This is a genomic window from Herbidospora mongoliensis (assembly GCF_001570545.1).
Lineage (GTDB): Bacteria > Actinomycetota > Actinomycetes > Streptosporangiales > Streptosporangiaceae > Herbidospora > Herbidospora mongoliensis.
The window spans coordinates 1-57671 of sequence record NZ_BBXD01000011.1 but is presented as its reverse complement, the minus strand read 5'-3'; the positions used below and the strand labels follow the sequence as shown (position 1 = coordinate 57671).

Below are 57671 nucleotides of genomic sequence, written 5' to 3'. Positions count from 1 at the left end.
CCGCGTCGAGCAGGGCGGGGAAGAACCGCCAGGCGTCGGCGTCGTAGGCCACCGGGTTCTCCCCGACGCGGGGCATCTCGGTGACGATCCCGGCGAAGCCGAGCGCGTCGAGCTGCGGCAGTACCGCCGCCCACTGCTCCTTGACGGAGATGATGCCGCCGGTCAGCACCAGCAGCGGCCGGGGCTCGGGGGCGTCCAGGCCGACGGTCCAGCCGGGGGCCGGGCCCTCGAGCGGCCTGATCGCCGGGAAGCCCGCCCGCCAGCGGTCGAAGACGGCCCGGCTGCGCGCGGCGGCCTCCTGCCGCGCCGGGCCGTCCGCGTAGGGGAAGCGGGCCATGATGTAGTGCCCGTTCGCCTCCAGCAGGCGGTCTTCTCCGGCCAGCCGGTCGCCCTCGGCGCTCCATGCGCGCACCCAGGAGTCGTCGTCGTGGATGCGGCCGAGGACGGCGGCGGAGTGGTCGGGCGGCAGGCCCTGCGAGCGGGCGTGCGCGATCACGTAGTTCTTCAGTTCGTCCAGGTAGGTCACAGGTTCTCCAGGCTTTCTTTCACCTCGGTCAGCACGTCGGCGGCCTCGGCGCCGTCGATCACCCGGTGGTCGAACGACAGGCTGAGCCGCAGCACCGGGGCGACGGCGGGCGCGCCGTCCCGCACCACGACCCGGTCGACGATCCGGCCCACGCCGAAGGTGGTAGTGGTGCCGCCGACCGAGTGGAAAGAGTCGACGGCCCGGTGCCCGAGCGAGGTCACCGCGAAGGTGCCGGTCAGGTGGGGGCGCAGGGTCAGCGACCCGGCGGCCTTGCGGAACTTCCTGCGGCCCAGCGCCCACGGCGCGCGGTGCAGCCGCCGTACCCCCTCGAAGTCCTTGAGCTTCTCCGGGTCGCCGTGGCGCACCCGCGACAGGTGGGCGTCGATGTCGGCGATGGAGGCCTCGTGCAGGTTCGGCACGACGGTGCCGAGCACCACCCGCCGCCCGCCGAGCGTGCGGTCGAGGGTCACCTTGCCGCTGACGAACGGATAGCGGGCCACCTTCGGGCGGAGCCGTCCCTGGATCGCCGCGTTCGCCTCCGGGTGCTTGGCCAGCACCCGTCCGGCGGCGTGCAGGACGTAGGCGGTGATCGCGTGGCGGTGGACGGCGCGGTGCGCCAGCACGGCGGTCATGTCGACCTCGGTGTCGAGGAAGACGGGGGAGAAGTCCCTGATCACCTCCAGGAAGAACAGCGTGTGGCGGCGCTCCCGATACGGCTCGGTCACCTCGACGGCGGTCATGACGTGGTGGCCAGTTCGTAGACCGCGGCCAGGCTGGGGGCCTCCAGCACCCGGGCGAACGGCAGCGGCCGCCCCGTCTCGCGCTCCAGCAGCGTGCACAGCGTGAGCAGGTGCACCGAGTCCCACGCGTCGACCGTGTCCAGCGACCGGCCGAGGTCCTCCTCGGTGACCGGGAGGGCCAGCTGGTCGCGCAGCAGCGCGACGTACTCCTCGACGGTGATCATGATTCCTGTCCTCCGAATTCGGCGCTGAGGCGGATGTGCGGCACCGGTTCCGGCGGTCGGGTCAGGTCGTGCCGGAACTCGGCCCCCGCCTCGTCGGCGTGGACGGTGGCGAACCCCGCCCCCGGATAGAAGCCGGCCACCTTGCCGTTCTTGGCGGTACGCCGGTAGGAGGCCCGCACCTCGCGGACGGCCGCGCCGCGGGCGTCCGCCAGCACCGCGCCCAGCACGGCGTGTTCGATGCCGCGCCCGAACACCCGGCAGCTCAGCAGGAAGTTGTCCACCCGCAGGACTCCGCCGTCCCGGCTCAGCAGCACCGCGCCGACCAGCCCGTGCTCGCCGAATCTGTCGGCCGAGGCGATGGTGAGCACCTGGGCCCCTGAGTCCCCGGCGAGGTCGCGCACCTCGGCCGGGGACAGCCTGTGGGCGGTCAGGTTGAACTGGTTGGTGCGCAGGGTGATCTGGGAGACCCGGTCGAACTGGGCGGGCGCGGCGGGCGCGAGCGTCACCTCGATGCCGAGTTCGGCCAGGTAGCCATCGAGGGAGTCGAAACTCTCCAGGAAGCTCCGCCGGTCGCCCTCCTCGCGGTAGCGGGACGGCCGGGCCAGGTCTTCGGAGGTGAGCCGCGGCACGTCGAACCAGCCGTCCCGCAGCAGCGCCGCGACGTGCAGCGCCGGTTCGCCGGTGAGGTCGACCACGGCGACGCCGGGCAGTTCGCGGCGCACCAGGCCGCGCTCGAAGGAGCTGTCGTCGGCGAACACGAAGCTGTCGGCGCCCAGGTTGAGGTCGGCCGCCAGTTCGGCGAGGTTGTCGTGCTTGGGCCGCCAGTTGGCCCGCACCTGGACGAAGTCGCCCTCCCGCAGCGTCATCCCGGGATGGTCGCGCAGCACCCCGGCCACCGGCTCCGGATCGTTCTTGCTGACCGCCGCCAGCAGCACCCCTTGGGAGCCGAGCTGCCGGACCACCCGCTGGAACCGGGTGAACGCCTCGCCCCGGTAGCCCTCGGCTACCTCGATGCCCTCCGGCCCGGCCTCGCCGAGCACGCCGCCCCAGACGGTCTCGTCCAGGTCGAGCACGAGCACCTTCTTGGCCGGTCCGGTGGCCTGCCGGGCCAGGTGGGCGACCTCCCTGGCGTAACCGGCGAGCAGGTCGTCGGTCAGGTGGGCCTTGGCGTAGACGCTCTGCCGGGGGTCGCGGGCGCGGACCCCTTCGGCGAGCAGCGGGTCGAGGTCGACGACGGCCACCTCGGGGCGGTCGAACCGGAGCAGCCGCGCGTTGGCCTCCCGCCAGGCCGCGCCGAAAGCGGCCCGTTCGCGCCGGTCGAGGAGCTGCGCGGTCAGTTCGCGGGGCATAGGGAGGGTGTTGAGCACCAGCGTGGCCCCGCGCGCGGTCGCGGCGAAGGTCTCGGTGAGTTTCTCCAGCAGCGCGACCTTCGCGTCGAGCACCCGGATCGCGTCGTCGGCCCGCCAGGGCGCGGGCAGTTCGGCGGCGACGATCTCGGGGTCGAGCACGGCCAGCGCGAACGCCGGTCCCTCGGCCTTGGCGAGCGTCGTGTAGAGGTCGCTGTCGGGGTCGGCCAGGTCGCGGACCCAGGCGTCGAAGTCGGCGAGCGTGATCCCGGCCAGCAGGCCGTGCCTGGCCAGTTCCACCGACAGCGCCGGGCGCAGCGCGGCCAGGGTGCCGTGGCCGGTGACGTACAGAGAGACGAAGGGCGTGGCCGGATGGGCGGCGAGCACTTCAGCGGGGTCGAGCCGGGCCAGGAACCGACCGGCGCGCGGGAGCTCGTCGTCGGGCAGCTCCGCCAGCGATCCCCGCACCGACGGCCACTCCGCGGCCGATGGGAGGCCGGTCACGGCACGCCCCCTTCCAGCGCGAACCCGGCCTTGATCCACTTGCTCGACTCGATCGACACGCCGATCGCGCGCTCGCCGGGGGAGATCCCGGCCAGCGCCCGCTCCAGCTGCAGGAAGACGATGGCGTTGCCGCAGTTGCCCGCGTGGTCGACGACCGAGACCTCCCTGGCCGACGGCAGCGCCAGCCGGTCGGTGATCAGCCGGGTCATCCGGCCGGAGAGCTGCGGCGGCAGGACCAGATCGACGTCGCGGTCGGTCCAGCCGGCGGTGTTCAGCAGCTCGCGCAGCACGTCCTCGGTCATCTCGGGCACATACCGCTCGATCGCCTTGTAGTCCTCGGTCGCGGCCGGGCGGTCGTCGTCGCGGTCGGCCGGGCCGAACCACTCCAGCACCGCACCGGGCTCCCGGCCCAGGCCGACCAGGCGGGTGAACAGCGCCCTCACCTGCGCCGATCCGGGACCGGGGTCGGCCGACACCACGGCCGCGCCCGCCGCGTCGCCGAACAGCACATAGTTGACCAGTTCGGCCGGGGCCGCCCTGGTCAGGTCGCGGGTCACGTCGTAGAAGCGCGCGATCACGTCGCCGCCGAGCACCAGCACCGTGCGGGTCTCCCCGGCCAGCAGCAGCTGCCGGGCCAGGTCGAGCGCCTGGACGGCGCCCGAGCAGCCCGACTGGAGCTGGAAGGTGCGCACCTGGTCGATGCCGAGCCGGTCGGCCACCATGTTCACGGTCGCCGGCATCAGCCGGTCGGGGGTGGCGGTCGCCAGGACCACGGCGTCCACCTCGCCCGCCGTCACCCCCGCCGCCGCCAGGGCCCTGGCCCCGGCGTCGGCGGCCAGGTCGGTGAGGGTCGTGGTGACCTTGCCCGACTCCAGGTCCAGCGCGAGATGGCGGGCGGCGGTGCCGATGAACACCTCCACCCACTGCTCCCACAGCGCGTCCATGCCGAAGCGGCGGGCCAGCGCCGCGTTGTCGACGGGCGGTCCTGGCAGCGCCGAGGCGGCCGAGAGGATGTGCATCAGCCGGCGAGCAGGATGCGCGCCTCTGCCGAGGCCCGCACGCCGGTCATGCGCCAGGTGCGGAATCCGGTGAGGCCCTCGTATCTGCCGCCGGTGCCGGTGGCCGGGTAATAGACCCACTCGCTGGTGCGCACGTCGTTGAAGTCGGCCCAGCCCTCGGCGTGGATGGTGCCGTCGGTCAGGGTGATGTCCTCCGTGTAGTAGGTCATCAGGCCCCCGTCGCCGGGGCGCACATACTCGATCTTGAACGAGCCGTGCGAGGTGCCCAGCAGGTTGCCGTCCTCGTCGTAGATCTCGTCGTCGAAGGTGCCGACCTGTCCGATCTGCGGGTCGGCGACGGTGACGTCGTCGACCACCTTCACCACGATCTCCTTGGGGGAGCGGATCACGATCTGGTCGGACATGAGAGGTCCTCTCGGTTCAGTGGAGCGGGAAACGGGCCGGGGGCTCGCCCGCGATCAGGGGGAGACGGTCGCCCGCGTTCTCCGGCAGGGACGGTCCCGGCGGCGCCGGGAAGAACCGCTCCACCGGGTGACCCGACAGCACGGCCCAGAAGTCGTGCCGGGTCCACGTCCCGGTGTTGACCGGGTCGTTGTCGCGGAAGGTGTAGGGCGCGTACGCGCGGCGGGACGGGTCGGGCTGGGTGAAGCGGCCCCAGTAGCCGTTGTAGAGGTGGTCGTCCAGGACGTGCGCGCTGCGCAGGAGCTGGTAGGCGCCCAGGAAGCGCAGCGGGTTCGCGGCCGCGGCCGGGCCCTCGGCGGTCACCGCGCCGTGCGGGGTGTAGCGGTAGCGGGCCGTGATCTCGCCGTCGGCGCCGATCAGGGCCAGCACCGAGCCCTGGTGGTCGGTCACGATCCAGTGGTGGTCTCCCCCGGCGGTCACCAGGGCGAGCGGCAGGCCGCCGGGGGAGCGGACCAGGTCGGTGGGCGATCCGTCGTCCACGACGCGGAGCAGCCCGAGCTCTGACCAGGTCAGCACGTGGGTGACGGTCCGGCCGTCGAGGGTGGTCTCGGTGATCCGGCGGGGGGCGCGCTGGTCGAGGCCGTCGTAGGAGACGTCCACGACCTGGACGCCGCCGAACACGCCGGTGAGGGTCTGGTGGGTGGGGCTGTAGGCGAACGAGCCGGTCGGGTTGACCTCCTCGACGAAGTCGCCCGCGCCGTCGTAGGTGAACCCGGTGTCGCCGAAGCGGGTCACCTGCCCGGCCGCGTTCAGCGTGAAGGCCACCTGGCCCAGCCGGACCAGGTTGTTGGCGCGGTCGTAGGCGTAGTCCGTCTCACCCGCCCTGACCAGGCGGCCGAGCTCGTCGTAGGCGTAGCCGACGGTCCGGCCGTCGATCTCGGCGCTGCGCAGCAGGCCGCCGTCGTGGGTGTAGCGGGAGGCCAGCCGGGGTTCGCCGTCCGGGCCGCGCACGGTCAGCGCGGTGCGTCGGCCCGACGCGTCGAATTCGATCTCCTGTACGGCCACTCCCAGATCCACCCGGATCAGCCGCCCGGCGGCGTCATGGGTGAGGCGGGCGACGTGCCCGCCCGGGGTGGTGACCGTGGCCGGGCGGCCCCGGTCGTCGTAGGTGTACCGGGTGGTGCCGCCGGGAGTGGTGACCGCGAGCAGTTCGCCGTCGGGGGCGTGGTCGTAACGCAGCTCCTCGGCCGGTTCGCCGTCGGTGGTGCGGACGGCCCGGCTGATCCGGGGGCCCGCGCCGGTCGCGGTCCAGGTGTGGGCGTACGACCAGCCGGGGCCCGAACGGCGGGTGACCCGGCCGAGGCCGTCGTGGGAGAACGAGGCCAGGACGGTGCCGGTCGCCTCGTCGACGACCTCGGTCAGGCGTCCTGAGGGGTCGTGCCGGTAGCCCACCCGGCGGCCGTCGCCGTCGGTCACGCCGACGATCCGGGACAGGCCGTCGTAGGCGTACCGGATCGGGCCCAGCGGCGCGGGCGGGGTGACCGTGGTCAGGTTCCCGGCCGCGTCGTAGCCGAAGGAGGTGGTGTGGCCGTTGCCGTCGGTGACCGTCAGCGGGCGGCCGTGGATGGGATGGTAGGTGCGGATGTCCAGCGGCTCGGCCCGGCCGGGCACCAGGGCGCGGACCAGGCGGCCGTCGCCGTCGCGTTCGAGGATGAGCTCACGGCCCGCCGGGTCCCGCAGCACGGTGCGTTGCGCGGTGCCATTGTCCGGGCCGGTAAGCGGGCTGTATGTCGCGCCGCTCTCCTCACCGGTCGGCAGCCGGAGCACGGTCAGCCTGCCCTCGTCGTAGGCGCGGCCGAAGACGCCGCCGAGGGCGTCGGTCTCCTCTTCGAGGAGGTCCCAGGCCCAGCGCCGTCCGTCGCCGAGGGCGACCAATCGGCCCTTCTCGTCGAAGTCGTGGACGCTCACGCGCCCTGCGGCGTCGGTCACGGTCGTCCGGCCGGGGGAGTAGGCGAAGGTGAGGCGGCCCGTCCCCCAGTGGATCGCGGTCACCGCCCGCCCCTCGTAGGTGAAGGCCAGCACCCCGCCGGCGGGGTCCTCCAGGGCGGTCAGGCGGTCGTCGTCGTCCCAGCGGAACACGGTGATGCCGCCGGCGGCGTCGGTGTGCCGGACCGGGCGACCGGCCAGGTCATACAGGAACGTGGCGGCCTGCGCGCCCAGCGGGTCGACGATCTTCGTGATCAGGCCGCCGGTGTCGCGGTGCAGGGTGACGGTGCGGCCCTGGTCGTCCACGATGACGGGTTCGCCCGCCGGGCCCCGCACCGGCGCGGGACGCAGCCGCCAGCCGGGCCCGAGCCCGGCCTCCTCGCGGACGCCGCCCCGATACTCCCTGACCAGCCGCAGGTGGGCGCGGGTCCCGGCCACGACCAGGTCCAGCCAGCGCACGACCGGCGTGCCGTCGCGCAGATCGACGAGCACCTCGGCGGCGTCGCCGAGGGGGATGCGCCGTACCGAATGGCGGGCGTGGACGTCCCGGAGCGTGGACACAGGCGGCTCACCCTTCCTATCGGCCGGTTCGGCGAGCTCATCTTTGGCCGCGCTTCTAAAGCTGGGCTTAACGCCCCCAAAATCCGGTTCGCGGTATTTTGCGGGGATGTGTCGTGCCCGGTCAGAGGGCACCGGAGTCGCGACGCGGCATTTCCGGGCGGTGATCGAGGGGCATTCCGTTTGCGCCCAAATCAGGGAGACCGCGATGAGTGGGTATGCTTTACCCCTATTCCAGTAGGTTTTTTTGGGAAACCCTGGGGGGCTTTCGCGAAGATGACGGTCACCGCTCGTGCTCATGAGATCAGACACGTGGAGTTCGACCGCCTGACCCATCTTGTCCGGGCCGCGCCCGATCGCCACGGCCTGATCACCGAACTGACCGGCGACCCCGGAGCCGGTAAGTCCTGGCTGCTCGCCGGTCTCACCCGGGAGGCGCGCCGCGACGGCGTCACGGTGCTGTCGGGCCGCTGCTCGGAGGCGGGCGCCGAACAGCCCTTCCATCCGTTCCTGCACGCCCTGGCCACCTGGCGCGGGCCGGGAGGCCGCATCGTGCCCGCCGCCGCGGCGCTCATCGACGTGCTCGGGGTGGCAGGGGAAGGGGAGACCGCCTCGTTCGCCGCCCGCCACCAGCTCTTCGTCACGGTGCGCCGGGGCCTGGCCGACTGCCTGGCGACCGTGTCCGGCGACGTGGTGCTGCTCCTCGACGACTTCCACTGGGCCGACCCGCTCTCCATCGCGCTGCTGGAGATGCTCATCCGCCGTCCCGTCGACGGCCCGCTGGCCACCGTCGTCGCGCACCGTCCCCGCCAGTCGCCGGTGCGGCTGCGCTCGGTGCTCGACCTCGGCGGCGTCGCCTCGGTCGAGCTCGGCCCGCTGAGCCCCGGGCAGTCCGCCCGGCTGCTCGACGGCATCCTCGTCGAACCCTCCGCCTTCCAGGACCTGCACGACCATTCGATGGGCAACCCGCTCTACCTGACGGCGCTCGCCACCAACCCGGATGACGGCGGCCCGTGGGCGCGCGGCAGCGTCGGCGCCCGGCTGCTGGCCGAGACCGAACCGCTGCCGGCGGAGGCACGGCTGGTGCTCGACGCCGCGGCCGTGCTCGGCGACCTCTTCGACGCCGCCGGCGTGGCCGCCGTGGCCGCGGCGGCCACCGTGGCCGACCGCGACGCCGCCTGCCGGGTCCTGGCCGAACTCCGGCGCCGCGACCTGGTCAGGCCCGTCCCCGGGAGCCCCGGCAGGCTCACCTTCCGCCACCCGCTCGTCCGGCGGGCCCTGTACGGAGCCATCGACCCCTGCTGGCGGTCGGCGGCGCACGGCAGGGCCGTCCGGCACCTGTCGGCCACCGGCGCGCCGCCCGCCGAGGTGGCCCGGCACGCCGAACGGTCGAGCGCCGGGACCGGCTCCTCCGACGCCGGGCTCCTGATGGCCGCCGTCCACGACGCGCTGCGCCACGGCCGCCCGGCCGAGGCCGCCCACTGGACCAGCTCGGCGCTGCGGGTGCACCGCGCCCACGGCACCGAACCGGGCCCCGAGCTGTGGCGGCCGGTCGTCCGCGCGCTTGCGGCCGACGCGGACGCCGCCGGTGTGCGCGGCCTGGCCAGGGAGATCCTCGGCGGCCGGACCGGCGCCCGCTCCGTCGCGTTCCTCTCGTCGGTGACCGCCGCGCTCGGCGACGGAGGCGAGGCGCAGGCGCTCGTCCTGGCCGAACTGACCGGGCTGACCGCACGAGGCGACGCCGACCCGGCCGCCCGCGCGCTGCTGCACGTGCAGGCCCAGCTCGCCAAGGTACTGGCCGGCGAGACCCCGGCCCGCGCCGACGTCGAGGCGCTGGCCAGGGACGCCGCGCACGAGGACCGCGTCACCGGGGCGGGCCGGCTGGCCCTGCTCGGCATGTGCATGGTCATCGGCGGCGACATCTGCGGTGCCACCGAGCCGCTCCGCGCCGCCGCCCGCCTCCTCGACGGGCAGGAGGCCCCGGCCGGATCCCGGGAGGCCGCTCACCTGCTCGTCCTGGCCTGGGCCGAGGCCCTCCTCGGGTGGTACGACCAGGGCCGCGCCCACGCCGAACGCGCGCTGTCCGGCGCCCGCGAACGGGGCGAGGCGCACCTGATGGCCCCGCTGCTGGGCACCCTGAGCTACATCCTGTTCCACATGGGCCTGCCCGCCGACGCGCACACCGCCGCGCTGGAGGGGCGGTCCGTCGCGCACCGGATCGGCCGCGACGACCACGTCGGCCTGGCCGACGCGCTGATCGCCGCCTCCTGGGCCAGGCTCGGCCGCCCCACCCTGCCGAGCGCCCACGACGCCGACCGGGCCGCGTCCAGGACCCCGATCAACGCCCTGCTGTTCGCCGAGGCCGCGCTGGCGGGCGGCGAGCCGGGGCGCGCGGTCGCGCTGCTGCTCCCGTACGAACCGGGCGACCCGGTGCCCGAGCAGGTGCCGGAGCCGGTCCCCGTCTACGCGGCCTGGTGCTACGAGCTGCTGGCCGCCGCGAGCCTGCGCGCCGACGACGGGCCGCACGCCCGCGTCCAGCGCTGGGCCGAGGCCGCCGCCGACGCCGCGGTCGCCGTCGGCCTGCCGGAGGCCGGCGGGCACGCCATGCTCGCGAAGGGGCACGTGTTCGCGCACGCCCGCCGATGGGACCGGGCCGCCCGCTGCTACGAGGACGCGCTGGCCGTCCTGGGCGAGGGCACCCCGGGGGCGGCGCGGGCCCGGGATCTCGCCCGCGTGGCCGTCCAGAACGCGGTTCCCGGCCCGCAACCGGGCCTGACCTCACGGGAAAGGGAGGTCGCCGACCTGGCCGGTGAGGGGCTGAAGACCAAGGACATCGCCGAACGCCTGCGCATCAGCCCCCGCACGGTGGACGTCCACCTGAACCGCATCTACGCCAAGCTCGGCGTCAGCTCCCGGGCCGCGCTGGTGCGTTTGCTGAGCGTCGCGGATCCACCTGGACCAGGTCCGCGATAGCTCGGGGCCGGCTTCCGGGCGGCGCAGGTGCGCCTGCTCAGCGTCGCGGAACCGCCCGGATCAGGTCCGCGATGAGGCGGGCCGTGCCCGGCGGGTCGTCGGCGATGAAGAAGTGCCCGCCGGGGAACACCCGCAGGTCGAACGGCCCGGTCGTGTGGTGCCGCCAGGCCGCGACGTCCTCGACCGGCGCCTCCTCGTCCAGCTCGCCGGCGAAGGCCGTCACCGGGCAGGAGATCGGCGCGCCCGGCGTGTCCCGGTAGCCCGCCAGGGCCCGGTGGTCCCCGCGCAGCGCGGGCAGCACCAGCTCCAGCACGTCGGGGTCGGTGAGGCGGTCGGCGTCGGTGCCGCCCAGCGCCCGCACCCGCGCCAGGAGCGCGGCGTCGCCGGACGGCTCGGGAGAGGGCCGCCGCCGCGAGGGCGCCCGGCGGCCTGACAGGATCAGCCCGGCCGGGGCCGCGCCGGTGCGGCCCTCCAGCCGTACGGCCACCTCGTAGGCGAGCGACGCTCCCATGCTGTGCCCGAGGAACACACGTGGCCGCGCCACCGGTTCGCCGAGCGCCTCGGCCAGCCGGTCGGCCAGCTCGTGCAGATCGGTCACCGGCGGCTCGCGGTGGCGGTCCTGCCGCCCCGGATACTGCACCGCCAGCACCTCGACGCCGGGGGCCAGCAGCGCGGACAGCGGGAACCAGTAGGCCGCCGCGCCCCCGGCGTGGGGGAAGCAGACCAGCTCGGCCGTCGCGGCGGGGCCGACGTGATAGCGGCGCAGCCAGGTATCCGTGGTGGTCAACTGGCCGTGGCCAGGTCGATCGGGGCGTCCGAGGTCAGGATCGCGTGGTGCAGTCGGCGCAGCGCCTGGCAGGGCCGCACGCCGAGTTCGGCCTGCAGCACCCGCTGGGCCGTGCGGTAGACCCCCAGCGCGTCGGCTCGCCGCTCGGAGCGGTAGAGCGCCAGCATGAGGTGGCGGTAGAACGACTCCCGGAGCGGATACTGCGTGACCAGCCCGTTCAGCGGGCCGATCACCTCGCGGTGGCGTCCGAGCGCGGTCCGCGCCTCGATCGACAGTTCCAGGCAGTCGAGCCGCTCCTCCTCGGCCCACGCGGCGAACGCCGCCAGCACGGGGCCTTCGGGCGCCTGGTCGAGCACCGGCCCGCGCACCAGCCGCAGCGCCTCCTCGAACTGGGCCAGCGCCTCTTCGTACCGCCCGGTCTGCAGCAGGAGCCTGCCGTGCGCGACGGCGCGCTGGAAGTCGTCGACGTCGTATTCGGCGTCCCGCAGCCGCAGCACGTATCCGGAGGGCCGGGTGACGATCGCCTCGCCGGAACCGAGGAACTTGCGCAACTGGGAGATGTAGACGTGGAGCGCGGCGGAGGCGCGGGGCGGCGGCGACTCGCCCCACAACTCGGTGACGAGCTGGTCTTTGGTCGTGACCCGTTCCGCCCTGACGAGCAGGATGGCCAGGGTCGTCTCCATCTTCGGGGCGCTGAGGAAGTGGTACCCCCGGCCGTCGGAGACGCGGAGCGGCCCCAGCAGTTCGTAACGCATCGGCATGCGCTCCACACTGTGCGGCCGGGTCGCCCCGCACATCAGCGAAACTACGTAGATACCCTAATTTCCTACATTTTTTGTAGGGAAGATCGACCCGGGGTTGACAACCCCAAATACCTACTTGAATAGTAGTAAATATGAGCGCCCCCGGTACCGCCGTACTCAACCGCCTTCCCGGCCTGTCCCGACGCGTCTTCATCGGAAGCGCGGCCCTGACCGCCCTCCTCACCGCCTGCGGTACCGGGACCACGACCACCCAGACCCAGCCCGCGGCCCAGCCGGCGCAGGCGCCCAAGCGCGGCGGCCTGCTCAAGGCCGGGTCGCCCCCGCCGCCCACCGAGGTCGACCCCGTCACCATGTACGACGGCACCGCCATCGCCATCGTGCAACTGGTGGCCGACTACCTCATCTGGCTCGACAAGGACTTCACCCTCGTGCCGCGCCTGGCCGAGAAGTGGGAGACCACCGACGGCGGCAGGACCTGGACGTTCACCATCCGCCAGGGCGTCACGTTCTCCGACGGCACCCCGCTCGACGCCGACACCGTCAAGGCGTCGTTCGACCGCCTGCTCGACCCCGACTCCAAGTCGGCCGCCCTGTCGGCGTTCGACGGCGTGCTCAAGGAGGGCGGCGTCGCCGCCCCCGACGCGGGCACCGTGACGTTCACACTGGAGCGGACCTTCTCCGACTTCCCCTACCTCGTCTCGGCCGGCAACTACAACGCGCTGATCCTCAAGAAGGACTACGCGAGCGGCGGCGGCATCATCGGCACCGGACCCTTCACGCTGACCAAGTACGACGTGTCGACCGGCGCCTCCTTCGCCCGCAACCCGAAGTACTGGCAGGAGGGCCGACCCTTCCTCGACGGCGTGGAGATCAGGTTCTACGCCGACGACCAGGCCGACCTGCTCGCCCTGCAAAGTGGCGAGATCGACGCCCAGATCCTCAGCCGCCCGCAGCTCGTCGGGCCGCTGAAGGGAACCGGCGACATCGTGGTGGACCAGGTTCCCGGCACCGGCCTGACCGCCTTGACGCTCCGCACCGACCAGGCGCCGTTCGACCGCAAGGAGAACCGCCAGGCCGTCGCGTACGCACTGGACCGGCCCGGCGTGAACACCACCATCTACGACGGCGTCGGCGCGCTCGGCAACGACCACCTGTTCGCCGCGCTCTTCCCGGCCGCGCCTGCCGACATCCCCCAGCGGGCCAAGGACCCGGCCAAGGTCACCGAACTGCTCGGCGGCCAGCCGCTCAGCTTCGACCTGACCTTCGACCCGCCCGGCAAGGACCTCGCCCTCACCCTCCAGGCCCAGCTCAAGCAGGCGGGCATCGAGGTGAGGCTCGACCAGCGCACCTCGGCCGACTTCTACGGCGGCGACCAGGAGAAGGACACCCCGTGGCTGTTCACCTCCGCCAACCTGGTCGGCTGGGCGGGCCGCGCGGTGCCCAGCCAGTTCATCGTCCCGATGGTCATCAGCGACGGGATCTGGAACGGCTCCAAATACGCCAACCCGGCCCTCGACGCGGCGGCCCGCGCCTACGACGCGGCCACCACCGACGAGGAGCGCAGGACCCAGGCGGCGATCATCGCCGAGGCGCTGCACGAGGACGTCCCGGTGATCATCTCGGTGTGGTCGGGGACCGTGCGCGCCTACAACGGCAAGAAGGTCGCGGGAATCCAGGCCCACCCGTCCAGTTACGTCGACTTCAGCGAGGTCACGGTCCTGTGAGGGGCTACCTGCCGCGCCGCGCGGCCGGCTCTGCCGACTTCGGTGAGGTCACGGTCCGATGAGGGGCTTCCTGCTGCGCCGGGCCGCCACCGTGCCGCTCACGCTGCTCGGGGTGTCGCTGCTGGTGTTCGCCGCCACCGAGCTGGTGCCCGGCGACGTGGCGCGCACCATCCTCGGGCGTGAGGCGAGCCAGGCGTCGGTCGAGGCGCTGCGGGACCAGCTCGGCCTCGACCGGCCGTGGTTCCAGCGGTACGCCGACTGGCTGGGCGGCTTCCTCACCGGCGACTGGGGACAGTCGTACACGCTCGGGGTCCCCGTCCACGACCTGGTGGTCGGCCGTCTCGGGCACTCGCTGCTGCTGGCCGGGGTCGCGTTCGCGGTGCTCGCGCCGGTCGCGGTGAGCCTGGGGCTCTGGGCCGGAGTGCGGCACGACCGGGCCGCCGACCGGGTGATCAGCGTCGGCGGGCTGGCCTTCGGCGCGGTGCCCGAGTTCGTCACCGGGGTGATCCTGCTGGTGGTGTTCGCGGTGAACCTGCGCTGGTTCCCCTCCGGCGCGCAGGCCCCCGAGGGGGCGGGGCCGCTGACCGTCCTGTGGCATCTGGCGCTTCCCGCGCTGTCGCTGGTGCTGCTGTGCACCGGTTACGTCGCCCGGCACGTGCGGGCCGGCGCCGTCGCCTCGGTGGAGAGCGCCTACGCGCGGGCCGCCGAGCTGCGCGGGCTCACACGCGGCCAGGTGGTGCGGCGGCACGTGCTGCGCAACTCCACGGTGCCGGCGGCGAGCGCGCTGGGCGTGCAGCTCCAGTTCCTGCTCGGCGGGCTGGTGTCGGTGGAGCTGCTGTTCGCCTATCCCGGCATCGGGGCGCTGCTGCTCCAGTCGGCCGTGGACAAGGACCTGCCGGTGCTCCAGGCGGCGGCGCTGGTGCTCGGGGTGCTGTACATGGTGATCGTGCTGGGCGCCGACGTGGCCTACCGGCTGCTCGACCCCAGGGTCCGGCTCGGGGCGGTGGCGTCGTGAGTGCGGCGGGCGCGACCGTCGTCCGGGCAGTCACCCGGACCCGCGGACGGTTCCGGGTCGCGCTGGGCGTCGGCGTGGCGCTCATCGCGGCTTGGACCGTCGTCGCGATCTTCTGGCCGGGGCTCGCGCCCTTCGACCCCGAGGCGCAGGATCCGCTCTCCCGGTTCCTCGCGCCGGGCGGGGCCCACCTGCTGGGCACCGACCAGTTCGGGCGGGACGTCTTCTCGCGGATGCTGGCCGGCGCGCGGCCGGTGCTCCAGGTGGCGCCGTTCGCGACCGTGCTGGGCGTGCTGCTCGGCACGGCCGTCGGGCTGGCCGCCGGGACGCTGGGCGGGATCGTCGACGAGATCGTCATGCGTGTCCTCGACGCCGTCGCGATCTTCCCCGCGGTCATCGCGACCGTGCTGTTCGTGGCGCTGGCGGGCCGGTCGGTGACGGTGATGGTGCTGGTCATCGCGGGCGCGTTCACCCCGATCGTGGCCCGGAGCGTGCGGGCGGCGACCCTGGTCGAACGCGAGAAGGCCTACGTCGAGGCGGCCCGGCTCAGGGGCGGCTCGACGATCCGGGAGATCCTGCCCAACATCGGCCCGACCGTCCTGGTGGAGGCCACCTCCCGGTTCGGCGACGCGATCTTCGCGGCGGCCACCCTGTCGTTCCTCGGCCTCGGCCAGCCGCCCGGTTCGCCCGACTGGGGCGCGTCGGTGTCGGACAACCGGCTCTGGCTGACCAACGCCCCCTGGACGGTGCTCGCCCCCGCCCTGGCCATCGCCTCCCTGGTGATCGGCATCGCGCTGACCGCCGACGCCCTGCGCGGCCGGCGGGAGCAGCGATGATCGCCGTGGAGGGCCTGTCGGTCGCCTACCAGGGCGTGGACGTCGTCCACGACGTGTCGTTCACGGTCGCGGCGGGCCGCACCTACGGGCTGGTGGGGGAGTCGGGCAGCGGCAAGACCACGCTGGGCCGGGCCCTCGGCCGCTTCGGCGGAGACGTCACCGCCGGCCGGATCGACGTCGACGGGACCGACGTGCTCGCCCTGTCACCCAAGGACCTGCGCGCCTGGCGGGCGGCGTCGCTGGCGGTCGTCCACCAGGAGGCGGGCGCGGCGCTCGACCCGACGATGCGGGTCGGCGCGCAACTCGCCGAGGCCCTGCGCATCCAGGGCCGCCCGCGCGGCGACGTGACCGAACTGCTGGACAAGGTCCGGCTGCCGGGCGAGGCGGCCCGCCGCTACCCGCACCAGCTCTCCGGCGGCCAGCAGCAGCGCGTCGTCATCGCCGCCGCGCTGGCCGGCCGCCCGAAACTGCTCATCCTGGACGAACCCACCAGCGGCCTGGACGCCACCGTCGAACGCGAGATCCTCGACCTCATCTGGGAACTGCGCGCCGAGATCGGCGCGGCCGTCGTGCTGATCAGCCACGACCTGGCCCTGGTCGGCCGCCTCTGCGACGACGTCGGCGTCCTCCACGAGGGCCGCCTCGTCGAGGAGGGCCCGGCCGCCCGGGTGCTCTCGCTGCCGCGGCACCCGTACACGAGACTCCTGATCGACAGCGCGCCCCGGATCACCCAGAAGCGCGGGCGCGAGGTCCCGCCACTGCTGGAGGTCAGGGGCCTGACCAGGTCGTACGGGAAAACCAGGGTTTTGGACGACGTCTCGCTCACCATCGGCCGGGGCGAGATCGTCGGCCTGGTGGGGGAGTCGGGCAGCGGCAAGACCACCCTCGCCCGCGCCGTCGCGGGCCTCGGCCACCGGGGCGGCGGAGTCATCACCCTCGACGGCGCCGAACTGCCCACGCGGGTCGGCCGCCGCGACCCCTCCACCCGGCGGCGTATCTCCATGGTGTTCCAGGACCCCGACGCCTCCCTCAACCCGTCCCACACCGTGCGCACGATCCTGGCCCGCGCCCTCGGCGGCTTCGAGGGAGTGGAGGAGCTGGCCACGCTCGCCGCGCTGGAACCCCACCTGCTCGACCGGCGCCCCCATCGGCTGTCGGGCGGGCAGAAGCAGCGCGTCGCCATCGCCCGCGCGTTCGCCGGGCGGCCCGACCTGATCGTCTGCGACGAGCCGGTCTCGGCGCTGGACGTCAGCGTGCAGGCCGGGGTGCTGCGCACGCTCGCCGACCGGCAGGCCCTCACCGGGGTCTCCTACCTGTTCATCTCCCACGACCTGGCCGTGGTCTCCCAGCTCGCCGACCGCGTCGCGGTCATGAGCGGCGGCCGGATCGTCGAAGAAGGGCCCGCCGACCAGATCCTGTGCGAGCCCCGCCACCCGTACACGATCGGTCTCCTGCGGGCGGCCGGTCACGAGCCCTCTCAACGGAGGCGTCATGTCCACTGAAGTAGCCGAGCGGGAGTTCACCTCGCTCGCCGGAATCGCGGCGCAGCTCGGCATCCGGCCCCCGGGGCCGCGCCACATCCAGCGGCGCTGGGTGAGCATCGTCGAGGGCGGTCACGTGAGCGGCCTGACCTGGGGAAAGCCGTCACATGACCTGGTGCTGCTGCACGAGGCCGGCCGCAGCGCCCGGCAGTGGGACCGCCTGCTGCTGTCTCTGGGCCGCCCCGCGCTCGCCGTCGACCTGCCGGGCCACGGCCGCTCCGACCGGCGCGGCAACAACAACTACGTCCCCCGCCGTCTGGCCGGCCCGGTCGCCGAGGCGATCCGCTCTTTCGCCCCCGGCCGCAAGACCGTCGCCGGGGCAGGACTCGGCGCGCTGACCGCCATCGCCCTGTCCATCCGCCATCCCGAGCTGATCGGACGGCTGGTCCTCATCGACACGCTGCCAGGGACGCTCGGCGCGCTGCCGCCGTACAAGACCCACTCCTCACCCGACGAGGCCCGCGCCTGGCTGGAGGAACACCGGCCCGGCACCGACGACGACGTGCGCACCGAACTGCTCCGCGAGGCCGACGGCCACTGGGTGTGGCGGCACCAGCTCCCCGTCCAGCCCGACCTCGACGACGACACGCTGTGGGCGCCGCTGGCGACCGTGCAGGCCCCCGTCGTCCTGGTCCGCGGCCCCCACCTCGACGACGCCGCCGTCGAGAGATTCACCTCCCGCGTGCCCGGCGCCCACGTGACCACCGATCTGCACACGACCCTCGGAGGAACCCAGTGACCGTCGTCGACTTATCGCTCGCCCTGAGCGACGAAGCCCCGCAGGACCTGCTCGACTCCGTCCGCGAAGCCGCCACGCGCATCGGCATCATCCAGGTGGTCAACCACGGCGTCGCGCCGGAACTGATCGACGACTTCCACGACCGCGTCGGCGCGGTCCTCGAACAGCCGCGCGCGGAGAAGGCGAAGCTGGCCAGCCCCACCGGCCACCCCTACCGAGGCTGGCGCCAGTGGCCCGACGACCTCGGCCGCCTGGAGCTGGAGCGCTTCAACATCGGCCAGTTCGACTCGGTGGAGGAGGCCGTCGCCGCGGGCCTCCCGGAGGAGTACGCCCAGCTCTACAAGCACCCCATCGTATGGCCCGAGGGCCTGCGCGAGGTCGCCCGCGCCTACCACGACGCCTCGGTCGGCGTCGCGGAGAAGGTCCTGGCCCTGTACGCCAAGGTCCTCGGCGTGCCGGTGGAGACCTTCCCTCTGACGGGCCGCCCCTACTACACGAGCTTCGTCGTCAACGACTACCCCACCTGGCCGGTCGACCAGGAGGACGACGACAAACTGCTCCTCCTGGAGCACGCCGACGGCTCGGCCCTGACGGTCCTGCACCAGCGCGGCGACTACGCCGGCCTCCAGGGCCAGGCCCCCGACGGCAGCTGGATCCCGATCCCGATCGTGCCCGGCGCGCTCCAGGTCTTCTCCGGCCACATCCTGGCCAAGTGGACCAACGACCACCTGCGTGCCGGCCGCCACCGCGTCGTCGCCGGGGGCACGGTGACGCGGCGCTCGACCGGCGTGTTCTGGCACCCGTCTCTCGACACGGTCATCGAGCCGCTGCCCCCGTTCGTCGGCGACGACGGCACCGACTACGAGCCGTCGCTGCTGTGGGACCGGGCGAAGAACTCGGTCGAGGACTACCTCCAGGTCTTCGGCCGCCCCGACCAGATCGCCGCCTGGCGCGAGGGCCGCCCCTACGTGGCCGAACTGGCGGACGCCTGATGCCCTACGACGGGACCTTCAACTGGGAGCCGAGCCGCCGCTGGGTCCGCGGCGTCAGGGGCGGCACCACGGTCGTCGACAGCAAGGCCCCCGTGCTCGTCTGGGGCCCCGACCATCCCGTTCCCGCTTACGCCTTCCCGATCTCGGATGTTTCCGGGCTGACCGGCGCGTCCGATCTGACCGTCGAAGGGGAGACCTCGGCGGGCGTGGTGTCCACCTATCCGGAACTGCCCGATCACGTGTCGATCGCCTGGTTCCGCTACGAGGGGACGGTCCTCGACCACTGGTACGAGGAAGAGGAGGAGATCTTCGTGCACCCTCGCGACCCGTACAAGCGGGTCGACCCCATCCCCAGCTCACGCCACGTCCGCGTGGAGATCGGCGGCCGTGTGGTCGCCGACACCCGAAACCCCGTTCTCCTGTACGAGACGGGCCTGCCCACCCGCTACTACGTGCCACCCGGCGACGTTGACTTCGCACTGCTGGAGCCGACCGACAGTGGCACGCGGTGCCCGTACAAGGGTGAGGCGTCCTACTGGTCGCTGCGCGAACCCGTCGAGGGCGTGCCTGCCGACGTGGCGTGGGCCTACCACGACCCGATTCCGGCGGCGGCGGGGATCAAGGACCACGTGGCGTTCTACAACGAGTTCGTCGACATCATCGTGGACGGCGTGAAGGAGGACCGGCCGGAAACGGTGTTCAGCAAGCGCTAGACGGTACACGCGAAAAAGGCGACAGCCGTCGGCCGTCGCCTTCTTCGGACGGGTTAGCGGAGTGGGGCGGTAAAGGGGCGGTTCTCGCCGGTGAAGCGGACCAGCGGGTTACCGGAGCGCTCGAAGAAGACCTTCCCCTGCGGGCTGCGGACCTTCAGGAAGTCCAGGTTCCAGTTGTCACCGCCGAAGCCGCCGCCGAACGTGGTCGTCAACGTCAGCCGGGCGAACCGGGCGGGCGGCGCGGGCGTGGTCAGGGGGATGCGGACCGTCTGGGTGTGCCGGTCGATCCACCGCGCCCCCCGGTTGAGGTTGGGCACCACGACGGGAGGCCGTCCGTCGATGTGGATGGTCGCGTTGACGTTGTCGTTGCCGCCGCGCAGGTCGTCGCCGCGCGTCCCCAGTTCCAGGATCAGCTCGTTGACCGCGTCGGGAGCAGGCGCGGGCGGGTTCGTGAAGGCCGGGGGGTTGCGCGGCCGGTAGCGGGTGTCGACGAAGTAGGTGCGCCAGACCTTCTCCGGGTGCTCCAGATAGGTGTACGTGTGCGCCGACGGCTGCGGCACCAAGGTCGTGATCTGGCCGGGGAAGTTCGGGTCCAGCACGAAGATCTTCAGGTCGGTCTGGTGCGGGCCGAGGTCACCGGCGTACCGCCCGAGGTCGTAGCCGACGGCGATGACCTGGTGGTGCGGGCCGAGCGGGTTCCCCGTCGGCTTGAACAGGCCGAGCGGCACCGGCCGTCCGGCGTCGATGTTCTCGCGCAGTTCCTGGAGGCGGCCGCCGTTGAAGCCCTGGAGGCCCCAGTTGAAGAACTCGGCGTTGCGCCACCCGAACGGGTTGAAGGTCAGCTCGGTCCACTTGTCGAGGTTCGGCGTGATGGACTCGATCTGCCGGTCGAAGATGTAGCGGTGCAGCGCCGAGCCGTTCGGCGGCAGGGTGTTCTGGGTGGGGATCGGCCGGTTGTGGAAGAAGTGGTCGAGGGCCGCGTACGACCAGCCGCCGCACAGACCGCCGAACCGCACCTCGGCGATCGGCTGGGTCTGGAACTGGTTGTCGAACGCGAAACCGTGCCTGGCCTCGTCGAACGAGGTCATCCGGCGGCCGACGTCGGCGGGGGAGACACACCGGTGGTCGCCGGTGGCGTGGGCCTGCGCCCACACCTTTCCGTCGGGGCACGGCCCGGCCGCGACGGCCGGCTGCGAGGTGAGGGCGGCCAGGCCGAGGGTGAGGCCGGCGAGTGCGGCGAAGGCCGTCAGGCGGCGCCGATCGGTGCGGGTCATGTCGATTGCTCCCTTGTCGAAGAAGATCAGAACGAGTCGATGACGACGGGCATGGTGAACGACTGGCCGTCGCCGAACACCCCGGAGGCGGTGCTGCGCACGGCCCTGGCGTTCAGCGGGTAGCCGACGGCGGTGTCGCGGCAGTCGAGCCCGGCGCTGTTCTCCACCCGGCAGTCACGCGGGGCCGGGGGCACGAAGCAGCCGCTGCGCAGGCACTCGCCGTTGCCCGGTTCGCCGACGCGCCGGGCCTGGTAGTCGTTGTGGGCGGTGATCACCCTGGCCGGGCGCTCGACCCAGCGGCCGTCCTCGAAGTGCTCGATCTTGACCGAGGAACCGGCGTCGGAGCCGAAGAACCAGTACTCGTGCACGAACGCGGTGAGCGTCGCCCGCCAGTAGCCGTTGCCCGAGCAGCGGACCGCCTGCTTCGGCGTGACGCTCTCGGTGGGCAGCCCGCCCTGGCTGCGGCAGTCCGGCTGGGGCGCCCTCCGGGACGCCGCGGCCGCGTTGTCCGCCCGCGCCTGCGCACGGGTCTCCGGTGTCACACAGACCCGGTCGTCCGGGGTGGCCTCCCGCCAGACGTGCCCCCGGGTGCATGTGTCCGGCCCGAACGGGCCACCACCGGGTTCGCGGCGGGCATCGGCCAGGCTGTTGTCGATCCGGGTCTCCTCCCGGATCCGCGGGGTGACGCAGACCCGGTCGACAGGGGTGGCCTCGCGCCAGACGTACCCCTGGCGGCAGGTGTCCGGCCCGAACTCGCCCTCGGCCTGGGCGGGGGGCGGGACGGCGGCGAGAGCCAGTCCCGCCATCGCCGTCGCGACGGCCGTACGCATCACGGGCATCGTTCCTCCTGGTCAAGCGGCTGGTGAGGCCAGATTCCCGACCGGGGACGATGTGCGGGAGAGGGACGGACAAAGCGCGAACGACCGTCGCACAGGGGGTCCGGCGGATAGGCTGCGAGCCCGGGTTCTCGTGGAGGCTGGGTTGGCACCTGGGAAAAAAGTGGTCGACGCGTCAGACGGGCCGATCGCGGCGTTCGCCGCCGAATTACGGCAGCTCAGAGACGAGGCGGGGCGTCCCTCCTACCGCGACATGGGCAGGACGGGGAACGCGGCGTTCTCCAGCCTTGCCCAGGCCGACACCGGCTACACGTTGCCCACGAGCGAGATGGTCGAGGCCTATGTGAAGGCCTGCGGGGGCGGTCCTGAGCTCGTACAGGAGATGGAACGCCGACGGCGCAGGGCCAAAGCCGAAGACCTGGCCAGGCGACGTGAGCAGGTCCGGCCGCTGGCCGCCAGGGGACCGCTCGAAGTGGGCGGCTTCCGGCTGTGGGCCCGCCTCGGAACGGGCGCGATGGGCCAGGTCTACCTGGGCGAACGCGCCGACGGAGAGGTCGCCGCCGTCAAGGTGATCCGGCCCGACCTGGCCGACGACCCCCTGTTCCGGCGCCGCTTCGCCCACGAGGTCCGCGCGCTCTCGGCCGTCGACAGCCTCCACGTCGCCTCGTTCGTCGACGCCGATCCGGACCCCGCCGAAGGACAGCCCTGGCTCGCGGTCGCCTACGTGCCCGGTCCCTCCCTCCGCGACGCGAGCCCGCTGCCCGCACCGGTCGTGACCAGGATCGCGACCGGCCTGGCCGAGGCCCTGGCCGCCGTGCACGCGGCCGGGATCGTGCACCGCGACCTGAAACCGGGCAACATCCTGCTGACCGAAGACGGCCCGAGACTGATCGACTTCGGCATCTCCCGCTCCCTCGACGGCACCCAGCTCACCCTGACCGGCCAGCGCGTCGGCACCCCCGCCTTCATGGCTCCCGAAGAGATCGCCGACGACCGCCACACCGGCCCCGCCGCCGACGTCTTCGCCTTCGGCTCGGTTCTCGTGTACGCGCTCACTGGCCGCCCCCCATTCGGCGAGGGCCCCACCGAACAGGCCGTTCTCCGCCGCGTCGTGGAACAGCCCCCCGATCTGTCGGGCATCACCGACACGCGCCTCCGCGACCTGATCGAACGCTGCCTCGCCAAGAACCCGGACGACCGCCCGACCACCGACGACCTCCTGCGAACCTGCACAGCCCTCATCGGCGGCTCACCTGGAGCGCTCCAAGACGAGACCGCTGTCACCGTCACCCCACCCCGTCGCGAGCGCCCCCACCGAGCCGGTGTGCTGTTTCTGGTCCTGATCCCGGTGATCGTGATCTCCGTGACCGTGGTGTCGATCACCGTGATCCTGCCGCAGATCCGCTCAGAGTCGGCCTTCATCGGGGGAGACCGCCTGACTTCAGCCCCACCCGAAAGCACCCCGGCGGCCGAAGACACTCCGGCGGTGGCGAGCACCCCAACTGGAGGTACCCCGGCAGCCGAAGACACCCCGCCGGTGGCAAGCACTCCCCAGCCCTCCGACCCCGGCTCCCGCCCGGTCGAGACACCTTCGGGTGACCTGCCCGGTGAGGTGAACGAGGAGCGTCAGGTCAGACTGCACGCCACCGAACCCGGCTTCGCCTCAGTGGAAATCGACTACTGGCGCCAGGAACTGGACAACCCCACCAGCACCCCCAACGGCGATCTGTGGATGAAGACCGACCACGTCCACACCGCCAAGTCAGCCGCTCTGGCGAAGGTCGAATCCAGCCCGGACGCCACCCCCACCCGCTGCGCCCGCATCACCGCCTGGACGAACAGAGTCGACTTCGCCGACCTCCAACCAGGCGACCAACTCTGCGCCCGCAGCGCCGAGGGCCGCTACGCGATGCTCCGCATCGAATCCCTCCCCACCTCACCCCAGGGCGACGGTTACTTCGCCTTCTACGGTCGCGTCTGGAAGCAGATGCGTCAGAGCTGAAGAGGTCCTGGAGAATCCAGGACCCCTTTCAGGGTGACGGATGAAAAGGGATCAAATCAGCCGCCGCCGTTACGTAGCCGGAAATACTGTGACGTCCGATTGGGCTGTTCCCGCAGGCGGCCAGAGATGTGCGTGCAAATGTCCCGCGCGGCCGGTACGCGCCCGGGACAACTCTCCGAAACCGTGAACAGCCTTCGAGCAGCCGAGTCCCAGTCACCGTCACACGCTCACTCGGTGCCGAGTCCCCAATCAGCCAGGTGAGGCTCGACGTTGATCCGGGTCACGCCGTCGTCCGGGTGCACGATCGGCCCGGCCGGCTGGAACGCGGCGAAGTCGGTCGTCTCGCGGAAGGCCGGGATCCGGTAGAGGTCACGGGCGTAACGCCACAGGTTCGGATAGTCGGTCAGCCGGCGCTCGCTGATGCCGTTGCGGGGATTGGTCAGCAGGTCGAAACGGACCAGCGCCACGAACAACTGCACGTCAGACGCGGTGACGTCGTCACCGAACAGATAACGCGAGCCAGCCAGGCGGGCGTCGAAACGGTCGAGCGTCGCGATCACAGCGGCCCGCCGCTCCTCGTACTCCTCCTGCGTGGCCGCCCGGCCCACCCCGTGCGCGGCGAGACTGAAGTCGCGGGCGATCTCCTCGTCGAAGGCGATGATCTCGGCGCGCGATGCCTCCGGATAGAGGTCCAGCCCGGTCCCGCCGAACTGGGTGCCGAGATCGATGGGGATCTCCGGATAGTTGTTGCTGACGACCGTGCCGGTCTGCCGGTCCCACAGCGTCGGGACGGAGATGTGGCCGGGGTAACCGGCCTCGGTCGCCTCGTAGGCCTCCGCCAGGAAGCTGAACCCGTTGACGGGATCGGGCCCGCGGTTCTCCCGGAACGCCCACCCCCGGGAGTCACGCGCGTCATCGAGGTAGGACAGAGACACCACCTCCTGCAGCCCGGCCAGGTCACGGATGATCGCCACGCGCTGAGCCCACGGGCAGACGTAAGCGAGATAGAGGTGGTAGCGCCCAGGCTCGGCGAGGTACCCGCTGGAACCGTCGGCGGTGATCCGGTTCTGGAACGGATAGACGGGACGGTCGCTCACGCGGTCGAGACGGCCCGGCCCATAGGGCCCGAAGGTGGCGACGTCGACGGGACCGGCGTAGACAGGTGCGTAAGTAGTCACGGAGTCTCCTCGGAACGACTATTTGCACAAAACCTACCAAATATATAGGCTTTTGGCATGAGGCAAGTGCTCGTCAGCGCCCAAGACGTGGCCGCTGAGCGGCCGTTTCTCATCGACGTGACAGTCCGGCTCGCGAAGCCGGAGTTCGACGGCGACTACCGCGCGGAGTCCGGCGCCGTCACATGGCGAGCCGGGCACATCCCCGGCTCGATCCACGTAGACCTGCTCACCGAGCTGGCAGGCCCACCCCAGCCCTACCACTTCCCCCACCCCGACCCGGAAACAGTCCGCCGAGAACTCACCCGCATCGGCGCGACCCCCACCGACCGCATCGTCTTCACCGACGACGGCTCCATGCAATGGTCGGCCCGCGCCTGGTGGACCCTGCGCGACGCGGGCATGGACGCCCACATCCTCGACGGCGGCCTCCGAACCTGGACCGACGAGGGCCTTCCACTCGCCTACGGCGACCCGAAGCCGCTACCTGCGACGAGCCGACGACTCCCGAGCGGCGAGGGCGGCCTCCCCGAACCAGGAGGCACAGAGCCGTTCCCGCCTGCGGAGAGCCGCGGACTCTGGGCCGACAAACAGGATGTGCTGGACATCAGCCAAGGTCGGCGCCCCGGGACGCTGGTGTGCGCGCTGAGCGCCGGACACTTCAACGCCACGGTGCCCACCCGCTATTCGCGCCGAGGACACATCCCCGGCAGCGTGAACCTCCCCGCCGGAGACATCGAGGACCTGACCACACCGGCCGTCCTCACCGAGCCCGTGGTCGTCTACTGCGGCGGCGGCGTCTCCGCCTGTGTGGTCGCGATCGCGCTGGTCCGCGCGGGTCATCGCGACGTCAGGGTGTACGACGGCTCGCTCGAAGAATGGACCGCCGACCCCACCCTCCCCCTGAACGTGTGACCGAAAGGAACGACCATGCCGCTGCCCACCGCCGAAGACGTCGCGGGGGCGCTGGAGGAGCTGCGCTCCCAGGTGCCGCTCGTGCAGTCCCTCACCAACATCGTGTCGGCCAACTTCCTCACCAACGTCCTGCTGGCCGCCGGCGCGACCAACGCCGTCATCGACAACCCGCACGAAGCGGAGTTCTTCGCCACGATCGCCGGAGCCGTACTGATCAATCTGGGCACCCCCACCGACTTCCAGGCCGAGGCCTTCACCCTCGCCGCGAAGTCGGCCCATGAGTCCGGACGCCCGTGGGTCCTCGACCCGGTCGGCGTAGGCGGCCTGCCGTGGCGGACGAAGCTCGCCGTCGACCTGCTGACCCACCGCCCGACGGCCATCAGAGGCAACGCCGGCGAGATCGCCGCCGTCGCCGGCCAGAGCGGCGCGACCAGGGGCGTGGACAGCGTGGCCGAAGCCGCCGACGCCGTCCCCCTGGCGCTCAAACTGCTCGACATCAGCGAAGCGGTCTCCGCCTCCGGCCCCGTGGACTATGTGTCAGGTCGTACACGAGAAGGAGACATCGGAACCGTCCGGGTGCACGGAGGCAGCGCCCTCCTGCCCAAGGTGACCGCGACCGGCTGCTCCCTGGGCGCACTGTCGGCCGCCTACCTCGCCGTGACCGATCCGTTCACCGGCCTGGTCGCCGCCCACACCCACTTCTCCGTCGCTGCGGAAGTGGCCGCCCGCGCCGCGGCCGGCCCCGGCACCTTCGTGCCCTTGTTCTTGGACGCCCTGGCCTCGACCACCCCCGGCGACCTCCGCGGCAAGGGCCATATCGAGCCGCATGACCAGCTCGTATGAGCATCAAGACCCTGTGGTACCTGACCCCGGCCGACGGCGAGTACCCGTGGAGTCCCGGCGGCCTCCACCCCTTCAACCCCGCCCGCTACCTGGAACTGGCGCGGACCATCGACCGGAGCGGGTTCCACGGGGCACTCGTGGCCACCTGGCCGAACGACCCGTTCGTGTCGGCCGGTTTCGCCGCCGCGCACACCACCTCGATGCGCTTCCTGATCGCGGTCTACGCCCGGATGATCCCGGCCCGGCTGCTCGCCGAGAAGGCGTTGGCCTTCGACGCCTTCAGCGGTGGCCGACTGCTGATCAACTCGGTCAACGGCCGCGACAACATCCTCGTGAAGTACGGCATGGACACCGACCACGACGAGCGCTACGCCCTCGGCAAGGACTACTGGAGCGAGTTCCGCCGCCTCTACGCCGAAGGCGCCGACTCCAACTTCCCCAACACCCCCCTGCGCATGGAACCGACCCATCCGGGTGGCGTGCCGGTGTGGGGCGCGGGCGACTCAGAGGCCGGCCTGGCCTCCTCGGGGGAGGTCCTGGACACCTACCTGACGATGATGCGCCAGCCCACGTTCCTGGCCGAGAAGTTCCAGGCCGCCCGAGACTCGGCCCGTGCCCACGGCCGCACCCTGACCGACTTCGGCGCCCTCGCGGGCGTGGTCGTCCGCCCGACCGAACGGGAGGCCCTCGACCGCTTCCGCTCCCAGTTCGAGGAGACGGGCGTCGACCAGATCACCGACATCCTGGACGGTGCCGTCCGCCGCCGCACCCACGGTGCTCAGGACCTGCGCACCTTCACCGCGCGCGACCCCCTCCGCCAGAAGTGGGTCGACACCATCCTCGACGGACGCCTCCCCGACCCCCGCGACCTGGCCCTGGGCGACGGCCTGTACGCGGGCATCACCGCCTGGTCACCACTGGACATCTTCAGCACGGGCTCATCGGCCGTCTACCTCGTCGGCACCCCCGACGCCATCACCACCCGGGTGGCGGACCTGCGCGAACGTACCGGACTGTCGGCCCTCATCCTGGCCGGCTGGCCCCTGACCGAGGAAGCGGCGCAGGTCGCCGAACACCTGCTGCCCCGCTTCGCTGCCATCACCTGACCTGCCCGACTCCGGCGGCGATGGCGTTCCACAGACCGCTCCCGCCGGCACGACGTCGTCGCGAACGGCACGGATCGCATGTGCGGAACGACCACCGCGCACCGCACCGACCGGCAGGTCCCGATCTTCGGCAGCGGGAATCCGAGCCCATCCTGAGCAAAGCGGCGTCGCGGATGTCCTAAGCGAATTCGCCCTCAGTGAGTGGTCGGCGTGGCGGTGCGGGCAGCAACGTCATGCCACCCAGTAACCAGTCGGCCAGCTCGTCACGCTCCACGATGATCAGCGGTTGCCGGGCCGCCGCGGCCTCCGCCTTCGCCTGCCGGGTCAGTGTGCCCGAGGTGACCAGAATGCCTGTATGCCCCGAGAACGCATTGGCCAGCGCTCCAAGGAAGTTCCGCACCTCGGGCGCGCCCACGGTGCCCCGATACCGCTTGCACTGAACGGCGTAGCGACCATGACCGAACGCGTTGGCCGTGATGTCGACCCCGCCGTCACCGGTGCCGCCGCGCCGGGCGACCTGGCGGAACCCGTCGGAGTGCAGCCGCTCGGCGATCAGGCGCTCGAACTGCGGACCGGTGAGCCGGTCGACCCGCTCCAGCTCCGTATTCGCGGCCAGGAACCGCCGCCGATCGGCCTCGATGATCCGATGCCGTAAGTAGAGCCCCCCGCCGGTCACCGCCAGGAGCACGACGGCGATGGCGATGGCCCACCCCGGGTAGGCACTGACGAACCGCCACAGCGCGACCCCCACCACGACGACGACCACCGCGACCAGGAGCCAGAGCTCCTCGCCACGGCCTTTCCTCTTCCGCCCGTTTCTCCGCCTCGCCACGGAACCCCCTTAGACAGACGCCCTTGAGGGTGAGTGTGGACTCTGCCACCGACAAAAACGCGACCGCCGCGAAACTCTCGATCGCTGGTGATTGATAAGTAACCCCGAGAGTTGACATGTGCCCATTTGCGGTCATCGAACCGTATGCCCAGGGGCAGTCCACGCATATCTCCACAAAGCGCGCCCAGGATGGAGCGGAACGGGCCGTGGCTGAGGAATTCACCCATTCCGAGAATCGCCGGCACTGGTTCGCGACCCGCTCGATTCCATGCGGCTTTCATCGCCATCGTGTAGGTACATCCCGGCGAACCGGCGAGGCCGCGTTCACTCGCCGCATTCCTCAAGGCCGTCGTCGCCCTTGCCTTTGACGTATAGGTCAGGGGTTAACCTCGCGCAGCCCTGCCCCGATCGAGCCACGCGAGGAGCTCTCATGCCCGATACATCCCGTGAAGTCCGACTGGCGACACTGCCCTCCGGATTGCCCAGGCCGCAGGACTTCGCTGTCGTAGAGACGCCCATGCCGGTGCCGAAACCCGGCCAGGTCCTGGTCAGGAACCGCTTCTTCCACGTCTTCGCGGCGCTGCGGACGCTGATCGGCGGAAGCGTGCCAGGCGCGCCCTTCCCCGGCCTCAGCCCCGGCGACACCCTGTTCGGCGCCGCGATCGGCGAGGTCGTCACCGCAGACGGGGACGACGGGCCGCGCCCCGGCGAGTGGGTCTCCCACTGGCTGGGCTGGCGTGAGTACGCGGCGGTGCCGGTGGCCGAATGCACGCCACTGGGCGACACGTTGCAAGATCCCGTCGCGCACCTCGCCCAGGGACGGACCGCCTACGGGGCGCTGACACGGGGCGCGGAGGTTCGTCCGGGCGACACCGTGTACGTCTCCGGCGGCGCGGGCTCGGTGGGTTCGATGGCCGGTCAGATCGCCCGGCTGCTCGGCGCCGGCCGGGTGATCGGCAGCACCGGGTCGCCGGCGAAGGCCGGGCGTATGCGCGCCGAACTCGGCTACGACGAGGTCCTGATCCGCGGCTCGGATCCCATCGCCGACCAACTGGCCAAGGCCGCCCCGGACGGTGTCGACGTCTTCTTCGACAACGTCGGCGGCGAGGAACTGCGGGCGGCCGTCGGCGCGGCGAACAAGTGCGCGCGTTTCGTTCTGGTCGGGGCGCTTTCCGGGCAACTCGCCGAGGAGGGCACAGGCACCACGTCTCCGGTCGAACTGGACTCCTTCCAGCTTCTCATCAGGCAGGTCACGCTGCGCGGCTACAGTCCTCAGGGCGACCCCGGAGTGCGGGGGGAGTGGCTCGACCGGTTCGCCGGATGGTTGGGGTCAGGACAGATCACCTTCCCGTACGACCGCGTCGAGGGCATCCAGAACGCGCCGGTGGCGTTGCACGACATGCTCACCGGCCACCACTTCGGGACGGTCGTGGTGGCACTTTAGGAGGACCGATGCGGATCGGTGACGCGGCGGCGGCGGCCGGAACCACACCCCGCGCCCTGCGGTTCTACGAGCAGAGCGGCCTGCTGTCCCCGCCGCGCCGATCGGTGGCCGGTCAGCGTGAGTACGACCGGCGTGACGTCGCCCGCGTCCGCGTCATCAGGGAACTGCTCTCGCTCGGGCTGACCGTGGCCGACCTGCGTCACTGCGCCGACCGGCTGGACCTGCTCGAAGGGGACGCGCTGCCCCCGTACGGAGAACCGGGCGTGTGCGCCAAGCCAGACGGCATCGCGCGCCGTCGGATCGCCGCCCTTGACGAGGAGATCACCCGACTGGCGAGGCTCCGCGACGGACTGGCGGCCCGGATTGGGAATGATGTCCGGGAGTGATCTTCGAGAGGAGCCGGATATGCGGATCGGTGTTGTTTTTCCCCAGTCGGAAATCGGGGGCGATGTGGGCGCGGTGCGCGCCTACGGAAAGCGGGTGGAGGAACTCGGCTTCGGGCACGTGCTGGCCTACGACCATGTGCTCGGCGCCGATCCAGCCGTCCACCAGAACTGGAGCGGCCCCTACGACGTCAACACGACCTTCCACGAGCCGATGGTCCTGTTCGGCTATCTGGCCGCGCTGACCTCGCTGGAACTGGTGACCGGGATCATCATCCTGCCGCAGCGCCAGACGGCGCTGGTGGCCAAGCAGGCGGCCGAGGTCGACATCCTGACCGGCGGAAAGTTCCGGCTGGGCGTGGGCTTGGGCTGGAACAAGGTCGAGTACGAAGCGCTGGGCCAGGACTTCACGACCAGGGGCCGCCGCATCGACGAACAGGTCCCCTTGCTGCGCCGCCTCTGGACCGAACTTTCGCTCAGCTTCACCGGCGAGTTCGACCAGGTGACCGGCGCGGGTCTGGCCCCGCTGCCGGTGCAGCGCCCGATCCCGATCTGGTTCGGCGCACAGTCGGCTCCTGCCTACCGCCGCGTGGGCCGCCTCGCCGACGGCTGGTTCCCGCAGGTGTCTCCCGGCCCCAAACTGGCCGAGGCCAAGGCCGCTGTGGACGAGGCCGCGACGTCGGCAGGCCGCGATCCGGCCGCGCTCGGCATGGAGGGCCGCCTGTCCTGGCAGGGAGACCCGGAGGCCCTCGCCGACCTGGCCGGGCAGTGGCGCGAACACGGCGCGACCCACATCTCGATCAACACGATGAACGCCGGCCTACGCACCGTCGACGACCACCTCGCCGCCCTGGAGACGGCCGCCGGCGTTCTCCTGCGCCCCGGCATGTGACGGTATGAGCGACACGACGTGGAAGCACGTGGCGGACCTGGTCCGGTGGCTGGACGCGAAGAACGGGACGGCGGACCCGGAGCCTCTGCTTCGGGTCCTCAAGGTCCAGGAGGAGGCGGGCGAGGTCGCGAGCGCGGTGATCGGGATGATCGGCCAGAACCCGCGCAAGGGCAGGACCCACACGGCCGACGACGTCGCCGCCGAACTCTGCGACGTCGCCCTGAGCGCGCTGGTCGCGCTGGCCTCGTACACGACCGATTCTCGGGCGACGTGGGAGGCCCACGTCGCCAAGGTGGCCGCGCGGGCGGGCTCAGCGGCAGACCGATGAGGCGGCGCCCTCGGTCAGCCGCCCGGTGGCCGCCCGTGACAGAGCCGCCGAGAAGGTGCCGTAGTAGTCGTCGCCGACATCGGTCACCGCCCCGGTCACGATGGCCCGCGCGCACCGCCGGAAGACCTCGCTGAACCTGCTGTAGTGCGGGATCGGCGGGCGTAGCCCGGCCTCGCCGATGGCGTCGCGCACGGTGGTGGCCAGGACGCCGAACTCGGCCCGGTAGCTCGTCGCGTCGGGGGAGTCGCCGAGGTTGAGGCAGGCGTCGGCGGTGGTGAAGCCCAGCCCGGCGTAGGTGTCGAGGTCGTACGACTCCGACAGGACGGGGGCGTAACTCCCGCAGGTGAACAACTCGGCTTGGGTCTGCGGCGCGGTCAGATGATCGACCAGGACGCGGGCGGCCGCCGCGCGGGCGTCGTCGAGCCCACTGGAGATCGCCAGAACCGACCCGCCGAGCACACCGCCGGGCACCGGCTCGATCGTGAACGACAGACGGCGGTCCTTGGTACGGAACCGGTCGCCCGCGGCCAGCGCGCCGAAGGACGACGGCCAGTTCCGCATCACCACCGGCCCCTTGGAGAGCCGGAACTCCTCGACGCTGTCGCGCTCCTTGTAACCGGCCGACCTGCGCATACCCGGGGTGTCGTCTCGATAGAGGCGCGCCCACCGGCTGAGACCGGGCTGGAACGCCCGCCGTAACGCGGCCGCGCCCGGCACCTCCTCACCGAAGTTGGCCAGGTTGCCCAGCCCGATGGCCTCCATGAGGTTGACCGAGGCCCCTTCGTAGTCGTCGAGCTGCACGATCACCGTGCCCTCGGCCCGGCTCTCCGGTACGGGCTCCCGGCTCCAGGCCCGCCGGACGAGGTCGGCCGTGTCGCCACGCGAGTAGAGCAGCGGAACATCGGCCGCGAACGGCACACCGTACTGACGACCCTGGTAGACGCCCGCCTCCACAGTGCGGGGCAGGAACGAGCGGCCGGGCGGCAGAGTCACCTCGGCTATCGCCCCGGAGGCGGCGAACTCGGCCAGGTGGGCCACGTCGAGGATCAGGATGTCGAACGGACAGTCGCCGACGGAGGCGGCCATCTCGACCCGCTTGTCGTCGGTGACGGGCGAGATCTGCGTGAACGCGGCCCGGAAGCCGTTGTCGCTCCAGGCCTTGATGATCCGGGCCCGCTGCTGGTCGATGCTCTCGTCCCATCCCGCGGCGACGGTCAGCGTGCCCCCGGCGGCGGCGCACCCGGAGGTCCCGGCGGGCTGCCAGGCCGGCCCGAAGACGAGCCACCCGACCAGCGCCCCCACCAGGGCCCCGGCCAGCAGCCTGACCGTGGCGGCCCGCGGACGGCGGATCATCGTTTCCTCGCCCAGGTCAGCAGCTGTCCGACGTCGAGGTCGCTGACGCAGGTCACCGGGGCGTCCCGGGCCGCGTCCCCGGGTTCGGGGAGGGCCTCCGGACAGGGTGAGGAGCCGACGTTGACGATGGCCAGCCGCGATTCCGTGGCCAGCCCGCGCACCCGCCGCTGGAGATCGGCCACGGAGTCACTCAGATCGGCGGCGGTGCCGGGAGCCGTGTCGGTGATCGCCACGAACACGTCGGCGTCCGCGCGGGCGGACGCCAGCAGTTCGACGGCGGTGTCGAGCTTGAGGTCCCAGTCACGGGGCATCCACTGCTGCACGTACCGGCGGATGTTGTCCGATTGCAGCGCGGCGGTCTCCAGGGTGTACTCCTGCCGGATCTCAGGCTGCCCGTCACCTCCACCGGCGAGACGACGCGGAACGGTGAGCGAGACCTCGTCGGTCGAACGCAGCTCGTCCAGGATCTTCTCGACCGCCTCGATGCCGTCGGCCAGATGACGACGCATCGACCCCGACCCGTCGAGCAAGAGGGCGATGGCGACGCTCTGCTCCGCCTGCGCGGCGGAGGCCAGCGCCGCACGCAACTGGGCGGGCGTCCCCGAAGGAGACGCGGCGGCCGGGGCCGGCGGCCCGAAATGACGCCCCCGCAACCGCTGCTCGGTCACGAGCCACCGCGCGAGCGCCCGGACCGCTTCGGCACGCGCCGCCCCACGCCGGTCGGGCCAGGTCAGCAACACCGCCGGATAGTCGAGCCGCCCCAGCGGCGCAACCACCGGCAGCGGCTCCCATTGCCCCGGCCCCAGCGCCTCCGGGCACCGGTCGCGCAGCCCTTCCTGATACTGACGGCGCAGATGGTCGGGCACGACCAGGGCGGAGCGCCGCAACTCCTCACTGGCCTCGGAGGAGGTGGTGGCGGGCCCGAGCATGGTCCCTTTCCGGTACGCGCACAGCAACTCCAGCGGATCGGTGAACCGGCGGCTGTCGGCCGCACGCAACACCTCCTCGGCCGCCTCGGTGGACCCGAAAACGGCAGACTCCCCGATCATCGGCATGGCGGCGAGCCCCGTACCGGAAATGAGAGGATCAGGCCGCTGAACCTTCCGCCCCTCCGAAGTGAAATGCCGCAGCAGCAGATCCCGGGTCTCCCCGGCCCCCTCGGCGTTGGCCGCGGCGAGAGTGTCCTGAAGGATCCGCCGCTGCGCCTCCGGCACCGCCAGCACCAGCTCATCGGTGGCCACCGACCCGAGCCGCTCCGCCGCCACCCCATGAGCCACACTCGTCCCCGCCAGCACCGCGTCCGCCACCGCGGAACTCTCCGCCACCCACAGATCAGGTCGAGGCCCCAGCAACCGCACCCCGTCGGCGGTACGCCACCCGGCCGCCAGCGCATCCCCGATCCGCGCCACCGGGGGAGCCCCCCGCACCCCCACCCGAACGGAAGGACACCCGGCGATGGCCAGCCCCGCCTCGTGCTCGCGGGCCATCGCCGCGAAGTCGTCCACATCCTCGGGCGGCACCATCGCGGTAAGTTCGAGCGGCGGCGCACAGGGATCGTTGCGCAACGCCAGCCAGCGATCGAAAGTCAGCCCCAGCGACACCACCCCCATCGCGGTGACCACCACGAGCAGCCAGAGCAACCCCGGCCAGGCCTTCCCCCAGAGCCCAACGAACCGGTTCCGCACTCCTGCCCGGCTCATCCCCCAGCCGACGGTCAGCCCGACCAGCAACACGAACCCGGCCGCCGTGGCGACCTGAGCCGCCCAGGGGTCGTCGCCGACGAGTTGCTTGAGTACCGCGTTGCCCCCCGCGACCAGGGTGCCGATAGCCGCGACGACCGCAGCGGCGGCCTCCAGCACCCTGACCGCCCGACCGAGCCGCGTCGGCCGCTCCTCGCCCTCGGCGGGGGGCGTGGACTCGGTCATGGCTCGACATCTCCCTCACGACATTCACGGCCTGGGCATCAGCCCCATCCTGCCCCGTGAGAAGCGTGCGACAAATGGTTATCGATCAACTCGTATCATGCGTTCAGCGCGTGATTGAGCTCGCCGTTCAGCTCGCACGAAGACATGGACGGACGCCGTTCTCACCGGTGAAGGAGCCGACTCGCCGGAAGCCGTGCTTCTCGTAATAGCGAATGGCGCACGAGTTATCGGAGATAGCGCCGCCGAAAAGGATGATTCCCGTCCAACCGAAACGCTGCGCCTGCGATTAGCCTCGATTTGCGGCACGTATTGGGTTCATGCCGCGCTGGAGGGTCGTCCAACACCGGGACGCGTCGGAGGGGCGGCCGATCGCCAGCTCGATTGGGTGGACGGCGAACTGTGCCTATCCTTCTTCCGTGGCACTGCGGTTCGAGACTCGCGCCTCCGACTCGCCGTGGGTCGACACCGTGTGGACCTGCACGAGCGAGCAGGTCGCGGAGATGACCTCGGTGGCGGCTGTCTGCTGGGGTCTGGTGTTCTGGGAGCTCGAAGGCACGGCGTATGCGAGCATCTCCGGCCCCGAGACCAGAACCGGCACCGCGCCGGTGCCGGAAGGCGCGACCTTCGTCGGCATCGAGTTCGCAGTGGGCACCCGCCTCCGGGCCATGCCCACGCCGGCCCTGGTCGACCGCGGCCTCGAACTCCCCGACGCCACACACAGAACCTTCCGCCTGGACGGCCTCCGTTGGGAGACCCCCGGCCCCGACGACGCCGAAGCCCTGGTCGACCGCCTGGTCCGCGCCGGAGCCGTGATCCGCGACCCACTCGTCGCCGAGATCCGCCAAGGCCGCCGTTTAGCGGTCTCGGACCGCACCGCCGAACGCCGTTTCCGCGCGGCGACCGGCCTCACCCAAGGCGCCGTGAGACAGATCGAACGCGTCCGCAGGGCTGCGGCGCTGCTGGCCGCCGACACCCCGGTCGCCGACGTCGTCTCCAAGCTCGAGTACTTCGACGAGCCACACCTGGCCCATGCGCTGCGCCGCTACGTCGGGCGTACGGCGAGACAACTCCGCGAGGGCACCGGCGGCGCGATCGCCCTGGACCTGGATCAGCCGACGACGTCGTAGATCAACTTCAGGACGCCGTTCGGATAGGCCGCGGACTCACGAAGACGCAGCGCCTGCTTGTCCTTGTCCGAGCTGCTGAACAGACTCTTCCCCGCGCCGAGCAGCACAGGGAAGACGAGCAGGTTGTACCGGTCGACCAGCCCCGCGTCCGACAGCCGCCGAGCGAGCTCCGCACTCCCATGGATAAAGATCGCGCCCCCCTCGCCCTTCTTGAGCTCCACGACGTCCTCGGCCGAGCGCAGAATCGTCGTCGGCCCCCAACCTTCGACAAGGGCGTCGTCAGGCAGGGTGCTCGAGACCACGTACTTGGGCAGCTCCTTGTATGCGGCATGGTCCTCCGAGTCCCGCCAGGTCGGTGCGAACATCTCGTAACTGCGCCGCCCGAACATCAGCGCCGTCGTCTCCTCAAGCTCCTCGCCCTTGAGCGAGAACGCCTCAGGCAGAAACTCGATGTCCTTGACCACCCAGCCCCCGCTGCGATGCTCCTCACCCGGTCCACCGCCGGGGGAGTCCACAACGCCGTCGAGCGAAACGAACGCGGTATAGACCAGATCACGCATGTGCTGTTCTCCTCATTATCGGTCGACAAGGCCGCCAGGCAGATCGACGGATGGCAGTGCCACACCGACGCGCCGCAGCGGAGTGCCCATGCTAGAAGGCACCGCTGTGCCCGTCTTGTACGGAAACGACGGCCCGAGAGACGCCCCAATCCGGCGCCGATATCAGCACAGTCGCTCGTCCAGGTAGCCACTCGCGCACTGAAACCGGATGTCACGGCGATGAAGGCTGCTACGTGGATCCGATGCGGTCGGAAGCGGAGAACGCTGTGCCTTCCTCAAGGAGGCCATCGCAGCTCGGCGGTTCCGGGCTGAATGACCCGTGGTGTGACACAGCCGTGAACGCCTGAGGGTGCCGACTGATCCGCTCCACCGTACGCGCTGGCCGGTGCCCACAGCATCGATGTCCAGGGGCTCGGGGCTCCAGACCAGTTTGAACTGCTCGCCGAAACTGAATTCGGCACCTTTTATGCACTTATCAACCGATCTTTATCGGCCCGAAAAGGTGCGCAAGGTAGATATCTGGACAATAGGTAAAAGTCCGACTTTGTGTATTGATGAAAATCGAGGCTACTGTACACCCAGGTAATTCAATTGATGTCGGCGTGTTCCTGGTGACGCATCGAGTCCATAGGGAGTTGTCCATGGAAGAATCTAATTTGGTGCTCCAACTTCAGGAACTGGCTCGGCTGCATGTGGACGGCGCCCTCACCGATGAAGAGTTCGCCTTAGCCAAAGAGCGACTGCTGAGACGTCCCGAAACCGCCGCTCGGCTGGTCAAACGTGCGGCGCCCGTCGATGATGAAAAGCCTTTCACTGATCATTCCCCTGTTTCCTCTCCAGGAGGGTCAAGAACGCCGCCACCTGGTGGTAGTGGGGCCGCCCTCACATCTTTGATCGGCTCGACGGCGGCCTTGATCTCGTTCTTCGCGCTGCCTGTGATCACGCTTCCTTTCGTAGGGGCGGTGACCGCCCCTTCGCTGACCGCGCTGTTGTCGTCCGGTGAGAACGGAATGGGCTACCTGTGGTTGATCCCGTTGGCGGCTGCTGTGGCGGTCGGTCTTGGTCTGTGGCTGTGGCGTGGATCGGTCATCACCCCCAATGCCCGGCGTAGGACCTGCCTCGCAGTGATCGCCGCGGCCGTTCTGGCGATCGCCGTGTACCTGATCTGGCTGGCTCGGATTCAAACGGCCATGGAACAGCGAGGGTCCTCGGATCACATGTTTGACGCCGGCTTCTTGACCGGCCCCGGTTTCTGGTTCGTCGTACTCGGCATGATCGTGGCCGGCATGGCGGCCTTGGTCGAATTCAACCGCCCCGCGACCTCGGCCGATGATGCGAAGGAGCCAGGCGTCGAACTCGGAGAGGAATCGGATGCCTTCCAGCCGCCCAGCAGGTTCAGTGGTGAGCTGATCGCGATTTTCGCGATCGCAACGATTCTCCTCATCATTCTCGTCGTCGCCTTCGTGCGTTCCGCCGATTCTTCCGAAACGCAGACCGAGGAGGGGAATCCCCCGAACTCCACACCCGCTTTCGTTCCGTCGGCAGCGCTCGTCAACCCGGATGGCCGCCGTCTGTACCTCCCGTGAGGGAAACAGGGGGTTCTCGGCTTCATCAACACGGTGACCCGCGAGTCACCAACCCCAATCACTGTCTCCTCGGATGCGGCGACGCTCACGTTGCGACGCGTAATCCGGACATCCTGCGCGGGGTCGCGCTCACATGAGACGCCGACCGTCGAACAACCCACCTGAGGGCGACGGCCATCGAGGGTGGGGACACAAGTGACCCATTTGCAGTCGGAGAGATCGGACGAGAACCATCGGGATTCGCCGCCGCCGCAGAACCCTGGACTCTTTCCCCTGATCTTCCAGATCATCGGCAATGTGGCCAACGGACTGGCGATGGCAGGTCATCGTCGGCGGCTTCGCGATCGCCGCCGTGATCGTGGGCGGCATCTGCGCAGTTCTCGCGCTGACGACGACCATCCGATCCTGGGGCAAGGCGCTTGGCGTGGCCGTGGCGAGCGGCTCAAGCCCTTCACCTTCGATCGAATCGACATCTCAGGTCAGCTACGTCTTTCGCTGAAAGCGACCCTCATCGACGGAAAGCCCGAGAACATCGTGACGGTTCTACCCGCCGTCTGGGGAGACGCGGCCCTCACCAAATAACGCAGCGACTGCTTGCGGGCATCAGGGTGAGAGAAGCATCCACAGCCAGGAACGTCATGGCCCGGGACCGACGAACCGGTCAGAGCGGCAGTCGCAGGACGCGTTCGCCGTCGTGGTCGACCCCGGTGTCCTGGAAGCCCAAGCGCAGATAGAAGCCCATCGGGGAGCCGATCTCGCCGGGATGCACGCTGGTGAGCAACTCAATGGCGCCGGGGCGAGTACTCAGATAGTCGCCCAGCGCGGCTAGAGCGGCTCGGCCGTACCCGCGCCCCTGGTGCCCGGCATCGATGAGCAGACGCCACAAGAAGTACGGGCCTAGGATCTCCGGATCGCCCGGCGGAACGTTGTCACTGATCATGAGAAATCCGACCGGTGCCTCGTCTGCGTAGATCGCCCAGTAACGCGGCATCGCCTCCGGGTAACGCTCAGCGTCGGCGAAGGAGTCGGCGACACTCGCCACGTACTCCTCCTGCACGGAGGTGACTCTCAGAGCTGTCACTTCAGCGCGATTGTCATCAGTGACGGGACGAAGCGTGACATCGGCCATGGCGGGATCATGCCACGAGATAAGCGGCGGACTGCCCGCGATCGGCACACCGAGATAGCCGCGCGAGCGGGCGGAAACACCTCGAAGGACCCCGGCATGCTTCAGACCGGGCACCGGAAGGCCCAAATGGCGAGCGAAGCGAGACTGCCAGGGAGCTCAAGGGGCGGCCTGTCGCAGGAAGCGAAGCGAAACGACGCCAGGAGGCGAACGCGCTCACTCCATCGTCCTTGAGGCGCTCTCCTCGGGCCGGACTACATGCTGATCACCCCAGAACGCCCCTGAACTGTGCAGACGTCCATAACGCGAACGTGTCATTCTTGGTCGACGGTGTACCGACGCGCCCGTGGGTCCCCCACATCGAGGCCCGACATCATCAAGGGGGGCGAAGCCCGCAGATTCCCGAGCGACGCGAGGCCTTGCCGGGGAGCGCGAGGGGGCGGAGCCCGATCGCAAGGAGCGCAGCGCCCCGGAGCGAAGCGACGCCAGGGGTGCGCAAGCACACCAGGGGGAGCGTGAGGGGGCGGCAACCCCCCTGACAGCGGGGGGTTCGGGGGGCCGTCCCCCCGTATAAACGAAGGAGACCCGCGGAAGCGCCCAAAGGCGCGACCACGGGTCGTCCGTCTCCTGGTGGACGATACAGGGATTGAACCTGTGACCTCTTCTGTGTCAGGGAACTTTCGCGAGTCGATCTAAGGTCGCGGTGAGTCTCGGGGAGTCGGAAGGCGTTGGCTCCCGAATTGGCTCCCGTGGCTTCCTCTGGGGCGGGCAGCGGCCAAATGACCTACACATTAACTATTCAGGTGCCACGCGCTCTTTATGATAAACGGCTTCATCTCGGCCGCGTCGATGGTAATTCTCAGTACGGGTCGCAGGGACGACCGTGCATCGGGTTCGGCTTTGAGAAGAAGGGCACCGCCTCGGCCGGGGTGCAGCAGCAGTACACCGGAACTGCCGGGAAGATCACCAACTGCCAGATCGGGGTCTTCCTCGGCTACTCCACCAGCCGCGGCCGCGCCATCGTGGACCGCGAGCTCTACCTGCCACGCCAATCCTGGATCGAGGAGGAGGCAATGCGTCAGAAGGCCAAAGTTCCAGCGCATACCGCCTTCGCCGCAAAGCCCAGCTTCTGCAAACCATGATCGAACGCGCCATAATCGCGGATCTCCCCTTCGGCTGGGTCACCGCCGATGAGCCTGCGGTGACAACGGACCCCTGTGCCGTTCCTGGAAGCCCGGCAACTCGGCTACGTCCTAACCGTCGCCCGCTCCCACCGCCTGACCACCGCCGTCGGTATCTTCCGCACCGAGGTGATGGCCAAGAAGATCCCCGCATCCGGATGGCAAAGCCTGTCCTGCGGCAACGGAGCCAAAGATGAACAACTCTATGACTGGGCCTGGCCGCCACCATCAGCCCTATCCACTATCTGCTCATCCGCCGTCCCATCAGCGGACCTTGGGAACTGGCCTTCTTCCTCTGCCGCACTCCCACCCCTGCGCCACTGAACCGGCTGGTGACGGTGGCCGGCACCCGCTGGAGCATCGAGGAATGTTTCCAGCCGGAAAGAATGAAATCAGCTTCGACCATTGCCAGGTCCGAAGCCATCCTGGCTGGTATCGGCACATCACCCTGGTCATGCTCGCCCTGGCCTACCTCGCCGTCACCCAGCCATGCTCAACAACGAATCCGACGCCGCACCCCGTCTGGCCGACTTGATCGCGGTCTCTTCCAACGAGATCCGCCGACTCCTCGCCTTGCTGACCGGGCCCACCCCGGACCACGACCACATCGGCCGTTGGTCCCGATAGCGACGACGACACCAAACCCAAGCCCGTCGATCCCACTACCAGCGACAACGACTCAAAGATCTATAAGTGTTACTGGAGTACTAGGGTGCTTTGGTGATTTTCGTCCCTTGTGGTGCCGGCGCGTTCGTCGCTTCCATGTTCATTTGTCTGAGTTGAACAGACGGGATAGCCCGTCAGGGTCTATATATGCCGAAGTCGGGCCGACGCCTTCGGGATGGTACCGCCGCGTCCGGATTTCAGCCGAGTGACTGCCGTAATCGCATGAAATGTGCGCCATGTGACGCAAGGGGCGGCATGATGGTCGTGTGGCTCTTCATCGCGATGCGCACGGCGAAGACAGCGATCTGGCTGAATATGAACCGACCTCAGGTATGAAGATCGAATTGAGCCGACATCCAGCTTTAGTAGTGCTGCCCTATGCGGCAGCCGCGGCCCTTTTTGCTCTCCTTTGTCTATGGCTCTACCTTCTGGGGCCCCAAGCTCCTGACGTGGCGCAGGTCGTCGGACTGCCAGTGAGTATTCTGTCCGTGGCCGTTGCCGTGATTCTCCAGCGTCGACCACAGTCGAACGTTCAGGAGGGGAGGGGAGCGCACAGGAAGAACAAACGCCGTCCATTCGTGATTGTCCTCAGTCTCGGCTCGATCGTTATATCTGTCTATCTCGGTGTCTTGCTGTTTCGGGACGGTCTGGACGGAGACATCAGGGCGTCGATCAAAAACGAATGGCCGAGCATGGCCGATGGCTCCACGGGTAACATCAGAATCCCCGCCCCCTTTGACTGGGACAACCTGACTCTGCGATTCGCACTCAAGAATAATTCTGCGGTCGGCAACTGTGTGACTCCGGCCGAACTTGAAATAAATCCCTTCTTTGATCAAGAGGAGGGGGTCCCGGCTCCTGTCGCCGGGAGGATTCGCTCGAATGAGACGATGAACATATCGCTGCGAGGCGCCCTCGGGGAGGCGACTGTCTATTTCATTCTGCATGTGCCCGATCCCGAGTGTGTACTGGATGTCCGTCTCGCCGAGGCCAGGCTGTCGGATTAGTGATCATCGAGATCGGTCCGGCGACAAGGAGGAATCAGATGGCAATCCTGCGGATCATCGGTGTCATGGCAATACTGGTGCCGACTCTGCTGTGTGGTTGTACGGCCGGCGCGTCCGAAGGTGGTCAGGCTCCCTCGGCGACTTCGGCTTCCCCGTTTACAGACATCAAAGCCCGTGGCTCGATAAATGTTGGTGTCGTCCCGGACATGCCGGGATGGAGCCTCTTGGATCAATCGAGGGCAACCTGGGGCGGGTTCGACATTGCGCTGGTCGAATGGATATCCAATCGCCTCGACCTGAAACCGAACTATATCCCCATAACGGTCGGGCAGAGAGAGATGATGTTAGGCGGAGCCGGCACTTCTCCCCGAGTCGACCTCGTCGTCGCCGCTTATTCGATAACCGACGCACGCAGACAGAACGTCGCTTTCGCCGGGCCATACATAAGGACCCGGCAGGGCGTGATGATCAGAAAGGGAGATAAAATCTCGTCTCTCGATGATCTCAAGGACAAAGACGTCTGCACTGTGCGCGGCAGCACGTCCGCGAAGCAGCTCAAGGAATACGGTATTCCCTACTCGGAGGAAGAAGGATTCGGGGTGTGCATCTCCCGGCTCCTCCAGGGCCAGGCAGTGGACGCCGTTTCCACCGACCAATTGATCCTCGCTGGTTTTGCGCGGGAGCATGCTGATGATCTGTATGTTGTTCCAGATCTCACGTTCGGCTCGTTGGAGTTCTATGGAATCGGCATTCCCCGCGGCGACATCGAATCGTGCAGGACTCTCACAAAGGAGCTTAGTGCGTTCATGACGTCCGGAGACTGGGCCGAGGCGTTCAACCAGAGATTTCCAGGCCTGAAGTTCGACAACTACAGGCCTGATCCCTACAACCTGGATTCTTGCGTGTGACCCGCTGACCTCGTGGTCTCGATCGCGCCGGCATTGTTCCAAGAGGCCATCAGCACTACACAGTGCGGGCAGCAGGAGGTAGGCGTGCGCGGGGAGCTGAACCTGCCAGAGCTTAAGGCCCGTTGTCTTGGCTCTGGGGGAGAGGCTCAGCGGAGCCCTCTTCACGCCCGAGTGGCTGGGTCCTGCCCGTTACGTCTTCAAGATCGTCGACCTGCTGCCCGACGCGATCGTCGCGAGCGCCTATCTCAGTCCCCGGGCACTCCTTCCTGGACGCGCCGGAGTTCGCGCACATCCTCGCCGATCCGTCGCCCGGGATGGCGGCGGCCGTCACCCGGCAGATCGCCGCCGCTGTCATGGCGATCGCCGGGATCGAGGACTCGCTGGCGGGTGAGGTTTGCGATTGCTCTCGTAGGTGAGCGGTCCCCGGGGGAGCGTGCGGAACTGCGTGATCGGTTGTTCTGGGAGGCCGGAGCGGCCGTCGGACGGGCGAAGTCGCTCGGGCGCGGCCCCGAGGCGGCCCGGCTGGAGTTGACGGGTCACGCGCCCTGTCCTGCACCGGGCGTTGGAGCCCGTGCCTACCGTGCCGGCGAGCGCCGCCAACGGGCGTCGCCTCGCTCGGCATGGCAAGGTAGTCGGTCAAGTTCCATAGCTTCCGGCACCGATGTCCGGTGCGTGAGGCGAAGCGATCAGATCACCCGAGCGAAGCGAGAGCAATCGAGCGAAGCGAGGTTTCCAGGGAGTGCGAGGGGCGGAGCCCTTCGCAAGGAGCGTAGCGACCCGGAGCGCAAGCGACGAAGGGACGCGAAGCGGCCAGGGGGAGCGTGAGGGGGCGAAGCCCCCTGACAGCGGGGGGTTCGGGGGGTCGTCCCCCCGTACAAACGAAGGAGACCCGCGGAAGCGCCCAAAGGCGCGACCACGGGTCGCCCGTCTCCTGGTGGACGATACAGGGATTGAACCTGTGACCTCTTCCGTGTCAGGGAAATTTCGCGGGTCGATCTAGGTCGTGCTGAGTCGATTCGTAAGCCCTCTCACCTGCATCTATGCCCTGAGGGGGTCGTGGTGGGTCTGGGGAAGCCGGAAGGCGTTGGCTCCCCGAATTGGCTCCCGTGGCTCCCGGGCGAAAGAGGAGTCTCAATGGCCATCAGGACGACACCATGATGGGCCCGATCGATTCCGAGGAGCCCGGCCACGGCCAGTCGGTGCCGGGCAAAGGGCTATAACGGGCAAATCAAGTGATAGGTCTGCGCTCGGTCGTATCTCACGGCCCTATCTCACCCGGCCATTGAGATCCCTGCACCACAAAGACGCGGGACCTGTGACACATTCCGCCGACCGGGCCTGACAGGCCTTCCCGCGCACATAGCCCTGACCTCCGGTGTCGCATCATGCATCTGCTTCGCTGATCCGATGGTTATAGGTCCTGCCGGGAATGAGAAACCAGTCGTCATCGATGAAGCGGCCCGTCATACGTCCGACGATGGTCAGAAAGGCATGGGCTAGTTTTTCCTCGCCTGTTTCTTCATCGCCTTCGCGTGGCAGTCCGAGAGAGAACGGCTCCAATTCGGGGCCGGGATCCAGTTCACCGCTAGGGAACGATGGAATTGCTTCGACTAGATCGCCGTCGCGGAAGAAGTTGAGGTCGTGGAGACCGTGGATTTCCCACAACCAGCCGATCGTCAGGAGACGATTGCCGGTCTTGACCAGAAATCCTGTCGTCCGCGGTTCGAGCGTACTGATCACGATCGACCAGCCGGGGCTGTGCGATCCAATCCAGATGGATTTCTTCTCATCCAGGTAGGTGGATGGGTCGGTCATCGTGGGCACCTCCTCAGCTAGAAGCCGGTCGTGCCGTGATCGCGGTTCGAGACGAAGAAGCCTGGCAAGTTCGTCAAGATTGTCCTGCTCCACCCATAAGCAGCTGAAAGCCTCGCCGAAGCCGCGCGCCACCAGCAGTCCATGCTGATCATGCTCCGGCAGGGAACTCATGAGATCGCTCATGTACCTGTCCTTTAGTTTTATATGCAGGTCGAGGTGCCGGCAGTTGCCGGCACCTCGACGGACTATCGGCTAATTAGGGAACTATCCAGACCCAGAACGGGTCGCCTGTGGTGATGCGGGTCCTGCCGTAGAAGCTGCCCAATGCGGCTCCATGGCTATCTTCACCCTTGTTGTGTTCCGCCGAGACGGCCAGGACGGAAAAATTTCCTTGCGCGTAATAGGCGCCCTGCATGGTCGAAGCGAACGGGTATTCGTCGCACTCGATCTTCCCGCTGGGAGAAAGCTCGCAGCGGTGGTGCTTCTCGGGCCAGCCGCTGGTGTTCGGCGCGGCAACAGCGGCTCGATCGGCGCACACTGGGGTCGGCCAGATCGAAGGGATAGCGGCGATTGCGCAACACCACGCCATGATCGCCGCGCATCGGGGTCCCGCGCGGCGACCAGGGTGTGCGGACCGATATCCACTCTTCCCAGACGCTCAGTAAACGATCTAGTTCCCCGGGAATGCTTGACGAGTACAGATAGATATCGGGATATATAGGGAACGTTCCCGATGGTCTGTATGCAGCCGATCTTGAGCGCACGTGAAAGGACTCGAAATGGGCTATAGCCGACAAAGGGAACACCGAGTGCTGATCATAGTCATCACCTTGGCGGTCCTGGGGGCTGGGTCAGCGGTAATAGCTGCGTTTAAGATCAGCAGTCCGTGGGTGATCGGCGGTGGTGTAGTCATGGTCGCCGCTGTTGCGGCGGTCTCTGAGCTGTGGCGCGAGCGCTACAGGCGGATCGCCGCCCGCCGTGACGAGAGCATGCTCAAGCTGGAAGACGGTTGCCTGGTACTACCCGACGGGCGACTGCCGAAGGTAGGCCAAATTGATGACCCGGTCCGTCTAGGTGTGCATCCGGCGATATTTTTATCTATGGCGCCCGACGGCGATCCTCCCCTCTATGTACCACGTGATGTCGATGAACAGGTGCGTGGGCAGTTGGCGAACACAGGTTTTGTCCTACTTGTAGGCGATTCCACAGCGGGCAAGTCTCGTACTGCCTATGAGGCTGTACGCGCCACACTGCCTGAGCACGTGCTGATAGCTCCCCACGATCGCACCGCGCTCCCAGCAGCTATCGAGTACACAGTTCGCGAAAGCAGGGCGGTGCTGTGGTTGTCGGACCTAGAACACTATCTGGGGACGGGCGGCCTGACCCGCGAACGCATCGCTCGCATTACCGCAGGCAAGGGGCACCGGGTGATCGTGGCGACTTTACGCAGTGCCGAGCAAGCGCGCCTGACCAACCCATCTGAGGACGCTGACGACACTACTCGCTCAGTCGGACGGCAGGTGCGCGAAACCTTAGAGCAAGCACGTACGTTCCGGCTGGAACGTCTGTTCACCGCTGGTGAGTTGGAGGGAGCGGTCGCCTGTCTTCAGGATCCGCGCATCTCCTCAGCCGTGCGGCAGGCCGCCGACTTCGGCATCGCGGAATATCTGGCATCAGGTCCAGAACTGGTCCGTGATGTCGAAGATGGCTGGGATGTGGGTGTCAATCCGAGGGGGGCGGCGCTGGTGTCAGCAGCGATCGACTGCCGCCGCGCAGGCTACACCGGTCCCGCTCCGCGCGCACTGATCGAAGAAGCCCACTTCGCATATTTAGAGGCCAAAGGCGGTGAGCGGTTGCGGCCGGAGTCCCTGCAAGAGGCGTGGGCGTGGGCGATACGCCCACGACGGGCTACCACCGCATTACTGTCGCCAGTGGCTAACGCGCCTGGGGCGGGAGTGACCGTATTCGACTACCTTGTGGACCGTAGGCAGAAAACTGAAGGCCCTCTCGCTCAAGTCGACGAACCGGTGATCCTTGCCGCTCTTGCGCACATCCACCGTTCTGAGGACGCGGAGCAGATCGCCGCCACTGCGGAACGTCAAGGTCGTTTTCGACATGCTGAAACCGCATACCGGATCGCATGGAATCTGCGGCAGCGTGAATTGAGCGAGGAGCATCCCGACACATTGATCAGCTGGAACAATCTCGCAGTTGTACTGAGACGGCTAGGACGACTTGAGGAGGCAGAGGCTGGGTTCTGGGACATATTGGCAATACGTCGTCGAATCCTAGGTGAGGAACATCCCCACACGCTGACTAGCCGCAACGATCTGGCGGGCGTATTAAAAGAAGTAGGGAGATCAATTGAGTCTGAGGCTGAACACCGCGCTGTCTTAGAGGTACGTCGCCGAGTCCTTGGTAGAGAACATCCGGACACACTCATCAGCTGGAATGACTGGGCCAGCGTACTGAAAGACCTGGGTCGGTTGGAGCAGGCCGAGGTCGAGCATCGGGCAGAGTTGGAGGTATGCCGCCGGGTCCTGGGTGAGGAACATTTATGGACCCTGTTCGGCCGCAACAATTGGGCAAATGTATTGAGACATCTGGGCCGACTGGAAGAGGCGGAGGCCGAATTTCGAGACCTTCTGGAGGTAGATCACCGAGTCTTGGGCGAGGAACATCCTTTTACGTTGATAAGTCGCAATAATTTGGCACTCGTGCTCGGAGGTATGGGGCGATTAGAGGAGGCCGAGGTTGAGCACCGGGCTGTTCTGGAATTACGTCGCCGGATTCTCGGTGAGGAACATCCACACACATTGACCAGCATAAGCAATCTGGCGCTCGTACTGAGGGCGCAGGGGGGCAGTTGACCCAAAAGCCTGTCATGAAAATCAACGACGACGGGAAGCCTGGTCTTTGGGCTGCCGTGGTGTGTCCAACGTTGCCACCGAACCCGGGCGCGGGCTGAACGCACGATGGCCGCGTGGCCGGAGAGCTTCCACTCCATCAGTCTCACTGGTTCCCGCGTGCAATCGGCGCTCGTCGACCTGTGGGGTACCGCGCGCATCGGCCTTGCTCCAGGTCAGACCGCGAAATACGCGTTGGGACGCATCCCTGAAATCGAGTCGGCGTTAGGCGCCCGCCGTGGTAGCGTGCGCATCCATTCGGCACGCCGAGGTCAGAGATTTCGTCGGCAGGAACGTCGCCGAACTCGTTACCGCGCCCGAGGGAATAACCGGCCGCTCCCAAGCAAGGCGCTCACGTTCGCTCAGGCAAATGCCGTCCTGCAAGCCGCCGAATCCTCAGCCCTGTACGCGTACGTCGTGCTCAGCCCAATGCCCGGCGTCCGCACCGAAGAGGCCCGTGCCCTGCAATGGGATCACGTTGTCGCATGGGTGAAGAAGCTAAGGCTGCCGGCCCGGCGCCGAAGCCGGATTCGATTACCAGCGATTCGCCATCTACGTCTGGCGCGCCGACCGCATCGGGGGAGACACCAGGACCTGCACCTGCCGCACCCTCGCGGTCCCCACCCAGGTCGGGACCGCGCTACGACGCCAGTGTCCACATCGAGACGCTCGCCGATCTCGTCGGCCACGCCGACATTCGCGTCACAGAGTCCGCCTACCGTCTCCAGTTCAGCCCGGAGATCACGCAAGCGCAGAGGCAAGGAACGAGATCTTCGGAGCACAGGAACAGTCCGACTGAGGGGGCCCACGACCCTCAAAGATCGAAAGGGTCCGGAGAACCTCCGAGACCCTGTTCACCTGCGAATATCTGGTGGACGATACAGGGATTGAACCTGTGACCTCTTCCGTGTCAGGGAAATTTCACGGATCGGTCTAGGTCGTGCTAAGTCGACTCGTAAGCCTCTTACCTGCATCAACGTCCTGAGGGAGGCGCGGTGGGTCTGAGGGAGCCGGAAGACGGTGGCTCCCCAATTTGGCTCCCGTGGCTCCTTCCCAAGGGGGAGAGGCGACCGGCCCTAGCGACAATGCACCGTTTGAGTAAGGATCCCTAGATTGACTTAGAGCCTGTGCGGAGTTCGGATCTTTAGCGGGGTTGGAGGCTCCGGATCCACAGGATGGCGCCGCGTAGATGGAGTCCGGCCAGGTAGCTGGCCGGGGTCTTGTCGAAGCGGAAGGCCAGGCCGCGCCAGACTTTGATCTGGTTGATGCACCGTTCGGCGGTGTTGCGCTGCTCGTAGAGATCCGGATCGTGGCGGATGGGGCGGCCGCCGCAGGAACCTCGGTTCTTACGGTGGGCCGCCTGGTCCCTCTTCTCCGGGATGACGGCTTTGATACCGCGTCCGCGCAGGTAGGAGCGGTTGGCGCGGGAGGAGTAGGCCCGGTCGGCCGCCACCGCGTCCGGGCGGGTACGGGGACGCCCGACCGGGAGCCGCACCTTGATCAGGGACAGGACGGCACGGAACTGGGGGCTGTCTCCGGCCTGGCCCGGCGTGAGCACGAAGGACAGCGGGCGGCATCGCCGGTCGGCCGACAGGTGAATCTTGCTGGTCAGTCCGCCGCGTGAACGTCCCAGCGCGGCGGCTTTCAGCCGGATCGCATGCCGCAGCCGTAATCTCCGCCGGAACGCCCGGCCCTCGGTTTCTCCGGGCGAGCCGGCCGCTTCGTCCGGGCGGGCTAGGTCATCGCGGGCGGTTTGCCCCCTTTGGCGCAGCCAGTTTTCCTGGTCGGCGGCCTCGGCCAGCGCGGCTGCCAGCTCGCCGTCCACGACCATCCCGGCGGCGTGGTGATGGGCCCGGACCGTGGCGGAGTCCACGCTGACCAGGCTCAGATCGACCTCCCCCGCGTGGCGGCCTCGGCGATCATCGCCGCCATCAGGTCCTGGAAGACACCCGCCCTGGCCCAGGCCCGGAACCGGTCATAGGTGGTCGACCACGGCCCGTACTCCACCAACAGATCCCGCCACGGACTGGCCGTCCGGAACCGCCACATCACCGCGTTGAACTGATGCCGCAGATCCGGGATCAGGCCCCTCTCACCCAAAGGCAGGTGAGGCTCGATCAGGGACCACTCGTCATCGGTGAGGTCTCCACGCGCCATGACAGTGACCTATCAGGGCTCCGGTTCGCGCGCAGGCCAATCCGGCTGATCTCAACTCCGTACAGGCCCTAGCGGATGAACTTCGCAGCCTACCGCGCCGTCGGTGCGCCCCTGGACCATGACGGAGGACATTGTTGACGCGGCCATAGTCGTTGGTGTAGTGAGACGGGCGATCTGGATTGGTAGTCGGAGCCGCCGCGGGCGAAAGGGCTGACGCGGAGGGACTCCCTCAAAGATGTTGCGGCGATGGCGAACAGCGGTGGCAGCGCCGACTTTATGGGGGATGCACCAGTCACTGCGCACTCAGGAGCTTATCCGCCTGTTGACTTTTCCACTCCGCCGCTATCGCGATGTGGAAATTATTCCGGTCGGATCCCTGATGCCCGCCAGTTCGGCGTATCCTAGCGCATATGTGCGCATGGCTGCCTGGATCCCCCGCAGTTCCGTCCGGCATTCCGCGTTGTCCGGCCAGGAACTTTCCGGCGCGTCGGGGGAGCGCTTCTCGAACTCTCGTAGCCGCGGATGCCACTTTGACAGAAATGGCCGGAGCTCGTGATTGAGCATAGTAATCGCGAAATGTTCGACCGTTTGGTCCCCGGAGGCCGGCACGGAAGGCCGACTGGCCTTAAGTACGTCTCTGGTGATGGCGAACAGCCCGTATAAGGAGTTCATCGCCTCCCGGATTAGCCCATCGTCATCGTCCAGTGGCTGGGTGGAGACCCGTGTGACGGTTTCGATGAAGAGTTCCCAGGCGACCTGGCGGCTTTCGTTATTGACCACGAATTTCAGCTGGCTCACCTGCGGCACCGATACGGTTACTTCGGTCAGGCGGGCGGCTCTGTTGTACAGCTGAAGGGCGGCGACGGCGGCGATTCCGGCGAGCGTGCCGGTGACGACGAACACCCAGCGGCCCCCAGCCTGGCCGACCTGGTAGGCGACCAAGCCGACCAGGCCGCCGATGAGGGCAGCGGCCAGTAAGCGAACCGGGCGTCGCTGCATGATCGAGATGATGCGAGGTTTCATGAGCGACTCCCGAGGGCTGCGTAGGTGACAACTTTACTGCGCCAGTGCATCAGCTGGCGCATTCGACCGATAGAAAGACAGCCGACTCTATGTCGGCTTCTTGCCTGCGGTCAGCGCGAAGGCCCTGAAGACCATGGGTCAGCAGGTTCGCTACTGACGGGATACATCATCGCGTCGGACTCGATCTGAGACAGCTTGCCCATTGGATGAATCCAATGGTGTCGGGCTGGATGACGTACTGCGTCGGCTCTACCGGTTGGTGTTGTATCTCCTCCTGTGATGTGTCAACACCTACCTGATGCGGTGGGCTCAGAAGAAGTACAAGCGGTTACGCGGCTTCAATGCTTCAGAATGTAGTGGATCGGGCTGATCGATCGAGAGCTCGGTCTGTTTAAGTACTTTGGGCGTGGACGAGTGCGTCATGACGGATTCGGTGAGAAGTGCGGAGTGACGGGAGACTGTTACGTTCCGTTTCTGCGGTAGCCCTGGTGGGACGCCCCAGGATCACCCGAACGATTCTCAAACTCCAGACGCGCGCACTTCAACGAGACAGTGACAGACTCCCCTGGGACCGAACAAGCGGGTCCGTCGCGTCGCCCCCGACGAGAAATCGCACCCAGACCCCACAGAATCACTGATGACTCGCCATCTTCAGCGAGAACGGACCACGTGTGAGCCAGTACTGCCATCCTTGAGCCTGTGACCGATAAATGGCCCTTAAGTCGATCTCGGTGCAGCAGGGCGTCCTTGCTTCTGCTGCTTGCCGTTACCCTGGTGGTCACGGCTGGTTCGGTTGAGATCGGGAGTCCGAGCCAACGGGATAGACCATCCGCATCGGCCGGAAGCGAATCTACCCGATTCCAGTTTCTCTGGGAGCAGCGGATCCAGGCTGTCGAGCAACCAGTCGCGGCCGACAGGGCGATCGTTTTCCATGCTCTTGGAGAAAACGGACAACTTCAAGTTGTCAGCCTTGATCCGGCAACTGGCGAAATCCTCTGGACGTCACCCGCCAGCCCGTCGGAAGTGGCACCGGAGCGGGGCGTTAGAGTGCTCACCCTCGAAAAGCCGTCCTTGGTCGTCTGGATGCAGCCCGGGGATTATATGCCATCGGGGGACGTTGCTCTCGTCGCGGCGGACGCGTGGACCGGGAAGATCATATGGAGGTTCGGGAATCGTTGGCTCCGGGTCACGGCCCCTCCGGCGACATGTCATGAAAATCGTGTGATCTGCTTGACCGGCTCACTTGCGGGCCCCAGATATGGGATGATCATGATAGATGCGGCTACGGGCCGGATGTTGCTGAGCAACACTAGTGATGACCGGAAGTCCGTTCGGGAGATAGCCGAGAGACTTCGTGACAGTGGCACCGCGTTAGAGCGTTTGAACGAAGATGGCTCAGTGCGGTGGTCCCGTCCATATGCGGCGCTGTTCGGCGAACGCCAAGTCAGTCCTGAACAGGGCTGGACTTTCGCACTTCATCATGGCACGTACGTGGGCTCGTTTGGCATGGTCCGCCCCCTCTCCACATCAGATCGGGGGCGGGTCAGTAGATCACTGGACGACAGGTTTGTCACGGCTGGCATCGATGCAGATACTGGGCGCACCCTCTGGACTAAGTCCGGTATGTCGGTCATATGTGGCGACCTGGAATTCGATGTCGATCACCCAGTACGCTGCCGGCAGCAGGGGAAGGCGGTATGGGTCGAGGGCCGTCTAGCTGACTTAGTCAGACCAAGCGTGATACTAGAGGGATTCGACCTCGTCAGCGGCCACGCAACCTGGAGATGGCGGCTGGGAGCCGTCGCAGGATTGATGTTCGTGTCCGGAAAAGCAACCGGAGACTATCGCGACGTGCTGCGGATCGACCGCACGAAATATGCAATCGAATCCGGTGATCAAAGGTTTCTCCTCGATATGGATAAGGGCCCTCTCGTTGACTCCCCCCCGGAGGTTGGGTGGTGCCGCATTGAGTCCGAGGTCAATTTACTCTTCCAGATAAGAGCACTCGACACGTCCATGTACACCAAGCGAAACTGGTATCCATGCACCAGCTCCGGGTTGGAAAAGCGGACGCCCTCCAGCGCTCCGGCCTTCGCCGGGGCCAGAACGAGTGGTGTCTTCGTATGGCTAGGGAGGGATGGCTCGGTTCGCGCGGCACGGTCGACGTAGGAAGGCCGCTGGCGTGAGAGACGATTTCAGATACGACGCCTTCATCTCGTACGGCTCGGCCGCCGACAGACAACTGGCCCGGGACGTTCACCGCGCGCTGCACAGGCTCGGTCGGCGATGGAATCAGGTCAGGGCAGTTCGCGTCTTCCGTGACGACGAAACACTCGGCGTCAGCAACGACCTGTGGGGTGAAATCCAGAAGGCACTGGACAGTTCCCGGTTCTTCATCCTGCTCGCGTCTCCGGCCGCTGCCGCTTCGCGATGGGTGGAGCGTGAAGTTCACTATTGGATGGAGCGGCACCAGGCGCCCGATCGGTTGTTGATCGTGTTGACCCGCGGCGATCTGCATGTATCGCTGCCGGCTTACCTGCAAAGGACGGACTATCCCGAGCCGCTCTATCTCGATCTGAGTTGGATGAACGGGTCGACCGATTCGAGGGCGAAAAGCGCGCGTCTGGCCGAGGACATGGCCCGCCTCGCTGCCCCGTTGCATGGCGTGACAAAGGACGAACTCCTTGGCATGGATCGCCGCCGGCAACGGAATCTGCGCCGGATCATCCTGGCGGTCACAGCAACCCTGGGTCTCCTGGCCGCACTGGCTATCAGCATGGCGATTACCGCTACGGAACAGCGGGACCTCGCAAGGGTTGAGAGCAAGCGGGCCACGAGTCGCAGCATGATCCTGGAGGCCGAGAGCTTACGTGAGACGCAGGCAGGAACCTCTGTGTTGCTCGGTGCCGCCGCACTGAGCCTCGATCCGAGCGCCAATGCCCGGGCCAGCCTGGTCCAAACCCTGCTGAAAAATCAATACGCTGGCATGCTTGAGGAACAGAAGGGGATCGTCACGGACATTGCCATCAGCAAGGATGGCACACTCCTGGCGGCGGCCTACGCCCCAGGCGGCATCAGCCTCTGGCGGATTACTGGCCCGAGACCGAACAGACTGGCAATTCTCAGAGGCCATGATTGGCCCCTCGGCGTGGACTTCAGTCCTGATGGCAGGCTCCTCGCCACCGTTGGCTCCAACGATCGGATGCTGGTCTGGGGTATCGCCGATCCAACACAACCGAAGATTTTGTCGGCAGTCTCCGTCGATTCTCCAAATTCGGTTTCGTTCAGCCCCGATGGGCGCATCCTGGCCACGGCGGGATTCGTGCTGGGGGACAGCTATGCGAATGCCGTGCGGCTATGGGATATTCGGAGGCCAGACGACCCACGTGCAGTCGGGTTGCTCCGAATGGGCTCCGGTCCGATCAGCCAGGTCCGTTTCACTCCGGATGGTCGGCGGATCATCGCAGTGGGTGTGGATAGAGCCGCGCTCTGGAACATCTCCCCGCCGACGAGCGAGGCCATTCCTGACTTCGTCTTCCCGGGCTTGACGTCCACCGTGAACACGGTCGACGTGCGAGATGACGGACACCTGATCGCTATAGGAGATTTCGACCACAATGTCAGTCTGTGGCGCATAGACGATGACGGACGCGTAGTGCGGAGTGCGGTGTTCGGAGCCGCCGACGCGCCAATCTATTCGGTGTCCTTCGCCCCTGACGGGAATACCTTGGCCATCGGATCAGGAGATGATCGAATAGCGCTGTGGAATGTCGCCAGGCCCGGTGAACCAGCGCCGCTGGCCCAACTGGCCGAACACGCCCAAGATGTGAGACGTGTCTGCTTCTTCCCGGATGGAGCAATGCTCGTGAGCGGTGGGAATGACGGGCAAGTGAACTTCTGGAGGACCATTCCATGGGCGGAGCCACGGATGGAGAAGCAGTTCCGACTTACCGGGGGTTACGCTCAGGACTTGGCTGTCACAGAGGACGACGACACGTTGTGGATAAGCGACAGGACAGGGTCTCTGACTTTCCGTGACCTGGAGCACCCAGAGGTTACCCGAAGGTCAGTTCTCAGTCGAGGCGGCGACGAAACTATGCGCATGCGACTGTCTTCCGACGGACATATGGCCCTGACCGATTGGGAGGCGCGCAATCTCAGCATCCTTTGGGACGTGCGCGACAGAGAGTCGGCAAAGTGGCTGGCCTCGATCGCGGATATCGAGCAGGGTGCGAGCACAGATTTTGACATATCTTCAGATGGCAGGCTTCTCCTGGTCGGTCAAGAGAGCCATGACGCTCCACGGGGCGCCATTCTATGGGATATATCGAATCCGATATATCCTAGAAGGTTGGCGGTGCTCAACATCGACAACAGCCCAGCCACCAGAGTTAGCATCAGTCAGGACGGCCGGATTGCCGCCGTCGGTTCGGGGGTACGCCGTTCCACCGAGGTCACGCTCTGGGACATCTCTATCGTTACCGAACCACGGTACGTCGGTCGAGTTAATGGGAATACGGACTTTCTCCTCGATATCACTTTCAGTCCGGTCGGGAGAATTTTGGCGACCAGCGGCAACGACCAGGTGACCATCCTCTGGGACATTCGTGATCCTGAGCGGCCGCTACGCCTAAGCATGATTTCTGCGCATTCTGCGCAAGTCACCGCCGCGGTTTTCAATCCCGCCGGCACCATAATGGCGACTGCCAGCGAGGATGGCAGTGTGATCCTTTGGGACGTCGTCGATCCCACGGCTCCCATTCAGGCTGCAGTCCTAGGCGACAGCACCTATTCCGTTACTGCGGTGGCCTTTACGTCCGGCGCTGACCAGGTGATTGCCGCCCGAGGCGACGGGAGCATTCAAATCTGGAATATCGAGCATCTTCGTGACCTGATCCATGATCCACTCAAACAGGCGTGTGATGTATCAACGCGTCCACTGACCCAGGCGGAGTGGCGGCGCTACGCTCCAGGACAGCCCTTCGAGCGCGTATGCAACTGAGTAGAAGCCTGCCTCCCGCATATCTAGGTTCGACTTAGGGTAGCGCCGAATGCCTCTGGCTTCGAAGAATGGCGAACCACGGACGTCCATTCGGAACGCAGTCGCTTGCCCACCGTTTTGAACAGGATGGTACCTGACACACAGTCGGGCGCGCTGTATTCCGTATTGAAGGTCAGCAGATCGGGTTCCGTGCGCGACAGTCGCAGGACGACATTGCAGGTTTGGGCATATGCATCCTTCGTCTTTGACGCGTTTCGCAAGACGAACATCGTTGCCATCGCGAATGGTGTGTTGGCTGTGAAAGCGACCACGACTTCCTCTGTGGGGTCTGCCTTTCGCCAATACCATATACCGGAAAGGGGCGCCAGCGCCGACGGGGTCGCCCCATCCCCGGCGGTCATCGATGTGCCGCTCGGCACTCGGGTGGCCTTGGCCTGAAATTTGCCTTCCGCGGTCAGCTTGCCGCAATTGTTGAAGCAGGGCCTAGACCTGCGGATTTCGTACTTGCCGCGAATGCCTATTGAGGTGGCCAAGGGCGGTAGGGTGCCTCGAGAGGTGCTGGCGACCACCTGGATCGTAAGCGTGAGCGTCAACTCCAGGGTCGAATCGGGTCCGAATAGTGGTCCGCTGAGATAGAACGCGGCGCCTGTGCCGGAATACTCATTGTGGGTTGGCGTCAAGGTGAGCGCTCCACCTAGCTGCTGGTTCTTTACTAGTGGATTAGCCCGGCGCTGGCTGAGATGAAATGGGCCTTCGAATGGTAACTGGACTTCCACCGGGTTCCACAAGTAGCTACATGTGCCGTTGTTGCATTGGTCACTGAACAGCCATGTACTTGTGTTCCCGATTTTCTGGACGGTTTCCGAAACTCCGGGCTCCTTGTACGATTTGAGCTTCCACACACCTTCTAGTCTTGGGGATCCTGATGGCATCATGCTGGACTGGGTGGGCGACATAAGAGAAAGACTTGGCTCGTCGACCTCGCTGGCGGGAATGATGCGTATGGCTAGAACTAACCCCACCAGCAAGGAAAGAAGAGAAAGCGATATCAGTGTGATTACAGAGCGCTGATTGCGACGCCGATCGGATGAGGGTTCACTCGCACCGTGATGACCACTCTCATCAGTCATTCGAGTTGCCTTCCTCAGTTCTGGATTTCCCGTATAGGAGGGTACAGTCGGTGCGCGTACATGCCGTCCGAAGATGTTGGACTGTTATAAAAAGTCCGAAGCGAATGATCTGCCTGGGGTTCATGCGAAGATCGGGTGCTCACACATGAATTTCCTTCTAGAGCGTTAAGGGCTTGGGTTACGGGCTTGTGGTGGTCTGGGAGAGCTGACCGCGACTGGTTGCGGGGTTATGCAGGTGGGGACGCACAGGTGGCGCGGGAGTTCCGGGTGTCGCGAATGTCGGCCAACCGGTGGCGGCACGCCTTTGAGTCCGCCGGCCGTGAAGGACTGCTGTCCAAGGGGCCGGGCGGGGAGGTCTGCCGGCTCGACCCGGACCAGGTGGCGGAGCTGGAGACAGCGCTGGAGGCCGGACCGGCCGTGCACGGGTGGGACGATCAGTGCTGGACGTTGTCCCGGATCGCCGAGGTGGTGCGCCGCCGATTCGGGGTCGGCTACACCCCGGCCGGGATCTGGTACCTGCTGCGGCGGGCGGGATGGTCCTGGCAGGCGCCCTCCCGCAGGGCGGCCGAACGCGATGAACAGGCCATTGCCGCCTGGAAGGACGAGCAGTGGCCGATCATAAAAGGACCGCGACCCGGTTGGGGGCCTGGCTCTGCTTCGAAGACGAGGCGGCCCAGACCTTGAGATCACCCAAGGGCCGGACCTGGGGACGACGCGGGATCACCCCGGTGGTGGCGGTGACCGCCAAAGGCGGCGGCCGGATCTCCATCGCCGCGCTGGTTG

46 protein-coding genes, 1 tRNA gene and 2 pseudogenes (1 of these 49 running past the window's edge) are annotated in these 57671 nt (G+C 67.9%); 26 read left to right on the top strand and 23 right to left on the bottom strand.

What is annotated here, in order from left to right; all coding sequences use genetic code 11:
* The 7 genes in view from AW272_RS12100 to AW272_RS41965 are tightly spaced (at most 16 nt apart) and all read right to left on the bottom strand, a layout consistent with a single transcriptional unit that may run on beyond the window.
* Window positions 1-526 carry the 5' portion of an alpha/beta fold hydrolase gene (locus tag AW272_RS12100; protein WP_066363839.1) on the bottom strand. The gene continues 518 nt to the left of window position 1, outside the view, so only the first 526 of its 1044 coding nucleotides appear in the window; it begins with the start codon at window positions 524-526; the stop codon falls past the left edge of the window.
* Window positions 523-1266 (bottom strand): 2-oxo acid dehydrogenase subunit E2, encoded by a 744-nt coding sequence (locus AW272_RS12095; RefSeq protein ID WP_066363838.1) that lies wholly within the window; start codon window positions 1264-1266, stop codon window positions 523-525. The genes AW272_RS12100 and AW272_RS12095 overlap by 4 nt, the downstream gene beginning before the upstream one ends.
* Complete coding sequence (locus AW272_RS12090; RefSeq protein ID WP_066363836.1) at window positions 1263-1490, bottom strand: acyl carrier protein; 228 nt, start codon at window positions 1488-1490, stop codon at window positions 1263-1265. The genes AW272_RS12095 and AW272_RS12090 overlap by 4 nt, the downstream gene beginning before the upstream one ends.
* Window positions 1487-3340 (bottom strand): HAD-IIIC family phosphatase, encoded by a 1854-nt coding sequence (locus tag AW272_RS12085; protein ID WP_157518497.1) that lies wholly within the window; start codon window positions 3338-3340, stop codon window positions 1487-1489. The genes AW272_RS12090 and AW272_RS12085 overlap by 4 nt, the downstream gene beginning before the upstream one ends.
* Complete coding sequence (locus tag AW272_RS12080; RefSeq protein WP_066363833.1) at window positions 3337-4359, bottom strand: 3-oxoacyl-ACP synthase III family protein; 1023 nt, start codon at window positions 4357-4359, stop codon at window positions 3337-3339. Before AW272_RS12080 ends, AW272_RS12085 begins: the two co-directional genes overlap by 4 nt.
* Window positions 4359-4763 (bottom strand): allene oxide cyclase barrel-like domain-containing protein, encoded by a 405-nt coding sequence (locus tag AW272_RS12075; RefSeq protein WP_066363831.1) that lies wholly within the window; start codon window positions 4761-4763, stop codon window positions 4359-4361. The genes AW272_RS12080 and AW272_RS12075 overlap by 1 nt, the downstream gene beginning before the upstream one ends.
* A 16-nt stretch (window positions 4764-4779) precedes the next feature.
* Window positions 4780-7308, bottom strand: coding sequence for an RHS repeat domain-containing protein (locus tag AW272_RS41965; protein ID WP_066363829.1), 2529 nt, complete (start codon window positions 7306-7308; stop codon window positions 4780-4782).
* A 309-nt stretch (window positions 7309-7617) separates the two neighbouring features.
* Between AW272_RS41965 and AW272_RS41960 the strand changes: the two genes are divergently transcribed.
* The gene (locus AW272_RS41960) at window positions 7618-10278 is read left to right on the top strand and encodes an ATP-binding protein (protein WP_169807535.1); all 2661 of its coding nucleotides are present in this window, start codon (window positions 7618-7620) and stop codon (window positions 10276-10278) included.
* A gap of 37 nt (window positions 10279-10315) precedes the next feature.
* Here AW272_RS41960 and AW272_RS12060 read toward each other — a convergent pair whose 3' ends face one another.
* Window positions 10316-11065: a thioesterase II family protein gene (locus tag AW272_RS12060; protein ID WP_066363826.1), complete on the bottom strand. Its 750-nt coding sequence runs from the start codon at window positions 11063-11065 to the stop codon at window positions 10316-10318.
* Window positions 11062-11826 (bottom strand): AfsR/SARP family transcriptional regulator, encoded by a 765-nt coding sequence (locus AW272_RS12055; RefSeq protein ID WP_218010865.1) that lies wholly within the window; start codon window positions 11824-11826, stop codon window positions 11062-11064. Before AW272_RS12055 ends, AW272_RS12060 begins: the two co-directional genes overlap by 4 nt.
* A gap of 134 nt (window positions 11827-11960) precedes the next feature.
* Between AW272_RS12055 and AW272_RS12050 the strand changes: the two genes are divergently transcribed.
* From AW272_RS12050 to AW272_RS12020, 7 genes are read left to right on the top strand one after another with little or no spacing between them, the layout of a single operon-like run.
* Complete coding sequence (locus AW272_RS12050) at window positions 11961-13553, top strand: ABC transporter substrate-binding protein (protein WP_066363824.1); 1593 nt, start codon at window positions 11961-11963, stop codon at window positions 13551-13553.
* A 58-nt stretch (window positions 13554-13611) separates the two neighbouring features.
* Window positions 13612-14568 carry an ABC transporter permease gene (locus AW272_RS12045; protein ID WP_066363822.1) on the top strand — a complete coding sequence of 319 codons (957 nt, stop codon included), beginning with the start codon at window positions 13612-13614 and terminating at the stop codon, window positions 14566-14568.
* Window positions 14565-15401: an ABC transporter permease gene (locus AW272_RS12040; protein WP_083958231.1), complete on the top strand. Its 837-nt coding sequence runs from the start codon at window positions 14565-14567 to the stop codon at window positions 15399-15401. The genes AW272_RS12045 and AW272_RS12040 overlap by 4 nt, the downstream gene beginning before the upstream one ends.
* Window positions 15398-16903 carry a dipeptide ABC transporter ATP-binding protein gene (locus AW272_RS12035; protein ID WP_066363821.1) on the top strand — a complete coding sequence of 502 codons (1506 nt, stop codon included), beginning with the start codon at window positions 15398-15400 and terminating at the stop codon, window positions 16901-16903. The genes AW272_RS12040 and AW272_RS12035 overlap by 4 nt, the downstream gene beginning before the upstream one ends.
* The gene (locus AW272_RS12030) at window positions 16893-17681 is read left to right on the top strand and encodes an alpha/beta fold hydrolase (protein ID WP_066363818.1); all 789 of its coding nucleotides are present in this window, start codon (window positions 16893-16895) and stop codon (window positions 17679-17681) included. The genes AW272_RS12035 and AW272_RS12030 overlap by 11 nt, the downstream gene beginning before the upstream one ends.
* Entirely contained in the window at window positions 17678-18673 is a 996-nt protein-coding gene (locus tag AW272_RS12025; protein WP_169807534.1) for a 2-oxoglutarate and iron-dependent oxygenase domain-containing protein, read from the top strand. The genes AW272_RS12030 and AW272_RS12025 overlap by 4 nt, the downstream gene beginning before the upstream one ends.
* Window positions 18673-19386, top strand: coding sequence for a DUF427 domain-containing protein (locus AW272_RS12020; RefSeq protein ID WP_066363816.1), 714 nt, complete (start codon window positions 18673-18675; stop codon window positions 19384-19386). Before AW272_RS12025 ends, AW272_RS12020 begins: the two co-directional genes overlap by 1 nt.
* Window positions 19387-19439: 53 nt before the next feature.
* On the opposite strand, the gene AW272_RS12015 is transcribed toward AW272_RS12020, so the two are convergent.
* On the bottom strand, window positions 19440-20660 hold the full coding sequence (locus tag AW272_RS12015) for a hypothetical protein (RefSeq protein WP_066363814.1): 1221 nt from the start codon (window positions 20658-20660) through the stop codon (window positions 19440-19442).
* A gap of 26 nt (window positions 20661-20686) precedes the next feature.
* Window positions 20687-21499, bottom strand: a complete 813-nt coding sequence (locus AW272_RS12010) for a hypothetical protein (RefSeq protein ID WP_066363812.1) — start codon at window positions 21497-21499, stop codon at window positions 20687-20689.
* Window positions 21500-21824: 325 nt separating this feature from the next.
* On the opposite strand from AW272_RS12010, the gene AW272_RS12005 reads away from it, so the two are divergent.
* The gene (locus AW272_RS12005; protein WP_439649146.1) at window positions 21825-23498 is read left to right on the top strand and encodes a serine/threonine-protein kinase; all 1674 of its coding nucleotides are present in this window, start codon (window positions 21825-21827) and stop codon (window positions 23496-23498) included.
* Between the two features lie 227 nt (window positions 23499-23725).
* Here AW272_RS12005 and AW272_RS12000 read toward each other — a convergent pair whose 3' ends face one another.
* Window positions 23726-24676, bottom strand: coding sequence for a glutathione S-transferase C-terminal domain-containing protein (locus AW272_RS12000; RefSeq protein WP_066363809.1), 951 nt, complete (start codon window positions 24674-24676; stop codon window positions 23726-23728).
* Window positions 24677-24733: 57 nt separating this feature from the next.
* Here AW272_RS12000 and AW272_RS11995 point away from each other — a divergent pair, with 57 nt between their 5' ends.
* From AW272_RS11995 to AW272_RS11985, 3 genes are read left to right on the top strand one after another with little or no spacing between them, the layout of a single operon-like run.
* Window positions 24734-25588 carry a sulfurtransferase gene (locus AW272_RS11995; protein WP_066363807.1) on the top strand — a complete coding sequence of 285 codons (855 nt, stop codon included), beginning with the start codon at window positions 24734-24736 and terminating at the stop codon, window positions 25586-25588.
* A 15-nt stretch (window positions 25589-25603) separates the two neighbouring features.
* Entirely contained in the window at window positions 25604-26431 is an 828-nt protein-coding gene (gene thiM, locus AW272_RS11990) for a hydroxyethylthiazole kinase (RefSeq protein WP_066363806.1), read from the top strand.
* Window positions 26428-27537, top strand: a complete 1110-nt coding sequence (locus AW272_RS11985) for an LLM class flavin-dependent oxidoreductase (protein WP_066363804.1) — start codon at window positions 26428-26430, stop codon at window positions 27535-27537. Before thiM ends, AW272_RS11985 begins: the two co-directional genes overlap by 4 nt.
* A gap of 178 nt (window positions 27538-27715) precedes the next feature.
* Here AW272_RS11985 and AW272_RS11980 read toward each other — a convergent pair whose 3' ends face one another.
* Entirely contained in the window at window positions 27716-28369 is a 654-nt protein-coding gene (locus AW272_RS11980; protein WP_083958230.1) for a restriction endonuclease, read from the bottom strand.
* Between the two features lie 268 nt (window positions 28370-28637).
* Between AW272_RS11980 and AW272_RS11975 the strand changes: the two genes are divergently transcribed.
* The 4 genes from AW272_RS11975 to AW272_RS11960 are packed head-to-tail and all read left to right on the top strand — an operon-like array spanning window position 28638 to window position 31416.
* Window positions 28638-29813 carry an MDR family NADP-dependent oxidoreductase gene (locus AW272_RS11975; RefSeq protein ID WP_369408728.1) on the top strand — a complete coding sequence of 392 codons (1176 nt, stop codon included), beginning with the start codon at window positions 28638-28640 and terminating at the stop codon, window positions 29811-29813.
* A gap of 8 nt (window positions 29814-29821) precedes the next feature.
* The gene (locus tag AW272_RS11970) at window positions 29822-30199 is read left to right on the top strand and encodes a MerR family transcriptional regulator (RefSeq protein ID WP_066363797.1); all 378 of its coding nucleotides are present in this window, start codon (window positions 29822-29824) and stop codon (window positions 30197-30199) included.
* Window positions 30200-30218: 19 nt separating this feature from the next.
* Window positions 30219-31088: an LLM class F420-dependent oxidoreductase gene (locus tag AW272_RS11965; protein ID WP_066363795.1), complete on the top strand. Its 870-nt coding sequence runs from the start codon at window positions 30219-30221 to the stop codon at window positions 31086-31088.
* Window positions 31089-31092: 4 nt separating this feature from the next.
* Window positions 31093-31416: a MazG-like family protein gene (locus AW272_RS11960; RefSeq protein ID WP_066363794.1), complete on the top strand. Its 324-nt coding sequence runs from the start codon at window positions 31093-31095 to the stop codon at window positions 31414-31416.
* On the opposite strand, the gene AW272_RS11955 is transcribed toward AW272_RS11960, so the two are convergent.
* Complete coding sequence (locus tag AW272_RS11955; protein ID WP_066363792.1) at window positions 31399-32769, bottom strand: extracellular solute-binding protein; 1371 nt, start codon at window positions 32767-32769, stop codon at window positions 31399-31401. The two genes, AW272_RS11960 and AW272_RS11955, sit on opposite strands and share 18 nt — an antisense overlap.
* A complete protein-coding gene (locus AW272_RS11950; RefSeq protein ID WP_066363791.1) occupies window positions 32766-34694 on the bottom strand; it encodes a VWA domain-containing protein in 1929 nt (642 codons plus the stop codon). Before AW272_RS11950 ends, AW272_RS11955 begins: the two co-directional genes overlap by 4 nt.
* Window positions 34695-35110: 416 nt before the next feature.
* Here AW272_RS11950 and AW272_RS11945 point away from each other — a divergent pair, with 416 nt between their 5' ends.
* Window positions 35111-35821: a helix-turn-helix domain-containing protein gene (locus AW272_RS11945; RefSeq protein WP_066363789.1), complete on the top strand. Its 711-nt coding sequence runs from the start codon at window positions 35111-35113 to the stop codon at window positions 35819-35821.
* On the opposite strand, the gene AW272_RS11940 is transcribed toward AW272_RS11945, so the two are convergent.
* Window positions 35803-36381: a dihydrofolate reductase family protein gene (locus tag AW272_RS11940; RefSeq protein ID WP_066363784.1), complete on the bottom strand. Its 579-nt coding sequence runs from the start codon at window positions 36379-36381 to the stop codon at window positions 35803-35805. The two genes, AW272_RS11945 and AW272_RS11940, sit on opposite strands and share 19 nt — an antisense overlap.
* Before the next feature lie 554 nt (window positions 36382-36935).
* On the opposite strand from AW272_RS11940, the gene AW272_RS11935 reads away from it, so the two are divergent.
* On the top strand, window positions 36936-37967 hold the full coding sequence (locus AW272_RS11935; protein WP_157518494.1) for an SHOCT domain-containing protein: 1032 nt from the start codon (window positions 36936-36938) through the stop codon (window positions 37965-37967).
* Window positions 37968-38162: 195 nt separating this feature from the next.
* On the top strand, window positions 38163-38549 hold the full coding sequence (locus tag AW272_RS41955) for a hypothetical protein (protein ID WP_157518493.1): 387 nt from the start codon (window positions 38163-38165) through the stop codon (window positions 38547-38549).
* A 79-nt stretch (window positions 38550-38628) separates the two neighbouring features.
* Here the strand turns inward: AW272_RS41955 and AW272_RS11925 are convergent, their stop codons facing one another.
* Window positions 38629-39096, bottom strand: a complete 468-nt coding sequence (locus AW272_RS11925) for a GNAT family N-acetyltransferase (RefSeq protein ID WP_066363777.1) — start codon at window positions 39094-39096, stop codon at window positions 38629-38631.
* An 830-nt stretch (window positions 39097-39926) separates the two neighbouring features.
* Between AW272_RS11925 and AW272_RS46310 the strand changes: the two are divergent.
* The 3 genes and pseudogenes from AW272_RS46310 to AW272_RS11910 form a co-directional block, all read left to right on the top strand.
* A pseudogene (locus AW272_RS46310) lies at window positions 39927-40967 on the top strand (IS701 family transposase); the annotation flags it as partial.
* Between the two features lie 239 nt (window positions 40968-41206).
* The gene (locus tag AW272_RS41950) at window positions 41207-41947 is read left to right on the top strand and encodes a hypothetical protein (protein ID WP_157518491.1); all 741 of its coding nucleotides are present in this window, start codon (window positions 41207-41209) and stop codon (window positions 41945-41947) included.
* A complete protein-coding gene (locus AW272_RS11910; RefSeq protein WP_083958228.1) occupies window positions 41947-42855 on the top strand; it encodes a transporter substrate-binding domain-containing protein in 909 nt (302 codons plus the stop codon). The genes AW272_RS41950 and AW272_RS11910 overlap by 1 nt, the downstream gene beginning before the upstream one ends.
* 1383 nt (window positions 42856-44238) lie before the next feature.
* On the opposite strand, the gene AW272_RS11900 is transcribed toward AW272_RS11910, so the two are convergent.
* Both AW272_RS11900 and AW272_RS46305 read right to left on the bottom strand, forming a co-directional pair.
* Window positions 44239-44853, bottom strand: a complete 615-nt coding sequence (locus AW272_RS11900; RefSeq protein ID WP_066363770.1) for a hypothetical protein — start codon at window positions 44851-44853, stop codon at window positions 44239-44241.
* A 73-nt stretch (window positions 44854-44926) separates the two neighbouring features.
* On the bottom strand, window positions 44927-45259 hold the full coding sequence (locus tag AW272_RS46305) for a NucA/NucB deoxyribonuclease domain-containing protein (RefSeq protein ID WP_083958227.1): 333 nt from the start codon (window positions 45257-45259) through the stop codon (window positions 44927-44929).
* A 175-nt stretch (window positions 45260-45434) separates the two neighbouring features.
* Between AW272_RS46305 and AW272_RS40510 the strand changes: the two genes are divergently transcribed.
* Window positions 45435-47540: a tetratricopeptide repeat protein gene (locus AW272_RS40510; RefSeq protein ID WP_157518490.1), complete on the top strand. Its 2106-nt coding sequence runs from the start codon at window positions 45435-45437 to the stop codon at window positions 47538-47540.
* Window positions 47541-48445: 905 nt separating this feature from the next.
* Here AW272_RS40510 and AW272_RS41945 read toward each other — a convergent pair.
* From AW272_RS41945 to AW272_RS11880, 3 genes and pseudogenes are all read right to left on the bottom strand, one after another.
* Window positions 48446-48558, bottom strand: a tRNA-Leu gene (locus tag AW272_RS41945).
* 162 nt (window positions 48559-48720) lie between these two features.
* Window positions 48721-49733 (bottom strand): annotated as a pseudogene (locus tag AW272_RS40505) (IS5 family transposase).
* Between the two features lie 342 nt (window positions 49734-50075).
* Entirely contained in the window at window positions 50076-50756 is a 681-nt protein-coding gene (locus AW272_RS11880) for a hypothetical protein (RefSeq protein ID WP_083958225.1), read from the bottom strand.
* A gap of 747 nt (window positions 50757-51503) precedes the next feature.
* Here AW272_RS11880 and AW272_RS41940 point away from each other — a divergent pair.
* Window positions 51504-52925 (top strand): PQQ-binding-like beta-propeller repeat protein, encoded by a 1422-nt coding sequence (locus AW272_RS41940; RefSeq protein ID WP_157518488.1) that lies wholly within the window; start codon window positions 51504-51506, stop codon window positions 52923-52925.
* Between the two features lie 13 nt (window positions 52926-52938).
* The gene (locus tag AW272_RS11875) at window positions 52939-55758 is read left to right on the top strand and encodes a TIR domain-containing protein (protein WP_066363765.1); all 2820 of its coding nucleotides are present in this window, start codon (window positions 52939-52941) and stop codon (window positions 55756-55758) included.
* A gap of 23 nt (window positions 55759-55781) precedes the next feature.
* Here the strand turns inward: AW272_RS11875 and AW272_RS41935 are convergent, their stop codons facing one another.
* Window positions 55782-56888 carry a hypothetical protein gene (locus tag AW272_RS41935; protein WP_157518487.1) on the bottom strand — a complete coding sequence of 369 codons (1107 nt, stop codon included), beginning with the start codon at window positions 56886-56888 and terminating at the stop codon, window positions 55782-55784.
* A 249-nt stretch (window positions 56889-57137) separates the two neighbouring features.
* Here AW272_RS41935 and AW272_RS40500 point away from each other — a divergent pair, with 249 nt between their 5' ends.
* Window positions 57138-57572, top strand: coding sequence for a winged helix-turn-helix domain-containing protein (locus AW272_RS40500; RefSeq protein WP_083958223.1), 435 nt, complete (start codon window positions 57138-57140; stop codon window positions 57570-57572).
* The last annotated feature ends 99 nt before the right edge of the window (window positions 57573-57671 follow it).

Bases quoted from the DNA above. Each gene is read 5' to 3' on its own strand.
- AW272_RS11925 (WP_066363777.1), bottom strand. From the start codon at position 39,096: ATGGCCGATGTCACGCTTCGTCCCGTCACTGATGACAATCGCGCTGAA.
- AW272_RS11960 (WP_066363794.1), top strand. From the start codon at position 31,093: ATGAGCGACACGACGTGGAAGCACGTGGCGGACCTGGTCCGGTGGCTG.
- AW272_RS12090 (WP_066363836.1), bottom strand. From the start codon at position 1,490: ATGATCACCGTCGAGGAGTACGTCGCGCTGCTGCGCGACCAGCTGGCC.
- AW272_RS11995 (WP_066363807.1), top strand. From the start codon at position 24,734: ATGAGGCAAGTGCTCGTCAGCGCCCAAGACGTGGCCGCTGAGCGGCCG.
- AW272_RS12095 (WP_066363838.1), bottom strand. From the start codon at position 1,266: ATGACCGCCGTCGAGGTGACCGAGCCGTATCGGGAGCGCCGCCACACG.
- AW272_RS11935 (WP_157518494.1), top strand. From the start codon at position 36,936: ATGAAAATCGAGGCTACTGTACACCCAGGTAATTCAATTGATGTCGGC.
- AW272_RS12080 (WP_066363833.1), bottom strand. From the start codon at position 4,359: ATGCACATCCTCTCGGCCGCCTCGGCGCTGCCAGGACCGCCCGTCGAC.
- AW272_RS12055 (WP_218010865.1), bottom strand. From the start codon at position 11,826: ATGCCGATGCGTTACGAACTGCTGGGGCCGCTCCGCGTCTCCGACGGC.
- AW272_RS11950 (WP_066363791.1), bottom strand. From the start codon at position 34,694: ATGACCGAGTCCACGCCCCCCGCCGAGGGCGAGGAGCGGCCGACGCGG.
- AW272_RS11975 (WP_369408728.1), top strand. From the start codon at position 28,638: ATGCGGCTTTCATCGCCATCGTGTAGGTACATCCCGGCGAACCGGCGA.
- AW272_RS12035 (WP_066363821.1), top strand. From the start codon at position 15,398: ATGATCGCCGTGGAGGGCCTGTCGGTCGCCTACCAGGGCGTGGACGTC.
- AW272_RS11880 (WP_083958225.1), bottom strand. From the start codon at position 50,756: ATGAAACCTCGCATCATCTCGATCATGCAGCGACGCCCGGTTCGCTTA.
- AW272_RS11900 (WP_066363770.1), bottom strand. From the start codon at position 44,853: ATGAGCGATCTCATGAGTTCCCTGCCGGAGCATGATCAGCATGGACTG.
- AW272_RS12050 (WP_066363824.1), top strand. From the start codon at position 11,961: ATGAGCGCCCCCGGTACCGCCGTACTCAACCGCCTTCCCGGCCTGTCC.
- AW272_RS12045 (WP_066363822.1), top strand. From the start codon at position 13,612: ATGAGGGGCTTCCTGCTGCGCCGGGCCGCCACCGTGCCGCTCACGCTG.
- AW272_RS46305 (WP_083958227.1), bottom strand. From the start codon at position 45,259: ATGGCGTGGTGTTGCGCAATCGCCGCTATCCCTTCGATCTGGCCGACC.
- AW272_RS11965 (WP_066363795.1), top strand. From the start codon at position 30,219: ATGCGGATCGGTGTTGTTTTTCCCCAGTCGGAAATCGGGGGCGATGTG.
- AW272_RS12075 (WP_066363831.1), bottom strand. From the start codon at position 4,763: ATGTCCGACCAGATCGTGATCCGCTCCCCCAAGGAGATCGTGGTGAAG.
- AW272_RS11940 (WP_066363784.1), bottom strand. From the start codon at position 36,381: ATGCGTGATCTGGTCTATACCGCGTTCGTTTCGCTCGACGGCGTTGTG.
- AW272_RS11955 (WP_066363792.1), bottom strand. From the start codon at position 32,769: ATGATCCGCCGTCCGCGGGCCGCCACGGTCAGGCTGCTGGCCGGGGCC.
- AW272_RS12010 (WP_066363812.1), bottom strand. From the start codon at position 21,499: ATGCCCGTGATGCGTACGGCCGTCGCGACGGCGATGGCGGGACTGGCT.
- AW272_RS41935 (WP_157518487.1), bottom strand. From the start codon at position 56,888: ATGACTGATGAGAGTGGTCATCACGGTGCGAGTGAACCCTCATCCGAT.
- AW272_RS11985 (WP_066363804.1), top strand. From the start codon at position 26,428: ATGAGCATCAAGACCCTGTGGTACCTGACCCCGGCCGACGGCGAGTAC.
- AW272_RS12030 (WP_066363818.1), top strand. From the start codon at position 16,893: ATGTCCACTGAAGTAGCCGAGCGGGAGTTCACCTCGCTCGCCGGAATC.
- AW272_RS12005 (WP_439649146.1), top strand. From the start codon at position 21,825: ATGGTCGAGGCCTATGTGAAGGCCTGCGGGGGCGGTCCTGAGCTCGTA.
- AW272_RS12015 (WP_066363814.1), bottom strand. From the start codon at position 20,660: ATGACCCGCACCGATCGGCGCCGCCTGACGGCCTTCGCCGCACTCGCC.
- thiM (WP_066363806.1), top strand. From the start codon at position 25,604: ATGCCGCTGCCCACCGCCGAAGACGTCGCGGGGGCGCTGGAGGAGCTG.
- AW272_RS11970 (WP_066363797.1), top strand. From the start codon at position 29,822: ATGCGGATCGGTGACGCGGCGGCGGCGGCCGGAACCACACCCCGCGCC.
- AW272_RS12020 (WP_066363816.1), top strand. From the start codon at position 18,673: ATGCCCTACGACGGGACCTTCAACTGGGAGCCGAGCCGCCGCTGGGTC.